This is a genomic window from Kineococcus auxinigenes (genome assembly GCF_050871525.1).
Classification (GTDB): Bacteria; Actinomycetota; Actinomycetes; order Actinomycetales; family Kineococcaceae; genus Kineococcus.
Map to the genome: position 1 here is coordinate 1 of NZ_JBKBCT010000015.1, position 57,671 is coordinate 57,671.

47 protein-coding genes and 1 tRNA gene (1 of these 48 running past the window's edge) are annotated in these 57,671 nt (G+C 75.6%); 23 read left to right on the plus strand and 25 right to left on the minus strand.

Going from position 1 to position 57,671, the window contains the following annotated elements; all coding sequences use genetic code 11:
- Positions 1–151 precede the first annotated feature (151 nt).
- The 3 genes from ACRYR9_RS06775 to ACRYR9_RS06785 all read right to left on the minus strand — a co-directional run bounded on the left by ACRYR9_RS06775 (position 152) and on the right by ACRYR9_RS06785 (position 2,794).
- Positions 152–811, minus strand: a complete 660-nt coding sequence (locus ACRYR9_RS06775) for an HAD family hydrolase (RefSeq protein ID WP_432493688.1) — start codon at positions 809–811, stop codon at positions 152–154.
- Between the two features lie 28 nt (positions 812–839).
- Positions 840–1,745 (minus strand): MSMEG_6728 family protein, encoded by a 906-nt coding sequence (locus ACRYR9_RS06780; protein WP_432493690.1) that lies wholly within the window; start codon positions 1,743–1,745, stop codon positions 840–842.
- Between the two features lie 131 nt (positions 1,746–1,876).
- Positions 1,877–2,794 carry a D-isomer specific 2-hydroxyacid dehydrogenase family protein gene (locus ACRYR9_RS06785; RefSeq protein ID WP_432493692.1) on the minus strand — a complete coding sequence of 306 codons (918 nt, stop codon included), beginning with the start codon at positions 2,792–2,794 and terminating at the stop codon, positions 1,877–1,879.
- A gap of 190 nt (positions 2,795–2,984) precedes the next feature.
- Between ACRYR9_RS06785 and ACRYR9_RS06790 the strand changes: the two genes are divergently transcribed.
- The 3 genes from ACRYR9_RS06790 (at position 2,985) to ACRYR9_RS06800 (ending at position 4,893) form a co-directional block, all read left to right on the plus strand.
- Positions 2,985–3,251, plus strand: a complete 267-nt coding sequence (locus tag ACRYR9_RS06790) for a GlsB/YeaQ/YmgE family stress response membrane protein (protein WP_242128303.1) — start codon at positions 2,985–2,987, stop codon at positions 3,249–3,251.
- A 16-nt stretch (positions 3,252–3,267) separates the two neighbouring features.
- A complete protein-coding gene (locus tag ACRYR9_RS06795; protein WP_432493694.1) occupies positions 3,268–3,975 on the plus strand; it encodes a haloacid dehalogenase type II in 708 nt (235 codons plus the stop codon).
- A gap of 120 nt (positions 3,976–4,095) precedes the next feature.
- Positions 4,096–4,893, plus strand: coding sequence for a phytanoyl-CoA dioxygenase family protein (locus tag ACRYR9_RS06800; RefSeq protein ID WP_432493696.1), 798 nt, complete (start codon positions 4,096–4,098; stop codon positions 4,891–4,893).
- Positions 4,894–4,897: 4 nt separating this feature from the next.
- Here the strand turns inward: ACRYR9_RS06800 and ACRYR9_RS06805 are convergent, their stop codons facing one another.
- Entirely contained in the window at positions 4,898–5,266 is a 369-nt protein-coding gene (locus ACRYR9_RS06805) for a hypothetical protein (protein ID WP_432493698.1), read from the minus strand.
- 145 nt (positions 5,267–5,411) lie between these two features.
- Between ACRYR9_RS06805 and ACRYR9_RS06810 the strand changes: the two genes are divergently transcribed.
- A complete protein-coding gene (locus tag ACRYR9_RS06810; protein WP_432493700.1) occupies positions 5,412–6,362 on the plus strand; it encodes a PfkB family carbohydrate kinase in 951 nt (316 codons plus the stop codon).
- Between the two features lie 12 nt (positions 6,363–6,374).
- Here the strand turns inward: ACRYR9_RS06810 and ACRYR9_RS06815 are convergent, their stop codons facing one another.
- The 5 genes from ACRYR9_RS06815 to ACRYR9_RS06835 form a co-directional block, all read right to left on the minus strand.
- A complete protein-coding gene (locus ACRYR9_RS06815) occupies positions 6,375–8,654 on the minus strand; it encodes a putative bifunctional diguanylate cyclase/phosphodiesterase (protein ID WP_432493702.1) in 2,280 nt (759 codons plus the stop codon).
- A 23-nt stretch (positions 8,655–8,677) separates the two neighbouring features.
- Positions 8,678–9,880 carry a GGDEF domain-containing protein gene (locus ACRYR9_RS06820; protein ID WP_432493704.1) on the minus strand — a complete coding sequence of 401 codons (1,203 nt, stop codon included), beginning with the start codon at positions 9,878–9,880 and terminating at the stop codon, positions 8,678–8,680.
- Positions 9,881–10,043: 163 nt separating this feature from the next.
- Positions 10,044–10,247 (minus strand): cold-shock protein, encoded by a 204-nt coding sequence (locus ACRYR9_RS06825; RefSeq protein ID WP_432483267.1) that lies wholly within the window; start codon positions 10,245–10,247, stop codon positions 10,044–10,046.
- 161 nt (positions 10,248–10,408) lie between these two features.
- Complete coding sequence (locus ACRYR9_RS06830) at positions 10,409–11,518, minus strand: fatty acid desaturase family protein (RefSeq protein WP_432493706.1); 1,110 nt, start codon at positions 11,516–11,518, stop codon at positions 10,409–10,411.
- Positions 11,519–11,705: 187 nt separating this feature from the next.
- Positions 11,706–13,880: a PP2C family protein-serine/threonine phosphatase gene (locus ACRYR9_RS06835; RefSeq protein ID WP_432493708.1), complete on the minus strand. Its 2,175-nt coding sequence runs from the start codon at positions 13,878–13,880 to the stop codon at positions 11,706–11,708.
- A gap of 225 nt (positions 13,881–14,105) precedes the next feature.
- On the opposite strand from ACRYR9_RS06835, the gene ACRYR9_RS06840 reads away from it, so the two are divergent.
- The 5 genes from ACRYR9_RS06840 (at position 14,106) to ACRYR9_RS06860 (ending at position 20,239) form a co-directional block, all read left to right on the plus strand.
- Entirely contained in the window at positions 14,106–15,116 is a 1,011-nt protein-coding gene (locus ACRYR9_RS06840) for a glycosyltransferase (RefSeq protein ID WP_432493710.1), read from the plus strand.
- A gap of 5 nt (positions 15,117–15,121) precedes the next feature.
- Complete coding sequence (locus tag ACRYR9_RS06845) at positions 15,122–16,420, plus strand: hypothetical protein (protein WP_432493712.1); 1,299 nt, start codon at positions 15,122–15,124, stop codon at positions 16,418–16,420.
- A 192-nt stretch (positions 16,421–16,612) separates the two neighbouring features.
- A complete protein-coding gene (locus ACRYR9_RS06850) occupies positions 16,613–18,439 on the plus strand; it encodes a glycosyltransferase family 2 protein (protein WP_432493714.1) in 1,827 nt (608 codons plus the stop codon).
- Positions 18,440–18,530: 91 nt separating this feature from the next.
- A complete protein-coding gene (locus tag ACRYR9_RS06855) occupies positions 18,531–19,556 on the plus strand; it encodes a glycoside hydrolase family 6 protein (protein ID WP_432493716.1) in 1,026 nt (341 codons plus the stop codon).
- A gap of 59 nt (positions 19,557–19,615) precedes the next feature.
- Complete coding sequence (locus tag ACRYR9_RS06860) at positions 19,616–20,239, plus strand: PIG-L deacetylase family protein (RefSeq protein WP_432493718.1); 624 nt, start codon at positions 19,616–19,618, stop codon at positions 20,237–20,239.
- 31 nt (positions 20,240–20,270) lie between these two features.
- On the opposite strand, the gene ACRYR9_RS06865 is transcribed toward ACRYR9_RS06860, so the two are convergent.
- Together ACRYR9_RS06865 and ACRYR9_RS06870 are read right to left on the minus strand one after the other, a co-directional pair.
- Positions 20,271–21,731 (minus strand): peptide MFS transporter, encoded by a 1,461-nt coding sequence (locus ACRYR9_RS06865; protein ID WP_432493720.1) that lies wholly within the window; start codon positions 21,729–21,731, stop codon positions 20,271–20,273.
- A gap of 49 nt (positions 21,732–21,780) precedes the next feature.
- Positions 21,781–23,172 carry a diguanylate cyclase domain-containing protein gene (locus ACRYR9_RS06870; protein ID WP_432493722.1) on the minus strand — a complete coding sequence of 464 codons (1,392 nt, stop codon included), beginning with the start codon at positions 23,170–23,172 and terminating at the stop codon, positions 21,781–21,783.
- 270 nt (positions 23,173–23,442) lie between these two features.
- On the opposite strand from ACRYR9_RS06870, the gene ACRYR9_RS06875 reads away from it, so the two are divergent.
- On the plus strand, positions 23,443–23,631 hold the full coding sequence (locus tag ACRYR9_RS06875; RefSeq protein WP_432493724.1) for a hypothetical protein: 189 nt from the start codon (positions 23,443–23,445) through the stop codon (positions 23,629–23,631).
- 19 nt (positions 23,632–23,650) lie between these two features.
- Here the strand turns inward: ACRYR9_RS06875 and ACRYR9_RS06880 are convergent, their stop codons facing one another.
- Positions 23,651–23,929, minus strand: a complete 279-nt coding sequence (locus ACRYR9_RS06880) for a YrhK family protein (RefSeq protein ID WP_432493726.1) — start codon at positions 23,927–23,929, stop codon at positions 23,651–23,653.
- Between the two features lie 156 nt (positions 23,930–24,085).
- Between ACRYR9_RS06880 and ACRYR9_RS06885 the strand changes: the two genes are divergently transcribed.
- From ACRYR9_RS06885 to ACRYR9_RS06895, 3 genes are all read left to right on the plus strand, one after another.
- Complete coding sequence (locus ACRYR9_RS06885; RefSeq protein ID WP_432493728.1) at positions 24,086–24,328, plus strand: XRE family transcriptional regulator; 243 nt, start codon at positions 24,086–24,088, stop codon at positions 24,326–24,328.
- A 57-nt stretch (positions 24,329–24,385) separates the two neighbouring features.
- Positions 24,386–24,706, plus strand: a complete 321-nt coding sequence (locus tag ACRYR9_RS06890) for a hypothetical protein (RefSeq protein WP_432493730.1) — start codon at positions 24,386–24,388, stop codon at positions 24,704–24,706.
- 292 nt (positions 24,707–24,998) lie between these two features.
- The gene (locus tag ACRYR9_RS06895) at positions 24,999–27,338 is read left to right on the plus strand and encodes a putative bifunctional diguanylate cyclase/phosphodiesterase (protein ID WP_432493732.1); all 2,340 of its coding nucleotides are present in this window, start codon (positions 24,999–25,001) and stop codon (positions 27,336–27,338) included.
- A 45-nt stretch (positions 27,339–27,383) separates the two neighbouring features.
- Here the strand turns inward: ACRYR9_RS06895 and ACRYR9_RS06900 are convergent, their stop codons facing one another.
- From ACRYR9_RS06900 to ACRYR9_RS06915, 4 genes are all read right to left on the minus strand, one after another.
- On the minus strand, positions 27,384–30,212 hold the full coding sequence (locus ACRYR9_RS06900) for a fibronectin type III domain-containing protein (RefSeq protein ID WP_432493734.1): 2,829 nt from the start codon (positions 30,210–30,212) through the stop codon (positions 27,384–27,386).
- 156 nt (positions 30,213–30,368) lie between these two features.
- The gene (locus ACRYR9_RS06905) at positions 30,369–31,877 is read right to left on the minus strand and encodes an NlpC/P60 family protein (RefSeq protein ID WP_432540183.1); all 1,509 of its coding nucleotides are present in this window, start codon (positions 31,875–31,877) and stop codon (positions 30,369–30,371) included.
- 97 nt (positions 31,878–31,974) lie between these two features.
- The gene (locus ACRYR9_RS06910) at positions 31,975–32,928 is read right to left on the minus strand and encodes a cell wall-binding repeat-containing protein (RefSeq protein WP_432493738.1); all 954 of its coding nucleotides are present in this window, start codon (positions 32,926–32,928) and stop codon (positions 31,975–31,977) included.
- Between the two features lie 82 nt (positions 32,929–33,010).
- Positions 33,011–34,174, minus strand: coding sequence for a heparan-alpha-glucosaminide N-acetyltransferase domain-containing protein (locus ACRYR9_RS06915; RefSeq protein WP_432493740.1), 1,164 nt, complete (start codon positions 34,172–34,174; stop codon positions 33,011–33,013).
- 123 nt (positions 34,175–34,297) lie between these two features.
- Here ACRYR9_RS06915 and ACRYR9_RS06920 point away from each other — a divergent pair, with 123 nt between their 5' ends.
- Positions 34,298–34,573 carry a type II toxin-antitoxin system Phd/YefM family antitoxin gene (locus ACRYR9_RS06920; protein WP_432493742.1) on the plus strand — a complete coding sequence of 92 codons (276 nt, stop codon included), beginning with the start codon at positions 34,298–34,300 and terminating at the stop codon, positions 34,571–34,573.
- A 7-nt stretch (positions 34,574–34,580) separates the two neighbouring features.
- The gene (locus ACRYR9_RS06925) at positions 34,581–35,603 is read left to right on the plus strand and encodes a hypothetical protein (RefSeq protein WP_432493744.1); all 1,023 of its coding nucleotides are present in this window, start codon (positions 34,581–34,583) and stop codon (positions 35,601–35,603) included.
- A 47-nt stretch (positions 35,604–35,650) separates the two neighbouring features.
- Here the strand turns inward: ACRYR9_RS06925 and ACRYR9_RS06930 are convergent, their stop codons facing one another.
- Together ACRYR9_RS06930 and ACRYR9_RS06935 are read right to left on the minus strand one after the other, a co-directional pair.
- On the minus strand, positions 35,651–37,300 hold the full coding sequence (locus ACRYR9_RS06930; RefSeq protein ID WP_432493746.1) for a cell wall-binding repeat-containing protein: 1,650 nt from the start codon (positions 37,298–37,300) through the stop codon (positions 35,651–35,653).
- Between the two features lie 870 nt (positions 37,301–38,170).
- Positions 38,171–41,140 (minus strand): cell wall-binding repeat-containing protein, encoded by a 2,970-nt coding sequence (locus ACRYR9_RS06935; RefSeq protein WP_432493748.1) that lies wholly within the window; start codon positions 41,138–41,140, stop codon positions 38,171–38,173.
- A 430-nt stretch (positions 41,141–41,570) separates the two neighbouring features.
- On the opposite strand from ACRYR9_RS06935, the gene ACRYR9_RS06940 reads away from it, so the two are divergent.
- Positions 41,571–43,826, plus strand: a complete 2,256-nt coding sequence (locus ACRYR9_RS06940) for a putative bifunctional diguanylate cyclase/phosphodiesterase (RefSeq protein ID WP_432493750.1) — start codon at positions 41,571–41,573, stop codon at positions 43,824–43,826.
- Positions 43,827–44,165: 339 nt separating this feature from the next.
- Here ACRYR9_RS06940 and ACRYR9_RS06945 read toward each other — a convergent pair whose 3' ends face one another.
- Together ACRYR9_RS06945 and ACRYR9_RS06950 are read right to left on the minus strand one after the other, a co-directional pair.
- Positions 44,166–44,780, minus strand: a complete 615-nt coding sequence (locus ACRYR9_RS06945; protein ID WP_432493752.1) for a GAF domain-containing protein — start codon at positions 44,778–44,780, stop codon at positions 44,166–44,168.
- Positions 44,777–45,076 (minus strand): hypothetical protein, encoded by a 300-nt coding sequence (locus tag ACRYR9_RS06950; RefSeq protein ID WP_432493754.1) that lies wholly within the window; start codon positions 45,074–45,076, stop codon positions 44,777–44,779. The genes ACRYR9_RS06945 and ACRYR9_RS06950 overlap by 4 nt, the downstream gene beginning before the upstream one ends.
- A 272-nt stretch (positions 45,077–45,348) precedes the next feature.
- Between ACRYR9_RS06950 and ACRYR9_RS06955 the strand changes: the two genes are divergently transcribed.
- A complete protein-coding gene (locus tag ACRYR9_RS06955; protein WP_432493756.1) occupies positions 45,349–46,908 on the plus strand; it encodes a GGDEF domain-containing protein in 1,560 nt (519 codons plus the stop codon).
- Here the strand turns inward: ACRYR9_RS06955 and ACRYR9_RS06960 are convergent.
- A complete protein-coding gene (locus ACRYR9_RS06960) occupies positions 46,869–48,539 on the minus strand; it encodes an EAL domain-containing protein (protein WP_432493758.1) in 1,671 nt (556 codons plus the stop codon). The two genes, ACRYR9_RS06955 and ACRYR9_RS06960, sit on opposite strands and share 40 nt — an antisense overlap.
- A gap of 180 nt (positions 48,540–48,719) precedes the next feature.
- Between ACRYR9_RS06960 and ACRYR9_RS06965 the strand changes: the two genes are divergently transcribed.
- On the plus strand, positions 48,720–50,855 hold the full coding sequence (locus tag ACRYR9_RS06965) for a PP2C family protein-serine/threonine phosphatase (RefSeq protein WP_432493760.1): 2,136 nt from the start codon (positions 48,720–48,722) through the stop codon (positions 50,853–50,855).
- A 109-nt stretch (positions 50,856–50,964) separates the two neighbouring features.
- On the opposite strand, the gene ACRYR9_RS06970 is transcribed toward ACRYR9_RS06965, so the two are convergent.
- Positions 50,965–51,345 (minus strand): ATP-binding protein, encoded by a 381-nt coding sequence (locus ACRYR9_RS06970; protein ID WP_432493762.1) that lies wholly within the window; start codon positions 51,343–51,345, stop codon positions 50,965–50,967.
- 189 nt (positions 51,346–51,534) lie between these two features.
- Between ACRYR9_RS06970 and ACRYR9_RS06975 the strand changes: the two genes are divergently transcribed.
- Positions 51,535–52,443, plus strand: coding sequence for a diacylglycerol/lipid kinase family protein (locus ACRYR9_RS06975; RefSeq protein WP_432493764.1), 909 nt, complete (start codon positions 51,535–51,537; stop codon positions 52,441–52,443).
- Between the two features lie 25 nt (positions 52,444–52,468).
- Here the strand turns inward: ACRYR9_RS06975 and ACRYR9_RS06980 are convergent, their stop codons facing one another.
- Both ACRYR9_RS06980 and ACRYR9_RS06985 read right to left on the minus strand, forming a co-directional pair.
- The gene (locus ACRYR9_RS06980; RefSeq protein WP_432493766.1) at positions 52,469–52,876 is read right to left on the minus strand and encodes a hypothetical protein; all 408 of its coding nucleotides are present in this window, start codon (positions 52,874–52,876) and stop codon (positions 52,469–52,471) included.
- 26 nt (positions 52,877–52,902) lie between these two features.
- A tRNA-Ser gene (locus tag ACRYR9_RS06985) sits at positions 52,903–52,995 on the minus strand.
- Positions 52,996–53,260: 265 nt separating this feature from the next.
- Between ACRYR9_RS06985 and ACRYR9_RS06990 the strand changes: the two genes are divergently transcribed.
- Complete coding sequence (locus ACRYR9_RS06990; RefSeq protein WP_432493768.1) at positions 53,261–54,373, plus strand: acyltransferase family protein; 1,113 nt, start codon at positions 53,261–53,263, stop codon at positions 54,371–54,373.
- A gap of 240 nt (positions 54,374–54,613) precedes the next feature.
- Here the strand turns inward: ACRYR9_RS06990 and ACRYR9_RS06995 are convergent, their stop codons facing one another.
- Entirely contained in the window at positions 54,614–55,009 is a 396-nt protein-coding gene (locus tag ACRYR9_RS06995) for a hypothetical protein (protein ID WP_432493770.1), read from the minus strand.
- 256 nt (positions 55,010–55,265) lie between these two features.
- Here ACRYR9_RS06995 and ACRYR9_RS07000 point away from each other — a divergent pair, with 256 nt between their 5' ends.
- The 3 genes from ACRYR9_RS07000 to ACRYR9_RS07010 all read left to right on the plus strand — a co-directional run.
- The gene (locus tag ACRYR9_RS07000) at positions 55,266–55,487 is read left to right on the plus strand and encodes a DUF1737 domain-containing protein (protein WP_432493772.1); all 222 of its coding nucleotides are present in this window, start codon (positions 55,266–55,268) and stop codon (positions 55,485–55,487) included.
- 174 nt (positions 55,488–55,661) lie between these two features.
- On the plus strand, positions 55,662–56,411 hold the full coding sequence (locus ACRYR9_RS07005) for a polyprenol monophosphomannose synthase (protein ID WP_432493774.1): 750 nt from the start codon (positions 55,662–55,664) through the stop codon (positions 56,409–56,411).
- 140 nt (positions 56,412–56,551) lie between these two features.
- Positions 56,552–57,671 carry the 5' portion of an EAL domain-containing protein gene (locus ACRYR9_RS07010; RefSeq protein WP_432493776.1) on the plus strand. 2 nt of this gene lie beyond the right edge of the window, so 1,120 of the gene's 1,122 nt are visible here — the first part of the coding sequence; the start codon lies at positions 56,552–56,554; its stop codon straddles the right edge of the window (only 1 of its three bases is visible, at position 57,671).

Genomic DNA, 57,671 nt, shown 5'->3' on the forward strand with positions numbered 1-57,671 from the left:
GCACCCCCCCCCCCCCCCCCCGCCCCCCCCCCCCCCCCCCCCCCCCCCCCCCCCCCCCCCGCCCGCCCCCCCCCCGCCCCCCCCCCCCCCCCCCCCCCCCCCCCCCGCGGAGGGACCGGGGGGACCGAGGTGGGGAGTCAGGCGGGTGGGGTCAGGAGGGGGCGGCGAAGGGGGTGGAGTCCAGGGCGTCGATGAGCTCGCGCATCGAGTCCTGCACCGCGACGGCACCGGCCTCGCGCAGCTCGCCCACCGAGTACCCGCCCGTGCGCACCGCCACCGCCGGCATGCCCGCCCCCGCGGCGGCCTGCACGTCGTACGTGGAGTCCCCCAGCACCACGCCGGCGCCACCCCCCACGCGCTGCAGCGCCACCTGGAACAGGTCCGGGGCGGGTTTGGTCGCCTGCGCGTCGTCGGACGACGTCCACGCCTCGCACAGCTCGCGGGCGTCGAGCAGGTCCAGGAACGCGTCGACGTGCTTCCCCTTGCCGGAGGAGGCGAGCACGACCTTCCACCCGCGCCGGCCGAGCTCGGCGATCAGGTCGCGCGCGCCGTCGAACGGCTGGACCTCCGGCAGCAGGCGGTCGAACTCCTCCGTCCACGCCGCGCGCGCGTCGTCGCCGTGGGCCTGTTCGAACTCGTCGCCGGCGACCGCGGGCACGAGCTGGTCGCCGCCCATCCCGATGGCGCGGTGGATGCGCCAGACCGGCACGGTCAGGTCGTACCTGCGGAACGCCCGGAACCACGACAGGGCGTGCTGGTAGTTCGTGTCGACGAGGGTGCCGTCGACGTCGAGCAGAGCAGTGTCGGCCATGCCCGTCCCGTACCCGCGCAGGGGCGGTTCACGCGGCGACGTCCACGCAGAACAGCTTGCGGGGGTCCTGCAGCATCGCCGGCGGCTGCACGTCGGAGCGGGCTGCGCGCCCGCCCCAGCGCACCCGCCGGCGGTGCCGTGCCTCGACGCCCTTGCGGCCGTCGAACTCGTACTCGCCCAGCACCTCGCCCAGCAGCAGGGCCTGCTCGTGCTCGACGGGCAGGGCGACCTCGTCACCGGGTGCCAGCTCGTGCACGAACGTGTCCAGCACCCGCAGGTCCTTGCCGGGGCGCTTGCCGGGGGTGACCTGCTTGAGCAGCTGCCGCAGCGTGGTGCCCTCCTGCGCGAGGCGCACGTCGACGTCGATGCCGGACTCGGTGCCGAGCCCGACGACGCCGTCGGTGAGGAACTCCGCCAGCGCCTGCGGGGAGCCGGGGCGCACGATCCACACCAGCCTGCCCCCGGCGCGCGGACGCGGTTCGAGGGAGGGCGGGTCGGGCCAGCAGTAGGGCAGGTCGTCGGGTTCGTCGTCGCCGAAGATCGGCCGGTAGGTCGCCGGGTCCTTGCGCAGCAGGGCCGAGCGGTGGCTGAGGTGCACCGCCTCGTCCCCCAACCACGGCGGCATGAGCCCTTCGGCGGCGAGCTCGGCCTGCGGCCGCCCGACGACCTCGGGGGCGAACTCGCCGATGAGGCGGCGGGTGGAGTCGGCGCGGCCGGTGCGGGTCCACTCGTCGACGCAGGCGAGGCCGTAGGCGACGAGGGCGGGGGTGCAGCCGCGCCACATGCGCACCGCGGGGTGGTTCACCCAGCCGTAGTCGGGCAGTTCCAGGGCCCGCAGCACCTGCAGGGTCTCCACCCGCTGCTTGCCCAGCCGGGGCGCGTCGAGCACGGCCGCGGAGCGCGCGAAGTCGGCGTAGGGGAGGAACGTCTGCACGCCGTCCACCGTGGCGCGGTCACCGCTCCGGCGCCACCCCACCCCACCCCGCCCCGCCCCGCGGTGATCCCACGAGGTTGAGCCCTCACTCGTGCAAGATCACCGCCGGGGAGGAGGGTGGGGGCGGGACGTCAGTAGCCGGCATCGACGTCCACGACGCCCACGAGGTCCTCCCCGGCGGCGAAGCGGCGCACGTTCTCCTCCACGCGGGCGGCCAGGCCTCCGGACTGCAGCTGCGGGGGGTTGGCGACGTGGGGGGTGATCAGGGCCCGCGGCTCGTTCCACAGCGGGTGGTCGTCGGGCAGCGGCTCGGGGTCGGTGACGTCGAGGGCGGCGCCGGCGATGACGCCGCGGGCGAGGGCGTCGGTGAGCGCGCGGGTGTCGACGAGGGTGCCGCGGGCGATGTTCACCAGCCACCCGGAGGCGCCGAGGGCGGCGAGCTCCGCGGCGCCGACGAGGGCCTCCGTCTCGCTGGTGGCGGGGGCGGCCAGGACGACGTGGTCGGCGCGCTCCCACACCTCCCCGACGCGGTCGGCGGGCAGCGTCTGCGCGGCGCCGGGCACGTCGTGGCCGCGGCGCGTCACGGCGAGCACCGTGGCGCCGAGGGCGTTCAGCGCGGGGATCATCGCCCGGCCGATGCCACCGGCCCCGACGATCGCGACGGTGGAGCCGCGCAGGGTGCTCTGGGGCTCGGCGGCGGCGCGGGCGTCCCAGGTGCTCGCCCGGGCGGAGACGGCCAGGCCGCGCACCCCGGCCAGCAGGAGGGCGACGGCGTGCTCGGCGACGGCGTCGGAGTAGGCGCCGGCCGCGGACGTCCAGGTGCGGTCGCGGTCCACCCTGCCCGCGGCGAACCAGCTCTCGATGCCGGCGGAGGGCAGCTGCACCCAGCGCACCGCGTCGGGCAGGTCCGGCAGGTCGCCGGGCCCCGCGGCCCACACCACCGCGTCGGCGTCGGCGAGGGCGCTGACGCGCCCGCCGGCGCGGCGCACGGCGTCCTCCAGGTCGTTCCGCTCGCCGGGTCCGACGTGGACGGCCGGGGTGTCGGGCATGGCGCGCTCCTGCTCTGGTGGGGTCGGGCGGACGCCGACCACCCTAGGGAGCGGAGCCGCGCGGGGCCCGGCCGGAGCTCCCTGGGACACCTCCGCGGCGCCTCGACGATCTCGGGGCGCGGGAAGTTCCCGGCGGGTCTAACGTCTCGGCGAAGCAGTTCCGGGATCTACTCCAGAAAGGCAACGGACCGTGGGTATTTCGTTCCTCTCCGCCATCATCGTCGGCCTGATCATCGGGGCCCTGGCGCGTCTGGTGCTGCCCGGCAAGCAGAAGATCGGCATCATCGCGACGATCCTCGTCGGCATCGTCGCAGCCCTGATCGGCCTGGCGATCTCCGCCGCCATCGGCCTGACGGACGACGGGTTCAGCATCATCACCCTGATCATCCAGGTGGTCCTCGCCGCGATCGGCGTCTCGATCCTCGCCGGCAGCAGCCGCCGCTCGGTGCGCCGCTGACGGACCGGGCGCAACGGTGCCCCTGAGCACCCGGCCGCGCGCGGTCGTGTTCGACGTCAACGAGACGTTGTCGGACACGGAGGCGTTGCGGCGCAGGCTGGAGGGCCTCGGCGCACCCGCCGGGGCCCTCCACTCGCGCTTCCTGCCCTCCGTGCTGCGGGACGGTTTCGCCCACTCGTTCGCCGGGGAGCCGGCGCCGTTCCGGCAGGTGGCCGAGGACGTCCTGCGCACCGACCTGGGTGCGGCGGGCGTCCGCGAGCACCTGGACCGCGACGTGGACGCGGCGGTGGAGTTCGCGCTGGGGGCGTTCGGTGAGTTCACGGTCCACCCCGACGTCCCGGCGGGGGTGCGGCGGTTGCGCGCCGCGGGACTGGACCTGGTCGCGTTCACCAACGGTTCCGCGCACGAGTGCGAGTCGTTGCTGGAACGCGCCGGGTTGCGGGGGGACTTCTCGCACGTGCTGTCCGTGGAGGAGGTCGGCCCTTGGAAGCCGCACCCCGCCGCGTACGCGCACGTGCTGCGGGTGTGCGGCCTGGCGGCCGGGGAGGCGCTGTTCACGGCGGTGCACCCGTGGGACCTGGACGGTGCGGCGCGGGCCGGGATCGCCACGGCGTGGCTGGACCGCGACGGCGGCCCGTACCCGTCCGCGTTCCCGGCGCCGTCGCTCGTCGCGACGGGCGTGGACACCCTCGCCGAGATCGTGCTCGCTGCGCCTGCGCGCTGATCAGGGGCGCACCCGTCCCGGACGGCGAGGTGCGGCACTTCCTCGATTGACTGCATTGCGTTACCGACTCCTCACGCAAAGACACGATAGAGTCTGGTGATCACTGTGAGGAGGTCGGGCGTGAAGGCTTCAGCGCACCACGGCCAGGAGTCGGGTCACGGGTCCAGCCGCCGGGCGGGCCGGTGGTCGGCGGAGAGGACCGTGGTGCTGCCCGAAGCGGGGCGCGTCGTGAGCGGCCTGCGCCGCGACGGGATCGCCGTCACCAGCCTGGCCGCCCTCACCGGCGACGCGGGCGTGCTGGACGACGTCCTCGACTGCGCCCGCGCACTGGTGGCCCACCGGGAGCAGGACACCCGCGCGCACCGCCTCCTGCTGACGTCGGGCCAGGACCCCTGGGACCACCCGGCGGACGCGGACCGCGTGGCCCTGCTGGGTGACGACGTGCCCGCCACCTCGTGCCGCCGGCTCCTGCTGCACCCCGTCCTGGACGGCATCGCCGAGGCCTACTGCCGGCGCGCGGTGCGCTCGGTGGAACCCGCGGGCTGGCTGGAGGTCGCCGCCACCGGGCCGCTCCCGCCACGCCGCTGGCAACGGGCGCCGCGACGGCGGCGACCGGTGCTCGAGGTGTGGATCCACCTCACCGCCGCGCAGGACGGCGACGGGCCCCTGCACTACGTGCGCGGCACCCACCTCGACCGGCGCGGGGAGGGAGCTGCGCCCGGCACCTTCGAGGCGCCGGGCGGCCCCGCGGGCACGGTCGTGTTCGCCGACCCGCGAGGCATGCACCGGCGCTCCCCCGCCGTGGGGCGGGACAGGCTGCTCCTGCACGCGACGTTCAGCACGAGGCGCCGCGCGGCGCGCCCGGCGCACTCGGCACCGCGCGCGACGCACCACGCCTTCGCGCTGGCCGGGGCCTGAGGGTTCAGCCGCGCCCGAACAGCTTGGCGATCAGCCGTCCGAACCAGCCCCTGGGCTGCTCGGCCACCGGCTGCGCGGCCGGCTCGGCCACGGGCTGCGCGACCACGGGCACGACCGGCTCGGCCACGGGCTGCTGGGCCACGGGCTGCGCGACCACGGGCGCGGCCGGCTCGGCCACGGGCTGCTCGGCCACGGGCTGCTCGCTCACGCGCGCGGGCGCCGACAGCGCCGCGTTGAGCTGGGCCTCGGGCGTGTAGCTCGCCTCGCCCAGGATCGAGGCGGCGAACTGCAGCGCCGACGCCTGCACGGGGGCGACGGTCTGGGCGCCGCGCGGGGGGACGCCCGTCGGCGCCTCGGTGTCGTCGTGGGCCATCGGCTCTCCCCGGGTTCCGGGCGGCACCCCGGGCGGGGTCCGCTGCGTTGAGGACATCGGCAGCCGGGCGCCGCACCTTGAGCGTTCCGCCGCAGCCGGGGTGGCCCGTCGTGCGCCCCCCGCCGTGCGACCGTACGTTCTGCCCGTGAACCCGAGCGTGACCGTCTTCGCGCCCTCACCCGTCCTGCGCGTCCTGGTCGAGCCGAGCGCGAGCGGCGACGTGGAGATCCACCTGCACCCGGGCGGCCAGGGCGTGTGGGTGGCCCGGATGGCCGCCCGCCTGGGGGCGCGGGTGCGGCTGTGCCTGCCGCTGGGCGGTGAGCCCGGCACGGCGGTGGAGGCCCTGCTGCGGGCGGAGGGCCTGGAACCGCGCGTCGTGCGCACGGTGGGGCCCAGCGCCACGGCGGTGCTGGACCACCGCGGCCACGAGGGGGAGCAGGACGCGGAGCGGGCGGAGCGGGTCGCGGCGTCCACCGCGACCCTGACCCGCCACGAGGTCGACGACCTGTTCAGCACCACCGTCACCTCCGCGCTCGACAGCGGGGTCCTGGTGCTGACGGGTGCCGAGCACGAGCGGGTGCTGCCGGCGGACGTGTTCGGGCGGCTGGCCGCGGACGCGCGCGGGCAGGGCGTCCGGGTCGTCGCGGACCTGTCCGGCCCGGCGCTGGAGCACGCGCTGGAGGGCGGGGTGGACGTGCTGAAGATCGCGCACGACGAGCTGCCCGGCGAGGACGGCGACGGCGAGGCGGAGGCCGGGGACGTGGCGGAGCTGCTGCGCCGGGCCGGGCGGTTGCGCGAGCGCGGCGCGGGCACGGTCCTGGTGACGCGGGCCGCGCAGGAGCCGCTGGTGCTGACGGGGGCCGGCGCGCACCGGCTGGAGGTGCCGAGCTTCACGGCGGTGCAGTTCCGCGGCGCCGGCGACTCGATGAGCGGGGCCGTGGCGGCTCGGCTGGCGCAGGGCGCCGACGAGCTGTCGGCGATCAGCACGGCCGCGGCGGCCGGTGCGGTCAACGTGACCCGGCAGGGCTACGGCACGGGCACCGCGGAGGCGGTCGAGGCGGTCGCCCAGCGGGTGCGGGTCCACCGCCTCGACTGACCACCGCGGGGGTCAGCGCACCGGTGCCGGGGGGCGTCGACCGCCGCGCGCGGCGCTCCCCCGCTGCTCCAGCCAGCCCAGGACCTGCCCGGCCGGCATGGGCCGGGCGTGGTGGTACCCCTGCGTCTCGTCGACCCCCAGCTCCCCCAGGCGGTGCAGCGTCGCGGCGTCCTCGACGCCCTCGGCCAGCAGCCGCATGCCCAGGCTGTGCGCCAGGTCGGCGGTGCCGGCGACGATGGCGGCCGAGCGCTCGTCCCGCGCGGCGCGCGCGGTGAAGGTGCGGTCCAGCTTCAGCTCGACCGCGGGCAGGTCCCGCAGGTACGCCAGGCTGGAGTACCCCGTGCCGTAGTCGTCGATGCTGACGCCGGCGCCGGTGCCCAGCAGCCCGGCGACGGTGCGCCGGCTGCGCTCGGGGTCGCTCATGAGGGTGGTCTCGGTGATCTCCAGGACCAGGGCGCGGGGGTCCAGACCCGCGGCGGCGACGACGTCGCGCACGCGGCCCGGCAGGGCGGCGTCGAGCAGGCAGCTGGTCGCCAGGTTCACCGCGACGCGCAGCGGCCGCCCGGCCTCGCGCCAGCGCACGGCCTCGGCGACGGCCTGGCGCAGCACCTCCTCGGTGATCGAGGTCATCAGGCCGCGCTCCTCCGCGAGGTCCAGGAACGCCGCGGGGGGCAGCAGGCCGTGCTGCGGGTGCTGCCAGCGCACCAGCGCCTCCATGCCGACGACCCCGCCGGTGCGCAGGTCCACCTGCGGCTGGTAGTGCAGCACGAGCTGCCCGGCGGCGATGCCGGCGCGCAGGTCGTCCAGCAGCGCGAGCCGGTCGCGCGCGGCGCGGTCCACGGCCTCGTCGTAGACGGCGACACCGCCCCCGGCCCGCTTGGCCACGTACATCGCCGTGTCCGCCTGCCGCAGCAGCTCGGCGTCGCCGCCGGGCACGGGGCCGGCGGCCTGCTGCGCGGCGCCGGTCGCGGCGACGCCGATGCTGGCGCCCACGTGCACGGCGAGGCCGCCCACCGTGAAGGGCTCGGCGAGGGCGGTCAGGACGTCCTCGGCGACGCGGTGCCCGTCGGCGATGCCGGCACCGGGCAGGACCACCGCGAACTCGTCACCGCCCAGCCGCGTGAGCAGCGCCTCCTGCGGCAGGCACCCGGTCAGGCGCGCGGCGACGGCCCGCAGCAGGTCGTCACCGCGGTGGTGGCCGAGGGTGTCGTTGACCTCCTTGAAGCGGTTGAGGTCCACGAGCAGCAGGCCGGTGTCCCGGCCACCGGCGGCGGCGCCGGCGAGCCGCTGGAACAGGGCGCGCCGGTTCGCCAGCCCGGTGAGGTCGTCGGTGACGGCCTGCCGGGCGCTGCCCAGCAGCCGGATCAGCTCGTCGAACGCCAGGGCCACCTTGACGGTGACGCCCCCGACGGCCGCGAAGGTCAGCACGACCGCGGCGTCGGGCAGCCGGGACCACCGGTCCACGAGCAGCAGCGCGACGCTGCCGAGCAGGACCCCGACGGGTGCCAGCAGCACCGGCCACCCCTCGGCGTGCCGACGCGGCAGCCGGGGCGCCGGCTGCCGGGCGGCGAGCACCAGCAGGGCACCCGCGCACAGGCGCGCCACGTCCACCGCCACCGCCACGGGCCCGGCGGCGGCACCCGCTGCGGCGGGCCCCGCGGCGCCGGCCAGGCGCAGCAGGTCGGTGACGTCGGCGGCGGCCAGGACGGTGAAGGCGGCGGCGACCAGCGGCAGGCGGCGGTCGGGGCGCCAGCCGAGCAGGGAGCACGTGGTCAGCGCGTACACCGCCATGAGCACGTCCATGGACGGGCGCGCCACCGCGGCGGCGATGGTGACCGCACCCATCCCCGTGGCGCGCTGCAGGGGGTCCAGGAACAGCGCCGAGCACGCGGCGGCCAGCAGCAGCACCGCGAGCGCGCCGTCGAGCCAGGGGCTGCGCACCCGGTGCAGCCGCCGGCGCAGCAGAGCGACCTGGGCGGCGTAGAAGAGCGGGTAGCCGAGCAGGGTGGCGAGGACGAGCGACCCGTGGCGCTCCAGCACCACGGGGTCGACGAGGGGGCTGCCTGCGGCGGCGTACAGCGCGAGCCGGGCCAGCACGAGCACGGCCGTGCCGGAGGCGAACAGGGCCCACGCGGCGCGGTCGGCGGTGGCGCGCGCGGCGGCCACGGCGAGAGCGGCCACCACGGCGACCCACAGCAGGCCCTGCAGGGTGGCGGCCACCGCGGCGGTGGCCGGCCGCACGGCCAGGGCGGCGGAGGCGGCGAGGACCAGGGCGAACACGGTGGCGGGCACGGCCGGCAGGTGCCGCGCGCGGCTCACCGGGCCGCCGCCCGCCGGTGGCCGCGGGGTCCGCGACGCTCCCCGGGCCCGTCGGGGTCCGCGGGGTCCTCGAGGGGCCCGTCCGCGGGCGCGGTGGCGACGCGGTCCCCGCCGCGCGCCTTGGCGGCGTACATGGCCTCGTCGGCGCGCCGCACGGCACCGGCGGGGTCGTCCCCGGCGCGCAGCCGCGTGGAACCGACGCTGGCGGTGACGCCGTGGGCCGCGCCGACGCGCGCGACCTGCGCGCGCACCGCCTCGGCCGGTCCGGTGCGGGCGCCGGCGCCCGGAGCACCGGCCAGGACGGCGAACTCGTCACCGCCCAGGCGCGCGACGGTCCCGGCGGGGCCGACGGCTCGTCGCAGGGCACCGGCCACGGCCACCAGGAGGTCGTCGCCGGCGGCGTGGCCGGCGGTGTCGTTGACGGCCTTGAAGCCGTCGAGGTCCACCAGGTGCAGCGACGCCGCGGGGGCGGGGCGCTCGAGGTGCTCGCGCAGGTGGTGCAGGAACGCGCGGCGGTTCAGGCAGCCGGTGAGGGGGTCGGTGTCGGCGAGGGCGGCGAGCTCGCGGCGCACGGCCCGGTGCTGCTCGCGCAGCTCCTGGCGGTCCCGCGCCGCCCAGGTCGCCACGAGCGCGGCGGTGGCGAGCATGCCCACGGGCACGACGACGCGATCGGCGGGCACGTGCGTGGCCAGGGCGGTGGCGAGGTCGGCGAGGACCGCCGTCCCGCCCAGGACGGCGACCGCGCCCGGCGGGTAGGCGACCGCCATGAACCCCACGGAGAGGAAGTACATCAGCCGCACGGGGGTGTCCGTCGTGGATCCCGCGGGACCGTCCAGGACGGTGGCGACAACGGTGATCGTCAAGCTCGCCAGCGTCCAGGTGTACGGGAAGAGCCTGCCGCCGCGGGCGCGGGCCAGGCGCTCCACGGGCAGCAGCAGGACCAGCAGGACGCAGGAGGTCGCCACGGTGTCGAAGACGGTCAGGGCCACGCGGTGGGGGTGGGCGAGCTGCACCCACGCGGAAGCGGTGACGAGGACCCCGCAGATGACGGAGAGCACCACCCCGGTGCGGGTGTGCCGGCGCCAGAAGGCGACCTCGGCGGGGTCGGCGGCCAGCGGGCGCAGCAGCTCCTCGCGGGCGCGCTGCGAGACCGCGCGGAGGCCCCGCGGGCCCGCGCTGGTGCGACCGTCTTCCTCCACCGGGGGGTTGTCGACACCGGCAGCGGGGTGCTTCAGCGCTTGGGGCGCACCAGCGCTCACGGCTCACCCCGTCGGAGCAGCGCACCGGCGTGCGGACGCGGGACGGCCCCGGACGCACTGCGGCCCCCGTTCCCAGGGGGAGCGGGGGCCGCGGCGGGGTTGATCAGAGGCGGGTGACGCCGCTCGCCTGGGGGCCCTTGGCGCCCTGCGTCACGGTGTACTCCACGCGGTCGTTCTCCTCGAGGCTGCGGAAGCCGCTGCCGTTGATCTCGCTGAAGTGCACGAACACGTCGGCGGACCCGTCCTCGGGGGCGATGAAGCCGTAGCCCTTCTCGCCGTTGAACCACTTCACAGTTCCCTGAGCCATGAGGCCTCCTCAGGTTGGGCGCTCCTCGCGGAGCTAATCGCCGGGGGGCTGACCAGGTGGAAAGCGGACGACCCTCGAGTTTCGATCCCCGGGGTGTTGTCAGCACATCGAGAACAGCGACTACGTGGACCGTAGCACGCTCCGGAGAGGCGTGCCACCGTTCAGCTGCGCAGCTGCTGGACCGCCGGGCAGGTGAAGTTGTTGCGGGCCGCCAGGCCCATCTCGTTCAGGTACGAGATGATCGCCCGGTAGGACCCGATGAAGGTCGTCTCGGTGTACGGGATGCCGTGCTCGGCGCAGAACTGCTTCACGAACGGCTGGGCGCGGCGCAGGTTGGGGCGCGGCATGCTCGGGAAGAGGTGGTGCTCCACCTGGAAGTTCAGCCCGCCCATGATCAGGTCGACGGACCAGCCGCCGGAGATGTTGCGGGAGGTCAGGACCTGCCGGCGGATGTAGTCGACCTTCTTCTCGCGCGGGATGATCGGCATGCCCACGTGGTTGGGGGCGAAGGCGCCACCCATGCAGAAGCCGAAGACGGCCATGTGCACGCCGAAGAACGCCAGCGCCTTCCACGGGCCCATGAGCAGCACCGCCGAGGACGCGTAGATCGCCCAGTGCGTGACGATCAGGGAGGCGTCCACCCAGCGGCGCTTGGTGCGCTTGCCGGTCAGCAGCGAGCGGGTGCTCTCGATGTGCAGGACGAAGCCCTCGAAGGCCAGCAGCGGCACGAAGAAGACGCCCTGGTGGCGGGTGAACCAGCGCAGCAGCCCGCGACGGCTGGCGGCGGCCTCCTCGTGGAAGGAGATGACGCCGGACTCGATGTCGCCGTCGACGCCGCGCTGGTTGGGCGCCTGGTGGTGACGGGTGTGCTTGCCCATCCACCAGCCGTAGCTCAGTCCCGCGACGAAGGCGGCGAAGACGTGCGAGGCCGTCTCGTTGTGCCGGTGCGTGGCGAAGATCTGCCGGTGCGCCGCGTCGTGGCCGAGGAAGGCGAACTGGGTGATGACGAACGCCAGGGCCGCGGCCGGCAGCAGGACCAGCCAGGAGTCGCGCAGCAGGACCGTGCCGGCGGCCACGGCGCCGAAGGCGGCGGTGGTGGCGGCGATGCGGGTCCAGTAGATCCCCTGCCGGCGGCGCATCAGGCCGGCTTCCTGCACGCGCGCGGTGAGCTTGGCGTACGGGGAGGGTTCGCGCCGGGCGCCGGTCTTGGCAGGTGGTGGCGTGATCGCGGTCGCGTCGTGCGCGGCTGCGTCGTGGGTGGGAGCGGTCATCGGCTTCCTCTCGAGCGGGCGGGACTGCGTCCGGCGCCGCGCCTGGCGGGTTCGCGGACCCGGGCGGGTCCGCGCGTGGTGCACCCGCGGGACGGGCACGGTGCGGAGCGCTGCGGTCCACCGCTCTCCCCCACTACAACACGGGAGAGCGGCGGTACGTTCCCGGCGCGGCGCGCGCCCCGGGCGATCAAGGCCGCCCCAGCCGCAGGGCGACGAACGCGACGTCGTCGTCGGTGTCGCCGAGCCGGGCCAGCAGGTGGTCGCACAGCGCCTCGACGTCCTCGGGCGCCTCGGCGAGCGTGCGGGCCAGTCGCGCCAGGCCCCGGCTCAGCTCCTCACCGCGCCGCTCGACCAGTCCGTCGGTGTAGGCCAGGACCGTGGAACCCGGCTCCAGGCGGCGGCGAGCGCCGGCGCGGGTGGTGGGCTGCACGCCCAGCATCAGCCCGTGCACGGCGTCGAGCGTGTCGACCCGGCCGTCGGGGGCGCGCACCAGCAGGGGCGGGTGCCCCGCGGTGGCGTGCTCCAGCAGCCACGTCCCGTCCGGGGCGGGGGTGGCGCGGGCGTAGGCCAGGGTCGCCATCGTCGCCATGCCCAGGCCGTCGAGCAGGCGGTCGACGCGGTCCAGGACCGCCTCGGGCGCGGGGCCGGTGGTGTCCCAGGCGCTGGCGCGCAGCAGGCCCCGCAGGTGCCCCATCGCGGCGGCGGCCATGACGTCGTGGCCGACGACGTCGCCGACGGCCAGGCCCACGGCGTCCCCGGGCAGGTCGATGAGCTCGTAGAAGTCGCCGCCGACGCGGGCGCCGGACTCGCTGGCCCGGTAGCGCGCGGCGGCCCGCACCCCCGGGATGGCCGGCAGCTGCGGCAGCAGGCTGTTCTGCAGGGTGGCGGCGATGCGGTGCTGCTCCCCGTACAGGCGGGCGTTGTCGATGATCAGCCCGGCGCGGCGGCCGAGGTCGACGGCGACGTGCAGGTCGTCCTCGGTGTGGCGGGGCCGGCCCGGGCCGCGCACGAGCGCCAGCACGTCGTCGCTGCCCTGCCGGCCGGGCAGCGTCACCAGCAGCACCGACGCGGCGCCCAGGGCGTCGCTGAGCTGCAGGATCGAGGGGTCGCCCACCCACGACTCGCGCTCCTGGCGGCGCTCGGCGGCGTCGTAGTCGCTGATGCGCCGCGCGTGCGCCCCGCCCAGCAGGGTGCGCTGCACCGGCCCGGGCGCGAGGGCGGCGAGCCACCGCACGACGTAGTGCTGCAGGTCCTGCGCGCGGGCGGGGTCGCGGTGCCGGGCCGCGACCTGCTCGACCCCGCCCTGCTCGTCCGTGCCCAGCAGCAGCGCCCAGTCCGCCAGGGCCGGCACCACGAGGTCCAGCAGGCGCTGGCGGCACTCGGCCACGTCCAGGGTCACGGCCAGCCGGCTGGTGGCCTCGGCCAGCAGCTCCAGGCGCCCGCGGGACTCCTCGGCGTCGCGGCGGGCGGCCTCCGCCTGGGCTCGAGCCGTCTCCGCCTCGGCGCGGGCGCGCCGCTCGGCGGTCAGCGCCTCGTCGCGCTCGGCGTCGGCGGCGACCCGGGCGGTGACGTCGGTCTGGATGCCGACGTAGTGGGTGAGCTCGCCGTCGGGCCCGTGCACGGGGCTGAGCGTCAGCTGGTTCCAGAACGCGCTGCCGTCCTCGCGGTGGTTCAGCAGGGTGGCGGTGACCTCCTCACCGGCCGCGAGCGCCCGCCCCACGGCGGCCACCGCGGCCGGGTCGGTGCCCGCGCCCTGCAGGAAGCGGCAGTTGCGGCCGACGACCTCCTCGAGCGGGTACCCCGTCATCGCGGTGAACGCCGGGTTCACCCACACCAGCGGCAGGTCCTCGGCGCGGGCGTCGGCCACGGTGAACGACATCCCGGTGGCCAGCACGGCGCGGTCGCGCACCTGCGCCTGGGCCTGGGCGGCGTCGGCGGCGGCGCGGGCGGCCTCCCGGCGGCTCAGCGGCAGGAAGGCCACCAGGGCGTGGTCGGCGAGGACGGGCGCACCGACCATGGGCAGCGCCACCACCCAGAGCGGCTCGCGGCGCCGGCCGAGCTCGCTGACGCGGGCGGCGGAGACGGCCTGCCCGGCCACCGGCAGCGAGCGGGCCACCCGGGACAGCGGGTGCTCGGTGCGCGAGAGCGCGGCGCCGTCCAGGTCGCGCAGGTCCGCGGCGTCGGACCACCGGTCCAGGCCCACCGGCAGGGCCACGCCGGGCGCGAGCTGCTCGGCGACGGGGTTGGCGTGCACGACGGTGCGCGAGGTGAGGTCCACGAGCAGCACGGCCGCGGGAGCGCCACCGGTGACCAGCGACAGGTCCGTGCCTGGGCCGGCGTGCACCGCGGACTCGACCGCCACCGCGCTCCTCCTCACCCGCCGTCCGTGACCCGGCGCCGCTCGCCGGGTCCTCACCCTAGGCGGGAGGGGCCCGGTGCGCTCGGGACAGCGCCACCCCCTCGCTCCTCCCCCCCTCCCGCGGTGATCGAGGAAGTTGCGACTTCCGTGATCACCGCGGGAGGCGGGGTGACGCGGCGTGGTGCGACGTGCACGGTCCGGCGGGGGGCACGCCCTACGCTCGGCGGCATGGAGGTCGAGCCGGACGTGGTGGGCACCGGGCGGGACGGTCGGGTGGGCGGCCGGGTCGCCGTGGTGGTGCCGTGCCTGGACGAGGAGGCGGCCGTCGGCGCGGTCGTGGACGGCCTGCGCGCGTCCCTGCCGCACGCCGTCGTGTACGTCTACGACAACGGCAGCAGCGACCGCACCGCCGAGGTCGCCGCCCGGCACGGCGCCGTGGTGCGCTTCGAGCCGCGCCCCGGCAAGGGCAACGTGATCCGCCGCGCGTTCGCGGACGTGGAGGCCGACACGTACGTCCTCATCGACGGCGACGACACCTACGACGCCTCGGCCGCGGGGGACCTGGTGCGCCTGCTCGTCGCCGAGGGTCTGGACCACGTGGTCGGCACCCGCCGCCCGGACAGCCTCAGCGCGTACCGCCGCGGGCACGCCGCCGGCAACCGCGCCCTGAACTCCGTGGTCTCGCGGGTGTTCGGCACACCCGTGACGGACATGCTCAGCGGGTACCGCGTGATGTCGCGGCGGTTCGTGAAGTCGTTCCCGGCGATCTCGCGGGGGTTCGAGGTGGAGACCGAGCTGACCGTGCACGCGGTGAACCTGCGCGTGCCGCAGCGGGAGGTGCCGGTGGGCTTCCGCGAGCGCCCGGCGGGCTCGGCCAGCAAGCTGCGCACGTACCGCGACGGGTTCGCGATCCTGCGCTGGATCGCGCGCCTGGCGCACCTGGAGCGCCCGCTGCTGGTGCACGCGGTGCTGGGCGGGCTCGTCGCCGCGGTGTCCCTGGCCCTGGGCCTGCCGGTGGTGTGGGAGTTCCTGCGGACCGGGCTCGTGCCGAAGTTCCCCACCGCGATCCTCGCCGCCGCCCTGATGATGATCGCGGTCCTGGTCGCCGCGGTGGGCGTCATCCTCGACGCGGTGCACCGCGCCTCCGACGAGGCCTCCCGCCTGGCGTACCTGCAGCACCCGTCCCCGCAGGAGCTGGGCGTGCGCACCGGCCACCGGCCGGCCGGGCCGCGCCGGTGAGGGCGGTGGCCCGGTTCGCCGCGAGGGCGCTGGTGGGCCTGCTGGCCGTCCAGGCGGTGTTCCTGGGGTTGCTGGTGGCGGCGCAGGCGGTGCCGAACGAGCCGATCGTGCGGCACCTGGCGCAGGCCGTGGCCTCCGGCGACTACGGCGCCCCCTACGGCCCCGACGGCGTGGGCGGGCTGGCCGACCGGTTCACCGAGTGCGTGGTGCTGGGCTACGGGGTCAGTTCCGCCGACGACGCGCGCAGCACGTGGTTCCGCGCCACCGGCGGGCCGCGGTTGTCGTCCTGCGAGGACGGCGTGGCCGAGATCGAGGCGCTGGCCGCCGGGGAGTCGGTGGTGCCGCCGGCGACGTACTTCCGCTACTGGAGCGGGTACTCGGTGCTGACGCGGCCGGTGCTGGCGCTGACGGACGTGCCGGGGTTGCGGCTGGTCGTGGCGGGGGTGTTCTCCCTCGCCGTCCTGGCCGCGTTATGCGCGGTGGCGCGCAGCGCGGGGCGGGCGGCGGCGTTCGCGCTGCTGCTGCCGGTGGCGGTGGCGACGAACGCCGTGGCGATGCCGTCCGCGGCGTTCAGCCACGGGATCGCGCTGGCGGCCGTGGCGGCCGGGGTGGCGCTGACCGCGGTGGCCGCGCGCGGCGGCTGGCGCGGGGCCGCGCTGGGCGCGGCGGGTTCGGCCGCGCTGTTCTGCTACGTGGACCTGCTGACGGTGCCGCCGATGAGCTGGGCGGCGTGCGCGGGCGTGGCCGGGGCGGTCGCGCTGCGCCGGCGCGGAACGCTGCCCGCGGTGGTGCGCACCACCCTGGCCGCGGGCCTGGCGTGGCCGGTGGCGTTCGCGTTCACGTGGGTCTCGCGCTGGGCGATCGCGGCAGCGGTGCACGGCCCCGGCATCCTCACCAGCATCGGCGAGGTCAGCCGGTTCCGGCTGGACGGCGGGGACGTGTCGCAGGGTTTCGGCGCCGGCGTGGTGGCGAACTGGACGTGGTGGCTGGAGCACACCCCCACGGCGGTGCCGCTGCTCGTGCTGGCGGCGCTCGTGGCGGTGGTGTGCGCGGTGCTGACCGCCCGCCGCCGGGGCGGGGCGGGCCTGCTGGCCGCGCTGGTGGTGGCGGCACCGGCGCTGGTGGTGCCGGCCTGGTACTGCCTGCTGAGCAACCACTCGCAGATCCACGCGTTCTTCACGTACCGCAGCCTGGCGGCGGCGGTGGGGGTGGTGCTGCTGGCGGCGGTCGTGGCCGCGCACCGCACGCCCGTCGCGGCGGCGCGCCGGGACGGGCCGGCCCCGGTCACCCGACCCACCTCCTGACCCCCGGCCCCCGACCCCCGCGGTGATCCCCCGGGAAGACCAAGATCGTCACCGCGCTCGCCCTGCCGATCACGCTCAGTGGCAACCGTGGGAAACCACCGCCTGGGCACAGGCTCCGCACGCCGTCGAGGTGTTCCGTGGTTCCGGAGACGGCCCCGCACCGGGGGCCGCACGACCCTCTGGACGGAACCCTTGCCGAAGAACCAGGGCGCCGCCGCCGAGTACGACTACGCCTCACACGCGCGACTCGCCGGCCCGCTGCGCGAACCACCTCCCGGCCCCTACACGGTCCAGTACCAGCGCATCCTGCGGCGCGACGGGCGACGGCTCCCCGCCGCCGTCCTGCTCGCACTGGCCCTGCTGTTCCAGATCACCTTCTTCGTGTGGATGCTCCTGCCGTCGCACTGGCCGACGGCCACCGGCTCCTGGCTGTACTGGCTCGGGGTCGTCCTGGTCGGCTGCGTGGGCGTCGTGGAACTGCTGCGGCTCGTCAACGTGGTCATGCTGGTCCGCACCACCGCGGCCCTCACCGACCCCGTCCCGGTCCGGCCGGAACCCGGCCGCCGCGTCGCGTTCATCACCACCATCGTGCCGGGCAAGGAACCCGTCGAGATGGCCGAGGAGACGCTGCTCGCCGCCCAGCGGATCCGCTACGACGGCCCGATGGACGTCTGGCTGCTCGACGAGGGGAACGACCCCGAGGTCCGGGCGATGTGCGAGCGCATCGGCGTGAAGCACTTCTCCCGCCACGGCGTTCCCGAGTGGAACCAGGAGGCCGGCCGGCACCGCCGCAAGACGAAGCACGGCAACTACAACGCCTGGTTCGACGCGCACGGGCACGACTACGAGTTCTGGCTCTCGGTCGACACCGACCACGTCCCGCGCCCGGACTTCGCCGAGCGCCTCCTGGGCTACTTCCGCGACCCGGACGTGGCGTTCGTCGTCGGCCCGCAGGTGTACGGGCAGAACTACGACAACTTCGTCACCAAGGCCAGCGAGTCCCAGCAGTACCTGTTCCACGGGGTGCTGCAGCGCTCGGCGAACAAGTGGGGCGTGCCGATGTTCGTCGGCACCAACAACGCGGTGCGCCTGTCCGCGCTGCGCGAGATCGGCGGTCTGGCCGACTCCATCACCGAGGACGCCGCGACCTCGCTGGTGTGGCACACCAGCCGCAACCTGTGCACCGGCCGGCGCTGGAAGTCCGTGTACACCCCCGACGTGCTGTCGGCCGGCGAGGGGCCGGGGAACTGGTCGGACTACTTCACCCAGCAGAACCGGTGGGCGCGCGGCACCGACGAGGTCATGGTCCGCACCTACTGGAAGTTCGCCCTCCAGCTCGGCTGGAAGCGCGCGCTGCACTACTTCCTGCTGATGTCGTACTACCCCAGCGCGGCGATCACCTGGGTCCTGGGCGTCCTCAGCCTCTGCGCCTACCTGGTCACCGGCGCCAGCGGTGTGCAGGTCGCGGCGAGCACCTGGCTGGTGCTGTACGCCAACGCCGCCGTCATGCAGGCCGGCCTGTACTTCTGGAACCGCCGCTACAACGTCAGCCCGCACGAGGAGCAGGCCAGCACCGGGGCCCTGGGGATGCTGGTGTCGATCTTCTGCGCCCCGATGTACGTCGTCGCGCTCGTCGACGCGATCCGCAACCGCACCGTCCCGTTCGAGGTGACCCCGAAGGGCTCGGAGTCCCTGGGCGACCGGTGGGTGGTGTTCCGCCAGCACGTCCTCTGGGGCCTGCTGCTGCTGGGGTGCCTCGTGGCCTCCTTCCCCCTGCACCACGACTACCCGGCCATGCGGCTGTGGACGCTGCTGGACGTGGCGGTGTGCTTCGCGCCGATCGTCATCTGGAAGGTCAGCACCCGCCGGAACCGCCGTGCTGCGGCCCGTCCCGGCGCCCGCGCGGCCCTGCCCGCCCAGCAGCGCGCGCTGCCGGCGCAGCCGTCCGGGGTGGCACCGCACCGGGTGGTCGTCCTGCCCGACCCCCGCGCCGCCGAGCGCGTGGAGGTGACCCGGTGAACCGCACGACGCTCCTGAAGCTGCGCAACGCCCTGCTGGTCGGTGCCGTCGGAGCGGTGCTCCTGGCCGTGGACGCGTACGGGGTGACCACGTGGCTGCACGCCTCTTGAGGCGGCAGGTGCTCGTGGCGATGGCCGTGGGCGCCCTGGCGGCCTGCTCGGGGACCTCGGGCAGCACCTCGCACGCGAGCACCGCCACCGCCACCGCCACCGCCACTGTGAACCCGCTGGCCGGGACGGAGTTCTACGTCCTGCCGGACTCCCCGGCGGCGCTGCAGGTGGCGCAGTGGACGGCGGAGGGGGACACCGCCGCCGCCGAGCAGCTGGCCGTGGTGGCCGAGGCCCCGGTGGCGACGTGGTTCTCCGGCCAGCACGCCGACCCGGCGGCCAGCGCGCAGGAGCTGACGACGGCGGCGCAGGCCGCCGGGCAGGTCCCGGTGATCGTCGTCTACAACGTCCCCGGCCGCGACGCCGACCACTACTCCTCCGGTGGCGCCGCGGACGCCGACGCCTACGCGACGTGGGTCGCCCAGGTCGCCGCCGGCATCGGCGACCGCCCCGCGGTGGTGGTCGTGGAGCCGGACGCCGTCGCCCAGGTGGTCTCCGGGTCCGCGACGGACGTCGACGCGGACGAGCGGTACGCCGCGCTCGCCTCGGCGGTCGGCACGTTCGCGGCCCTGCCGTCCACGACCGTGTACCTGGACGCGGGGAACTCCGACTGGGTGAGCGACCTGGACGCCCTGGCCGACGCGCTGTGGTCGTCCGGCATCGACGACGCGGACGGGTTCGCCCTGAACGTGTCGAACTTCCAGACGACGGAGGACTCCCTGGCCTACGGCGAGGAGCTGTCCGCGTACCTGGACGGGGCGCACTTCGTCGTCGACACCAGCCGCAACGGTGCCGGGGCGACGTCCCGCACCGACGACCCCGAGGCCTGGTGCAACCCGCCCACGGCGCGCATCGGGGTCACCCCCACCACGGCGACCGGCAGCGACCTGGCCGACGCATACCTGTGGGTGAAGGAACCCGGCACGTCCGACGGCGACTGCCGCGACGGCGCCCCGACCGCCGGCACCTGGTGGCCCGAGTACGCCCTCGTGCTCACCTCCGGGACCTGACCGCACCACACCGAACCACACCGCACCGCACCGCACCCCAACCCCGAGGAGCAGCAACCGTGTCCACCACCCCGCGCAGCGTCCTGGCCGTCGGCTCCCACCCCGACGACATCGAACTCGGCTGCGGCGGCACCCTCGCCCGCCACACCGCCTCCGGCGACCGCGTCACCATGCTCGTCATCACCCACGGCCAGTCGGGGCCGGGGGACGTGGGCCGCCGGATCTCCGAGCAGGAGGAGGCCGCCGCCACCCTGGGCGCGGACCTGGTGTGGGGCGACCTGCGCGACGGCGAGGTGTCCAACCACGAGCTGGAGCTGGTCCACCTCATCGAGTCCGTCATCCGCAGCGTCGGCGCCGACGTCGTCTACACGCACGGCGTGGACGACACCCACCAGGACCACCGGGCCGTCGCCCTGGCCACGCTGGGCGCGGCCCGGCACTGCCGGCAGGTCCTCACCTACGAGTCCCCCAGCAGCTTCGGCTTCCGCCCGCACCTGTTCGTGGACATCACCTCCGCGCTGGACAAGAAGACCACCGCCCTGGGGTGCCACCGCAGCCAGGTCGCCGACTCGCGGATGGTGGACCTGGACGTCGTGCGCGACCAGGCCGGCTACCGGGGGTTCCAGTCCCGCATCGGCTGCGCGGAGGGGTTCGTGCCGCACCGCATGGTGCTGGAGGTGTGAGGTCCGCGACGGGGCGGGGTGCGCGGCGGGTTCAGCGCACCCCGCTCATCAGCCGCCGCACCAGGGGGCTCAGGAGCAGCAGCACGGCGCCGACCACGATGGCGGTGCCGCCGATGAGGCCGAAGTAGGTGCGCTCGGTGTCGGGCGAGTAGTACCCGGCGAGGGTGCCGGCCAGCGCCGTGCCGAGCGCGACGGACAGGTAGAACAGCGCGACGAGCTGGGTGCGGAACAGTTCGGGCGCCAGCTTCGTGGTGACGGAGAGCCCCACGGGCGACAGCAGCAGTTCGGCGACGGTGAAGACCAGCAGGATGCCGATCAGGCCCAGCAGCGGGGCGCTGGCCGGGCCGCCGCCGGCCATCGGGATGAACAGCAGGAACGCGACGCCCATGAACGCGGCGCCGAGGGCGAACTTCACGGGGGTGGACGGCTGCCGGCTGCCCAGCTTCGTCCACAGGGCCGCGAAGACGGGCGCCAGCAGGATGATGAACACCGGGTTGATGGACTGCACCCAGGCCACCGGCATCTCCCAGCCGAACAGGTTCCGGTCCAGGCGCTGGTCGGAGTAGACGGTGACCACCGTGAACTGCTGCTGGAACAGCGCCCAGAACGCGACGCTGGTGAGGAACAGGGGGATGAACGCCAGGACGCGGCTCCGCTCGGTGGCGCTGATGCGCGAGCTGCCCAGCACGATCGCGAAGTAGGCCAGGGAGGCCACCACCACCAGCGCGACGACGACCTCGTCGAGGCGGTCCGGGGTCAGCACGTCGAGCAGGGCGAGCACGACGACGACGGCGACGACCCCGGCGGCGGCGAGCGCGACGGGGGTGCGGCGGGCGGCCGGCAGCGGGTCGGGCACGTGGCGGGAGTGCTCGGGCAGGCGCTTGCGGCCCAGCCAGTACTGCACCAGGCCGGCGGCCATGCCGATCGCGGCGAGCCCGAACCCGTAGTGGAACCCGGCGGCGTCGCGCAGCAGGCCGGTGAGCAGCGGGCCGGCGAGCGCCCCGAGGTTGATGCCCAGGTAGAACAGGGAGAACCCGGCGTCGCGCCGCTCGTCGCCCTCGGCGTAGAGGGCGCCGACCATCGTGGTGGCGGTGGCCTTCACGCCGCCGCTGCCGAACGCGACGAGCACGAGGCCGACGCCCACGCCGAGCAGGCCGGGCAGCACGGCGAGCGCGACGTGCCCGGCGAGGACGACCGCGCCGCTGGCGAACAGGACGCGCTCGGGCCCGAGGACGCGGTCGGCGAGCCAGGCGCCGACGATGGTGGACAGGTACACCAGGCCGCCGTAGGCGCCGACGATGCTCGTGGCGGTGTCCTGGTCCAGGCCGAGGCCGCCCCGGGCCGCCGAGTAGTACAGGTAGATCAGCAGGATGCCCTGCATGCCGTAGAAGGAGAACCGCTCCCACATCTCCACGCCGAAGAGGTTGGCGAGGGTCCTCGGCTGGCCGAGGAAACCGTGGTCGGAGCGTCGTCGCTGAAGGGCCTCGCTCATGGGCGATCAGGATGCTCCTGCGCCCGGGCCCGCGCACACCCGGGGGTGCTCAGCCGTCGCCGACGGTGCGCGGGCCGCCGCCGGCGCGCTTGGCCCGGTACATCGCCTCGTCCGCGGCCCGCAGCAGGCCGGTGACGTCGGTGGCGTGCCGGGGCGCGTGGGCGACGCCGATGCTGGCGCCGGTGCGCACGGCGCTGCCCTCGATCTCGTAGGGCTGCCCGAGCCGCTCGTGGACGGTGCGGGCGAGGTCGGCGGCGCCCGCGGTGGCGGGGCCGGTCAGGGCCACGGCGAGCTCGTCGCCGCCCAGGCGCGCGGCCGTGGCCCCCGGCACCAGCAGCTCGTGCAGCCTGCCGGCGACCTGTTGGAGCAGGACGTCGCCGGTGTGGTGGCCGAGGGTGTCGTTGACGCGCTTGAAGCCGTCGAGGTCGATGAGCAGCAGCGCCACCCGGCCGTCCCCGGTGACGGGGTCGAGGGCGTCGCCGAGGGTGCCCAGCAGCGCCGCGCGGTTGGGCAGGCCGGTGAGCTGGTCGTGGAACGCGCGGTGCTCCAGCTGGCGCAGGTGGGCCCGCTCCAGCTCGCGCAGGCGCGCGTTGTCGACGACCACGGCACCCTGCAGGGCCAGGCGCCGGGCCAGGACGCGGTCGGCCGCGGTCCAGGTGCGGCGGCGGGTGACGTCCCCGCAGATCGCGTTGCCGACCAGGCCCTCGGCGCTCATCAGCGGCAGCGACACGTAGGAGCGCACCCCCAGGGTCCGCACGAACCCGCCGGGGCGCACGGGGGCGGTGGCGGCGTCGTCGACGACCTCGGGGCCGCCGGACTCGGTGGCGCGCCGCCAGGCCGGGGAGTCGCGGGCCAGGCGGCCCACCAGGCTCGCCGCGAGCTGCTCCTCCAGCCCGTCGGGCAGCCCGATGCCGAGGACGTGGGTGACGCGGGTGTCGGGGTCCACGAGCATCACGGCGGTCCGCTCGGTGCCCAGGACGTCGGCGGTGACGGCGGCCAGGAGCCGGCCGGCGGCCTCCACGCTGACCGCCCGCGCGCCCTCCTCGAACAGGCGCCGCACCGCGTCGGTGACGCGGTGCAGCTCGGCCTGCTCGCGGGCGGCGACCACGTCGCGCAGCGCCACGGCCAGGTGGTGGTCGACCACCGCGCCCAGGAGCGGGTCCAGGCCGGACGGGTCACCGCCGTGCAGGTGCAGCAGCCCCAGCTCGGTGCCGCCGTGCCGCAGCGGGAGCACCACGCACTCGCCGGGGACGGGCCCGGGCTCGCCGGCCCGGGCGACGACCACCAGGTCACCCCCCTCGTGGGTGAGCACCTCGGCGCGCCGCACGCCCACCCGGTGCGCGAGCACGGTGTGCGCGAGGTCCAGGGCGCGCTGCAGGGGGGCGCGCTCCTCCTGCGCCAGCCGGGCCAGCCGGGCCGGCAGGTCGTCCCGCGGTTCCACGACGGGGGCGCGCGTCAGCGCGGCCGGCGCGGGTGCGGGACCCGCGCCCGGCTCGTCGTCCTGGACCCCGGCACCCCCTCCACATCGGCCCGCGCCCCGGTGCGCTTGAGGACGTGGGGCGTCAGGACGGGTGGGGTGCACCGGGGGTGGGCACGGGGGTCGGCGGTGCGGGGCGGTGGCGCACGGGCGCTCCCTGACGTCGGGGTCGTCGGGCGCGGCCAGTGTGGCACCGGCCGGTCCCGGCCGCGCGGCCCGAGCCGTGCCCCGGGAGTGCGTCAGGGGGCGCTGGAGGTGCTGCGCGCCGCGCGCGGCACCGTGGAGGCGGTGGCGCCCGCCCGGGGCGTCAGCCGGGCGGTGGTGGCCTGCGGGCCGTACCCGGCGGAGTTCCGGGCCCCGACTCCCGCCTGGCTGCGCCGCTGGAACGTCCACGTCCCCGAGCACGACCTGACCACCGCGTGACCGCGACGTCCCGAGCGGCTCACTCCGCGCGCTGCGCCAGGTCCTCGGTGTCCCCGATCCTCGCCATCCGCAGCTCGCGCACCAGGCGCAGGGTGGGTTTGAGGGCGAAGCACACCGACCCGACGATGAACAGCACGGTGCCCGTGGTGGTGGTCCGCTCCCACAGGAACAGGACGCTGCCGACGACGAACAGCGCGGCGGCCGCGAAGTCGACGAGGGTGTACCAGACCTCGAAGGCGGCGTAGAGGCGTTGCGCCTCCTCGCTGCGGTTCGGGTTGCCGGGGTGGAAGAGCTTCACGGTCGCAGCACCGTAGCCGGGCGGTCCCGTCCGGGCCAGGCGGCGCCACCGGCGGCACCAGGACGGGATCGGGGGGACCGCTGCCCGCTGCCACCGAGGAGGTCCGGTGACGTTCCGACCGCTCGTGCCCGCGCTCGCCGCGGGTACCGTCGCGGCGTGCGCCGTGCTGGCCCGCACCCTCGGGGCGGGTTCCGCGCCGGCCTGGTGGGCCGCATCGAGAGGGGCGCGCCCGGCACGGCCGTCGGCACCGTCCTGGAGGCGGCCGTCGCGTGCGGGGTTCCGCTGTTCTCGGTGGACGCCGAGGAACTGCCCGGGGTCGCCGAGCTCGCCCGGGCCAGGCTGGCGCTGCTGCCCCGCCGCGTGCACCGGGGCAGGGTCGAGATCGACGATGACTCCTGACGCCTCCCCACCCGCGCGTTCGTCCGGGTCCGGCTGCCGGGGACCACGGAACCCGTCGTGGCCGGGGCGCTGCAGGACACCGGCGAGCAGCTGCACGGGCAGGCGGTGCCCGCGTTCCGCTACGCCGCCGGCTACCGCATCGGCGCCCTCGACTTCCAGGACGCCCCGGACCGGTACGTCGCGCGCGACGGGGCGGCCACGCTCGACGAACTGCTGCACCTCGCCGCGCTCGTCCAGGACGGGCGCGCGGTCCCGCCGTCGAGGTGGTGCGGGCGGCGGGCGGGGACGTCCTGCTCATCGAGCGCTTCGACCGCGACGCCGTCCGCGCACCGGGCGGGACGGTCCTGCACACCCGGCGCTCGATGGTCTCGATGCTGACGGTGCTCGGGGTCTCCGAGACGGGCTCGCGCCACACCAGCTGCGCACGGCTCGCGGACGGGATCCGCTCGGACCCGTGGACAGGCGCTCAGCCGGGCGGGCGCACCACCGCGAGGTCGCGCGCTGTTCCCCGAAAGCCCATCACTCTGCGTGAGGGTTCGGTAGGGTCGTCGTGTCGCATAGTGGCCCCGGTCGAGTTCCGTCGGTGATGCCGCGGTGCCGGTCGCGGGTGTCCGCGCGGAGACCGTCGAGGGGTGCGGACGTGTACCGCGCGCCGCCGCTGAGGAGGACCGTGACTCTGCAATCGTTCACGCGCGCCCGCTGGCCGGCCCTGCTCGTGCTGGGTGCGGTCGGGGTGTGCGCGGTGGGAGCCCTGGCCTCGAGCGCGGTCGGGGTGGTGACGCTGGCGCAGACCGTGCTGGTCGCGCTCGCGTGCGGCGCGCTGGTGCTGCGGGCGGTGCGGGTGCGCGCCGAGCGGGCGGTGTGGGTGCTGTTCGCCACGGGCGCGAGCCTGCCGGCGGTGGCGAACGTGGCGCTGCTGTGGTCCAGCCGGGGGGTGCCGGCGGTGCGGTTCCGGGCGGCGGACGCGCACCCGGTGCTGGCGCTGGGTGCGCTGGCCAGCTACCTGCTGCTGTACGCCGCGCAGGTGAAGTGGTTGCGCGGGCGGCAGCAGCACCCGGTGCCGGGAGCGTGGGCGCGGGCGGTGTTCATCGTCTTGACGTGCGCGACGGTCAGCGCGGCGACCCTGGCGCCGTGGCTGGGCCAGCGGGCGGGGTTCGGGACGGCCGCGGCGAACGCGGTGGCGGGACGGCCGCTGCTGGACCTGCTGCTGGTGGTGATCGCCGTGGTCCACGGCGTGCAGGTGGGCTGGCGCGCGGACCGCCGCCTGGCGTGGACGGTCGTCGCGTTCGCCTCGCTGCTGGTGGCGGACGTCCTGCGGGTCGCGCGGGACGGCGGTGTGCTGCACTCGCCCGCCGTCCAGGTGGGGATCGACACGTTCACGCTCGGTTCGCTGCTGGTCTCGGCGGGGGCGGCGTGGCTGCCGCCGGTGCTGTGGAACGAGAGGGTCGTCACCCGCCGGCCGGTGCTCGTCAGCCCGGCCATCGCCCTGGCCGCGGCCACCGGGGTGCTGCTCTGGGACCGTCGCGAGGCCCTGCCGCCGCTGGCGGTGCACCTGGCCGCGGTCGTCCTGGTGGGGGTGACGGTGAGCATCGTCGTGGTGGCGCGGCAGGTGATGGACCTGGCGAACCGCCACCGCCTGGCCCTGACCGACCCCCTCACCGGCCTGGGCACCACCCGCGCCCTGCTGCAGCACCTGGAAGCGGTCGGCGGCACCCGGGGCGAGCGCGGGCGGCGGGTGGCGCTGCTGGTGATCGACCTGCACCGCTTCCAGGACGTCAACGAGCACTTCGGCCACGGTCACGGCAACGACCTGCTGCGCCAGGTCGCCACCCGCCTGCAGCGCCACGTGCCCGCGGGGGCGGTGGCGGTGCGCCTGGGCGGGGACGACTTCTGCGTGCTCCTGCCCGACTCCGGGGAACAGCAGGCCCGGGAGCAGGCGGAGGAGCTGCGGGCCGTGCTCGCCGCGCCCTTCACCCTCGCGGGGCACGAGGTGCACGTGGGCTCGTACCTCGGCATCGCGACGTGGCCGTTCACGCAGGTGGTGCGGACGGCCGTCGACGACGGCGCCGCGGGTGCGCGGGAGTCGAGGGAGTGGATGGAACTGCTGCGCCGGGCGGGGGTCGCCGTGCACGGCGCGCGGGGTCGCGAGGACCGCGTCGCGGTCTACGACGGTGCCGCGGACCGCGCCGACCGGGACCGGTTGCGGCTGGCGCAGGAGCTGCGTTCCGGGATCGGCGCAGGTGAACTCACCGTGCACTACCAACCGCAAGTCGACCTGCGCACCGGCACCGTCGTGGGCATGGAAGCCCTCGTGCGCTGGCAGCACCCCCACCGCGGCCTGCTGGCCCCGGCAGCGTTCCTCGACGTCGCCGAGGACCACGGCCTGATGGAAGCACTGACCACCGCGGTGCTGCACCAAGCCGTGCACGAAGCCGCCGGCTGGCACGAAGCCGGACACCGCTTGCGCATCGCGGTGAACCTGGCCGCCAGCTCCCTGATCGGCCCGCTCCTGCGACCCCTCGTGCACGACGTGCTGGCCGGCACCGGCCTGGACCCGGCCGCACTGGTCCTGGAGATCACCGAAACCACCCTCATGCTGGACCCCCAGCGCAGCCGCGCCACCATCGACGAGCTCATCGCCCTGGGCGTGGCCGTCAGCATCGACGACTACGGCACCGGCTACTCCAGCCTGGCGTACCTGCAGGACCTGCCGGCCGTGGAGCTGAAGCTGGACCGCTCCTTCACCTCCCGCCTGGGCAGCGACCCGCGCACCGCAGCGATCATCGCCAGCACCGCCGACCTCGCCCACAGCCTGGGCCTGCGCCTGCTCGTCGAAGGCGTCGAGGACGCCGCCACCCTGCACCGCCTGGCCGCGTTCGGGGTCGACGAGACCCAGGGCTACCACCACGCCCGCCCCATGCCCGCCCACGACGTGCTCGACTGGCTGCAACGGCACGAAGCGGTGGCGGTCGCCCAACCGAAGAAGACCCTGCGGACCCTCCACTCGTAGGAGTCCCTTCGTCCCCGCCGGACACCGGTGGGGCCGCGGGGCGGGTCAGGAGACGGTGACCCGCCCGGTGGCCGACTCCCAGGTCATCGAACCGCGCTGGTAGTCCTGGCGGACCCCGCCGGGCACGGGGTGTTCAGCGCTGACGGGGTACCCGAGGGGGGAGTTCTCCCACCCGAGGGCGGCGTACCGGTCCCCGATCGCGCCCTTCACCTCGTGCGCACCGGTGCCGGCCGTCCAGTACACGAGACCGCCCTGGTACCGCTGGACGACACCGCCGTCCTTGATGCGGATCTCACCGCTCGTGGGGTACCCCAGCCCGGAGTTCTCCCAGCCCTCGCCGGCGTACAGCTCCCCGATCGCGCCCTTCACCTCGTGCGCGCCCGTACCGGCCGTCCAGTACACGAGACCGCCCTGGAAGCGCTGCACCACACCGCCGTCCTTGATGCGGATCTCACCGCTCGTGGGGTACCCCAGCCCGGAGTTCTCCCAGCCCTTGCCGGCGTACAGCTCCCGCACGGCACCGGTGACGACGTGCGCCCCGGTGGCGGGCGTCCAGTAGATGAGCCCGTCCTCGAAGCGCTGCACGCGCCCGCCGTCGCGGACGGGGAACTCCTCCCCGTCGGGCAGGCCGATGCGGCCGGCGGCAGCACCCGTCGCGTCGTAAGCGCCCTGGATGGCGCCCGTGACGACGGCGGGGCGGCCACCGACCCCGGCGTACGTGGTGGAACCGTCCGCGTTCCGCACCGGGCTCCCGGGCTTGGGGGTGGCGGTCGTGGTGGGCTCGGGGGTTGAGGTCCGCGTCGGCTTCGGGGTGGCGGTCGGCTTCGGGGTGGCGGTCGGCTCGGGAGCCGGGGGGCTGACCGGGGTCGGAACCGCTGTCGGGGCCGCGACCGGTGCCGGGGCCGGCGTGATCACCGGTGTGCTGACCGGGGTGGTCGGGGACGGCGTCGCGACGGGAACGGTGTAGTTCACAGACGCGCTGGGGGCGCTGGCGAGGCCGGTGCCCTTGGTGTTCGTGGCGCTGACCGTGAACGTGTACGAGCCGCTCCGGGTGAGGGTGAACTCGGTGGACGTGCCGGTCACGGTCCTCGCCGGCTGGGCGGCACCGTCCTCGGCGGGGGTGACGGTGTACCCGGTGACGGCCGACCCGTTGCCCGCGGCCGCCTGCCAGGTGACGGTGGCGACGGCGCCGGTGAGCGATGCGGTCACCCCGGTCGGCGCGGCGGGGACGCCGGCGACGAGGAGGGGCGCGGACGCGGCGGACTCGGCGCCGTACCCGGCCTCGTTCTTCGCCTTGACCCTGAAGGTGTGGGTGGTGCCGTCGGCCAGGCCGGTGAAGCTCGCCGTCGTGGCCGGCGCGGTGACGACCTGGGCCTTCCCGGTGAGGGGTGTGCCGTCGACGTACGGGGTGACGGTGTGCTCGGTGGTGGTTCCGCCGTTCGCGGCGCCGGGTGTCCAGCTGACCGTGGCGGCACCGCTGCCGGAGGAGGTAGCGGTGACGCCGGTGGGGGCAGCGGGGGCGGTTGCAGCGAGGGTGATCTGCACGCTCGCGGCGGCGCCGTCGTAGGAGATGGTCTTCACGCGCAACCGGCCGCTGGCGGAGGTCAGCGTCGAGTCCTTCGGCACGACCCAGTCCGCATCGCTGGGGCTGCCGGTGGGGCTGCCGTCGAGCACGACGGAACCACCGTCGGTCAGGTCCCGCTTGGTGACGCGGACGCCCTTGACGGGCCGGCGCCAGTCCGATGCGGCGAGGGCGTCACCCGCGCTGTCGCCGCGCAGTTCGACGTAGTAGCTGATGCCGCCGTCGACGACCTCGAGGCCGTAGGTGCCACCGTCGGAGGCGACGGGCAGGGCCTTCAGGCTGTAGGTGCCGGACTGGGTGACGGTCTGGATGCCGCCGGACTGGAGCCCGAGCTTGTCCTGGCCGGCGACCCCGACGTTGCCACGCCCGATCGTGGGGCCGGAGTAGGACATCACGTCGAAGAGGTCGCCGTACGGGACCCACTGACCGCCGCTGTACCCGCCGCTGTAGGCGATGTCGCTCAGGGTGGGGTGGTAAACCGCGTTGGCGTGGCTGAGGCTCAAGTTGTGGCCCAGCTCGTGGGCCCACAGCGAGGGCTCCAGGTCGGTGACGTACAGCATCCCGCCGACGCTCGGGCTGAATCCGATCTCACCCTTGCCGTAGGCGTCGCACTGCTTGTCGTGGTAGGCACTGGCGGGCACCACGACGACGAGGTGGTCGTTCGCCCCACGGTTGTAGCCGGTCTTGCCGGCGGCCTCCCTCCACATGCCGCTGTAGTTGGCGCAGGTGTTCTGCGACTGGTACCACGGCACGGTCGTGGTGGCCGTGAAGGTGATCGCACCGCCGGTCTGGGAGCTCCAGTAGGCGGACGCCTCGGCCAGTGCGCCCTTCACCTGCTCCTCGGTGAAGGGCTGGGCGTCCTGGGTGGCGCCGGCGGGGACTGCCATGGCGATGCGCACGGTGTGCGGGGTGGCGGTGTTCGCCACGGTCCCGGGCACCGTGCCCTCGCTCGCGGCGGCGACGTGGCTGACGCTGAGGACGTCGAGTTCCTCGGCGTCGGCGTCGGCGACGCGGACCACCACGTCGGTGCCGCTGGGCAGGGCCTCGACGCGCGGGTGGTCGACGCTCTTGAGCTCCCCGTCGCCGGTGTCGAGGAAGGTGGCGATGTCGTCCGCGTGCTCGTGGCCGGCTCCTTCGGCGTGCTCCCCGAGGCCCGTGTCGGTGGCGACCTGGACGACCTCGGCGGAGAGGTACTCCCCCGTGCTCGCGGCTGCGGAGGAGGACGGGGCCGTCAGTGCGAGGGCGGGGGCGATGGCGAGCAGCCACGCCCACGTGCGGGCAGTGCGGGACATGCGGTTCTCCTCGGACGGCAGGGCGGACCTGTCCGTCCGTCGACCGCTAGCGGCCAGTTCTTCAGGAGGAGGAGCCAACTCACACGCAGGAACACTCGATCGGGCCAGTCACCACGCCACCGGGCACCCTGAGGGTGGAACCGTGTCGGAGGGGCCTCAGTTGAACGGGCGCACCACCGTGGGGGCCACCGTCTCCGCACCGCGCTCGGTGGTGATGTCCACGACGCGCACGACGCCGCGCTGGTTGGGCGACTCGATCATCTTCCCGCCGCCGAGGGCGATGGCGACGTGCACGATCCGGCCGGTGGAGTCGGAGGTGTAGAAGACGAGGTCGCCGCGCTGCACCTGCGCCAGCGGCAGGTGCCGCAGCCCGCGGTGCGCGTACAGTTCGGCGGAGGTGCGGTAGTCGGCCAGGGGGTGCTTGTCCACGGTGACCGGCCGCGGGGACAGGCCGGCGGCGAGCATGGACTGCAGCACCAGGCCGGAGCAGTCGGTGCCGTACCCGACGGGCCCGGCACCGCCCCACACGTACTCGGTGCCGAGGTAGCGGTGGGCGACCTCGATCATCTTCTCGGCGCGCTGGGCGGCGAGGGCGTTCGGCGCGACCTCGATGGGGTGCTGCCAGCCGTCCATGCAGAAGTCCTCGGCGATGCCGAGGCGTTCCCAGGTGGTGCGGTCCACCACGCCGGTGACGGGCAGGCGCGCGGAGCGCTGGAACGCGCGGACCGCGTCGGTGGTGGCGCCCTTGTTCCACTCGACCTCGCTGCCGGGCAGGCCGAGGCGGCGCTGCACCAGTTTCACGCGGGAGCCGTTGTAGCCGATCTCGATGGGGCGGCACGCCGCCACGGGCTGGTGCCAGGACGTCGGCCGCAGCCACGGGCCGGTGTCGTCGGTGATGGTCACCTCGGTGGCGCCGGTGGTGGCGTTCCAGGTGATGTACCCGCGCTGGAAGTCGCTGCGCCGGCCGCCGGGCACGTCGTGCTCGTCGGTGACGGGGTACCCGAGCGCGCCGGCCTCCCAGCCGTGCTGCCCCCACGCCGCCTGGATCGCGCCGCGCACGACCTTCGCGCCGATGCCCTCGACCCAGTAGGCGGTGCCGCCCTGGAACGTCTGCATCCGGCCGCCGTCGGTGGCGAGCGCCACCTCACCGGTGACGGGGAACCCGAGGTACCCGTTCTCCCAGCCCTGCGCGGCGAAGAGGCCACCGAACGCGCCGCGCACCTCGTGCGCTCCCGACGCGGGCGTCCACAGCACCAGCCCGCCCTCGAACCGCTGAACGCGCCCGCCGTCGCGGACGGCGAACTCCTCGCTCGTGGGGAACCCGAGGGGGCCGTTCTCCCAGCCGGTGCGTGCCCACTCCTCGCGGATCGCCCCGAACACGGGGTGCGCGCCGGTGGCGGACGACCAGTAGAACGTGGCGCCCTGGAAGACCTGCGCTCGGCCACCGCGGGATACGCCGAACTCGGCGCCCGTGCACGAGCCCGCGGTGGACCGCTCGGCGCCCATCGCCCGCCAGCGGGCGCCGATGTCACCGGAGGGGGTGCAGGGCGCGGCGTGCGCGGGGGCCGGCAGGCCGGTGCTCGCGGGGGCGAGCGCGCCGAGCAGGCTGAAGGAGAGCGCACCGGCCACGGCCAGTGCCGCGCGGGTGGTCCAGCGTCCGGTCACGATCCGCACTTCCCGTCCTCCTCCTGCCGAGCTCACCGCCCCACCGCGACGCGGGGGCTCCGCTCCCCATCGGCGAGCGGAGCTCCCGTCCGAGCGTTCAGGAGGGGCGGGCGGCGCCCACGTAGAACCGGTCGGTGGTGCCGCGGCGGTCGAGCTCGGCCTGCGTCGCCTGGGGGGTGGTGGCGGCGCCGGTGAGGAGCAGCGGGGCGGCGGTGTTCGCGGCGAACGGTCCGGCGGCGAGCGCGTCGGGGTAGTTCTCGCCGACGGCGAGGACGGCGGCGGTGCTGTCCGGGAAGAAGCGCTGCCCGACGGCGACCGCGGTGCCGTAGCGGTCGGCGCCCTCCAGGCGCTCGAAGGTCGCGTCCTGGTACCCGAGGGCGCGGATCTGGTCGAGGACCGTGTCGGAGATGGCGCTCTGCCCGCCGAGGACGATGAACCGGCTCGGCTTCAAGGGGAGGAAGGTCTCGCCCGAGAGGGCGTAGCGCACCGGCTCGGGCAGGGAGGTGCGGCCGACGAGGACGATGGGCGCCCCTTGGCTGCCGGCGGCCGCTGCCCCGGCCAGCGCGTCGGGGTAGTTCTCACCGGTCGCGAGAAAGATCGTGTCCGGCTCGTCGAAGAGGATCCGGGCGGTGGTGACGGACGTGTCGTACCGGTCGTCACCGTCCAGGCGAAGGACCGAGTAGCCGAGCCGCTTCAGCTCCGTCTCGACGGCGGTGCTGACAGAGGCCGTGCCACCGATCAGGTTGATCGCACTCGTACCGAGTCGTTCGAGCTCGTCCAGGGTGGCCTGCGGGACGGTGTAGCGGCCGGTGAGCAGCACCCGGGTCTGGTCGCCCGCCGCAGCAGCACCGGCGGCGAGCGCGTCGGGGAAGTTCTCCCCCGTCGCCAGGTACACGGCGTACGAGCTGCCCTCGAACTGCGCGGAGACGGCGGCGGCGGTGCCGTAGCGGTCCTGTCCGAAGATCCGTTCGTCGGCGGCCTGGGCCGGGACGGCGGTGGCCACCCCGAGGGCGGCGGCGAGGGTGAGGGTGAGCAGGGCCGGGCGGCGCATGGTGTCTCCTGGGTGGTCGCGGTGCCCGGTCAGTGTGGCAGCGAGCGGTGCAGCGCACCGGGGAACGGCTGATGACGGGTTGTCAGGGGCGCAGGTAGATCCGCCGGTGGTGCAGCACCGCGGCCAGCGCGGTCCACGCCGCGAGCATCAGCACGGTGAAGCTGACCTGTTCGTGCCCGCCCACGGCGACCGCCGCGGCGATCCGCTGGGCGAGGGTGCGGCCGGCGCCGTCGACGTCGTGGACGAGCAGCGCCATGAGCACGTGGGAGCCGAAGTACACGAGCAGGCTGTTGCGCCCGAGCGCCTCCAGCGGCCAGATGGCGCGGCGCAGCGCGGTGGGGGTGCGCGCGGAGTCCAGCAGCACGTGCCCGCCCAGCAGGGCCAGACCGGTGCCGGCGGCGACGGCGAGTGCGAACGGCGCGGTCCACAACCGCTTCATCGCGGGCACGTCCACCCCGGCGGCGAGGTCGGGCACGGTGCCGCTCAGCCACGCCACGGCGGCCAGGGCCGCGACGAGGACGAGGGCGGGCCCGGCGGCCTGGCGGGGGGAGTCGCCGCGTGCGCGGGCGGTCAGCAGCAGGTGCCCGAGGCAGGCGCCGGCGGCGGCGGACACGCACGCGCCGAGGATCGCCAGCAGACCCTCGGGGTCGTGACCGGCGGCGCCCTGCCAGTAGACGTGCGGGGCGGTGAAGAGCGCGACGTCCACGGCACCGGAGGGGTTGCACTCGCGGGTGAGTTCTTCACCGGGGCAGGTGGTGGCGTAGGCGGCGAGCACGGCGGTGTGGGCGGCCGCCAGGAGGACGGTGATGAGGAACCAGCCGCGGGCGGTGCGGGTGAGCAGGTGCGCCAGGGCGATGACGACGACGACCCCGGCGTACAGCTGCAGCACCCCGGTGAACCGCCAGGTGGCCCACTCCCAGGACCCGGAGACGAGCGCGTTGTAGAGCAGGCCGACGGCGACGAGCACGAGGACGCGGCGGGCCAGGCTGCGCACGTCGGTGCGCCGGTGCATCGCGAACCCCAGCCCGCAACCGGTCAGCGCCACGAACACGGGGAAGACGAGGTCGAGGCCGTTCACCCCGGCCCACTCGGCGTGGTCGAACCACGCGGGGGTGAGCAGCAGGGAGTTCACCGCCACGCTCACGCAGAGCATGAGCCCGCGCACCACGTCCAGGCTGGTGACCCGCCGCTGCGGGCCCGCGGGGCGTTGCGCCGTGGGCGCGCTCTGCTGGGCCGGTCCGCTCACCCGGCCACTGTGCCAGCCCGCGGGGACGGCCGGGTCGCGATCTCCTGCCCGCACCGGCGTTGCCGAGACGCGGAGCGGGTCGCAGCGGGTCGCGCCACGTTTCCCGGCGCGAAGAGCGTGCCCGTGCGCGACGTCCGCAACCACTGCGCGCAGATCGTGCGGGAGGTGCAGGAGGGCGAGACCTTCACCGTGACCAGCGAGGGGCGTCCCGTCGCCACCATCAGCCCCTACAGCCCGCCGCAGCCGACCGGCCCGCAGACCTGGGTGCCCGTCGGACAGGTCGTCGGCGCTCTGTCCCACCTGCGCCCCGGCCTCGCCGACCGTCTCCGCGGCGACCTCGACGAGCTCGTCGACGGAGCCGCGGTGGCGCGGACGACCGGTTCACGCACGGTGACATGATGTCGCGGTGTTGCGCGGGGTGATCGCCACGGGAGCCGCGGTGGTCGTGTCGGCGCTGCTGACGGCCTGCACCTCCCCCGCGGCCGAGCCGTCCCCGGCGCCGCCGGCCGACGCGCTGGATCTCGTGGTGGCGCCACACCCGGACGACGAGCTGGAGGCGTGGTCCCTGCTCGCGGAGGAGCCGGGCGCCTACACGGTCTTCGTGACCCTGACGCTGGGTGAGGCGACCGCGAACTGCGCCCCCGGCGAGGTGGAGCGCGGCACCCGGACCGCGTGGGGTGAGATCGCCCCCGCTCCCCTGCCGCGGGGCCCGGGCACCGACTCGTGCAAGCAGGCCCGCACCGGCAGCTGGAACACCTTCCTGGACGCCGCCGCCGAGACGGACCCGCACCTGCCGGTGCTGGCGGAGATGTCGGCGTCCACCGTGGAGGTGGCCGGTCGCCCGGCGCAGGTGTGGGTGTCCGAGGACGGGGCCCGCGTCGCCGTCGACGGCGGCGACGGGCAGTTGACCGCGGACGGCGTCGTGGAGGCGGTCGAGGCGGTGCTGGACCTGCGCGGCGGGCGACTGCCCGACCTGCCGCTGCGGCGGGTGATCGGTGCGTCGTACGCGAACGACGCGCCGGACGCGGGGAAGAACCGGGCCGCCGACGGCACCTGCACCGCCCGCCCGTGCGAGGGGGACTCCCGCTACGCCGAGTACGAGCACCCTGACCACTGGGCGGTGCGGGAGGCGCTGCTGGAGCACGAGTTCGGCGGGCAGAGCGGTGCGTGCGTGGCGACCTGGCCGAGCGACCCCGCCGCCACGCGCACCACAGCGATCCCGGAGGGGACTTACGAGGCGTTCACCGGCCTCGGTGGTCGCGTCGACCCGGACGAGCCGCAGTCCCTCGCCCGGGAGGGCGCCTTCCAGCGCGCCTACGGGTGGCTGGCGTTCCCGGAGACGTACTGGCCGCAGACGGAACTGCCGGTGCCGGACGCGGACGGGCAGCCGCTGATCATGGCGCGTACGCAGACGTTCGCCTGCCGCTGAGGCTCACCGGCGGGTCCGCCGCGCCCACGGCACGGCGGACCGGTCGGTCAGCTGCCGAAGCGCGGGAGGCCGGGGCAGTGCCACCCGGCGTAGGCGTCGGGCACGTCCCCGGGCGCCAGGAGTTCGGCGGAGGTGGCGCCGCTGGGCGTCCAGACGCCGTCCTGGGCGATGTAGTTCTCCGCGGTGCCGATGAGCCGGTCACCGCTGGTGTCGGCCCAGTCGGTGGTGCGGATCGTGATGTTGCCGGGTTCCTCGCAGGTGATGCCCTGGTTCAGGGCGTAGGAGGCGTCGACGAACCACTCCTCGCTGCCGTCGGGGCCGGCCGTCGCGCGCAGGGCGCCGTCGCGCCAGGTCAGCACCGCGTTCTGCTCGGCGTGGGCGCCGACGCCGGTGAGGACGACGAGCTCGGCGCCGGGGCGGTCGTCCAGGGCGGTGGCGCCGACCCAGTCCGCGGTGGGCGGGTAGTCGCCGTCGGGGACGTCGAGGGTGGTGACGTCGCCGCGGACCCGCACCCGCACCTGGCGGGTGGCGGCGTCCTGCGCGCCGGCGAGGGCGACGTCGTCGGTGGTGCCGTCGCCGTCGACGTCGGTGGAGGCGACGCGGGTGCAGGCGGCGGTGGCGTCCCAGCAGACCAGGTCGGCGGCGGCCGCCCCGACGAACGTGGTGCGATCGCTGCCTTCGGCGAGCCAGGCGCGCACGAGGTCAGTGCCGGCGCCGCCGGAACCGGTGAGCAGGGTGGCGCGACCGAGGGGTGCGGCGGCGAGCGCGTCGACGAGGTGGTTCGCCTCGCCGCTGGTGACGAGCAGGTCGGTGCGGCTGACGCCGCGGCCCACGGCGTCGGCGGCGACGGCCGCGGCGGTGGTCCACCGGCTGTCCCCGCGCACGCGGGTGGCGGCGGGGAACTGGGCGGCGACCGCGTCGCCGACGGCGGCGGTGCCGCCGACGACGGTGGTGGAGGTGACCCCAGCGGCGCGCAGCTGCTCGGCGGTGGCCTGCGCGTCACCGGTGGTGGGGGCGAGGACGAGGGGTTCGGCGAGCCGGGCGGCGGGGCCACCGGCGGCGAGGGCGTCGACGAGGTGGCCGTCCTCCCCGGAGGCCACCCAGGCGTGGGTGGCGCCGGGCTGGAGGGCTGCGACGGCGCGGGAGGTGGCGTAGCGGTCCGCCCCCTGCACGATCCCGACGTCGGTGACGCCGGCGGCGGCGAGCTGTGCCTGGACGACGGGCGCGACGGCGGCGGAACCGCCGACGATGAGCACGGTGCTGATGCCCTGGGTGCGCAGGTGCTCGGCGACGACGTGGGGCAGCTCGTCGCGGGCGGTCAGCAGCACGGGCGCGGCGAGGCGCCGCGCGAGCGGCGCGGCGGTGAGGGCGTCCACGAGGTGGGCGCCCTCACCGTTGACGAGGACGGCGACGTCCGCGTCGGGGAAACCGGTGCGGGCGGCTTCGACGGCGGTGGCCCACCGGTCGGGGCCGCGCAGTTCCAGGGTGCCGTTGGCGGCGTCCGCGCCGGGGTAGGTGCGCCCGCACCCGGGGTGGTTGATGGGTAGGCCCGTGGCGCAGCTGGCGGTGAGGGTTTCGGCCGGTGCGGCGGCGGCCGGAGCGGGGGCGGCGCTCAGGGCGGTGGTGGCCAGGGCGGTGGTGGCGGCGAGGCCGCCGAGCAAGAGGGCGGTGGCGCGGGGAGCGGTGCGGTGGGGCACGGTGGTCCGTCCGACGCGGGGACAAGGGCAGCCGCACCCCGTCGGGACGCGGTGCCCCACCCTGGCACGTCGCGTCCCGGGTTTTCGGCCGTTCGGTGAGGTTCGACCCTCGGGCGGTCGGCGTTCGGGTCGGGGTTACCGGGATGCGTCACCAGGGCTCGGCGCGGGCGTCCCGGGGAACCCGGAGCGCACCGACCTGGCGGGTGCTGTGATGGGGGCCCGCAGATCCGAGGGGGCCGTGGTGGGACGACGCACGACGTTGGGGCCGCGGCGACGGCGGGTGCGCTGCTGCTGGGTCTGGGGGGTGCACAGGCCGCCACCCCGGACGGGCCGCTGCTGGCCTTCACGGGGTACCCGCCCGGGCGCACCAGATGAGCCTACTGACGGTGGACGCCGTCACCGGCGCCCAGCACGAGGTCGCGGCGGAACCCGCGCAAGACGTGTCCTGGTTCCCCGGCGACACCCGCCTCGCGTGATCGGCTACGGCGTGGGCTCGGACGGTGCGGAGGCCTCGCGCGCCCTCGTCGCCGGTGCGGACGGTGCGGGGCGTCCTGAACTGGGTTCCGCGGGCGGCTGGCGGTCCCTGGCCTGAGGCGCGGACGGGACGCTCGCGTGGTTGCGTGCCCCCGCGGACGCAGCGATGTGTGAGGACCTCGCCCGCCTGGCGCGGCTGGACGTCGTCTTCCGCAACCTCACGAACCACATCGCCCGGTCCCTACTGGAGGCCGGCAGGTTCAGTCCCCGACTACACCCTCGATCGTGAAGAGCCGGCAATCAAGGCCCACATATACGAACTGGGGCCCTGGCTCATATGCCAGGGCCCCAGCTTGAGGAGCGTCAATCACCAATAAGTGATGATATCGCTCCGAATCAGACGTAGATGAACCCGCCCGTTTCGGTGTCGTTGCCATCAGGGTCCACCACGGTCACATTGACCGTACCGGTACCCTCCGGGGTGGTCACCGTGATCTCGGTGTCGCTCACCACGTCGAAGGCCGTGCCCGGGGTAGTGCCGAAGTTGACAGCAGTCGCGTTGGCGAACCCAGTCCCCGTGATGGTCACAACGTCGCCACCCGCAGCCGCCCCCGTCGCGGGGTTCACGGTGGTGATGGACGCAGCCGCAGGCGCGGGGGCAGCAGCTTCGTAAACGAAGCCGCCCGTTTCGGTGTCGTTGCCATCAGGGTCCACCACGGTCACATTGACCGTACCGGTACCCTCCGGGGTGGTCACCGTGATCTCGGTGTCGCTCACCACGTCGAAGGCCGTGCCCGGGGTAGTGCCGAAGTTGACAGCAGTCGCGTTGGCGAACCCAGTCCCCGTGATGGTCACAACGTCGCCACCCGCAGCCGCCCCCGTCGCGGGGTTCACGGTGGTGATGGACGCAGCCGCAGGCGCGGGCGGCGTCGGCGTCACCGGGGCGGCCGAGACCGTCAGCGCGAAGGTCGTGGCAGCGTCCTCAACCAGGTAGTCGTCGACCGACAGGCTGGCCACTCGGGTCGGGTCATCCAGGGCCACGGTGAGGGCGTCCTCGAAGCCAGCGAGAGTCACCGGGTCGCCACCGAGGGAGTAGAGCGGGCCATCACCGTAGTTGAACTGAAGGGTCGCACCATTCACCGTGACGTACGCGACGTTCGCATCGGTGTCAGCCTCGACAACGGGGCCCGCCTGCGGTTCCGCCGACTCCTCCGCCTCGGCGTACCAGGTGACCTGAGCCGGAGCGACCTGGTTGACGTCGAGGTCCGCGTCGCTGTCGGTGTTCACACCGGCAGTCACCGTGTCCACGGCCGGGGTGGCCGGGCCGGTGTAGTTCAGCGTCGCGATGCCCTCGGCGTTGCTGGTGCGCGTGAACGTCCCGTTGGGGTTACCGGGGCGGGCGATCGTGAAGACGACCTCCTCACCGGCCAGCGGGTTGCCGAACTGGTCGGTGACCTCGGCAGTCACGCTGGTGGCAGAACCCACCTCGGCGTACTCGGAGGCAGTGTCGAGCGTCAGCACGGAGGTGGCGGCAGCGGCGTCGGTCCAGTTGACCGTCGAAGTCACCTGGGGCTCTGCGGCCACGTCGTCGTTGATGCGGTCACCGTCGGCGTCGAGCCAGGCGACGATGGTGTCCTGGGTCGTGTCACCGGTGTTGGTGCTGGGGTCGGCGAGCGTGTAGCTGAAGGAGGCCACACCATTGGCATCCGTCGTCGCGGTCTGCGTGCTGACGACGGTGTTGCCACGGCTCACCTGGAAGACCACGGTCTCGCCGGCGTAGGGAGCAGTCTCGAGGTCACCGTCGTCGTTGCGGGTGTCGGTGACGAGCTGGACGCTCTGCTGGTACGTGGTCCCGTACTGGCGCAGCGCCTCCTCAGGGTCAGCGACCAGACCGGCGACCGTGGCGAAGGTGGTCACGGGGCCGACACCGAACGCGTCGACCGGCGCCCCATCGTCACCGACGTCCAGACCGTCCTCTTCAGCGTCCACGAAGACGACGGGGACGATGGCCTCCTCGGTCGCCGAACGGCCACCGATGGTGAAGGTGATGGAGCCGGCCTCGACCTCGGTGGTGACCACCGCGGAGGGCGAGCTGACGACGGTGTCGTTGACGGAGAGCACGCGGGCACCAACGGTACCCAGGTCCGCAATGCCATCGGTGTCCTCGAAGCTGACGACACCGTTCGCGTTGGCGACGGCGTCCGCCGACGCGAGGGCGATGGTCACGTCCCCAGCGGGCAGACCGGCAACCGTGTAGCTGACCTCGCTGCCCTCGCCCACCACAGCATCATCGTTCGCCGTGATGGTGAAGTCCTGGTTGGTCGGTGCAGGCTCGACCGCGCCAGCGGCCTGCTCGGCCGCCTCGACGACCGACGCCGGGATGGCACCGGTACCACCGATGGCGAGGCCGGTGACCAGCGTCTCCTGGTTGGCGGTCAGGTAGCCCTGCGCCTCGGTGCCGAGCACATCACCGGCGGTGAGGATGATCGGGAAGTTCTGCTGCGCAGCCCACACCGACGCCGGGAGGGCGTCGACCGGGCGCCAGCCGTTGACCAGGGCCACACCGGTGTTCGAGAAGCCGAACGCCTCGGTGTTGGCGATGTCGACGGCGGTCGCCTGGCGGTTCGCGCCGCGGATGCGCTCGACGGTGACGTCGTTCGCCTCGAGCTCCTCGACCACGGCCTCCGACACGGCGGCGGTGCCACCGAGGACGGTGACCTCGGTGATCTCGTTCTCCGCCAGGAAGGCGGCAGCGGCCTCGCTCAGCGCGCCGGTCTCGGTCAGCAGGACCGGGGTGCCGGACTTGGCCGCGTAGGGGGCGATCGCCAGGGCGTCGGCGAAGTCGTCACCGCGGGCGAGGAAGACCGAGGTGGGGGCCGTGTCGGCGTTGTCCACGACGGTCTGCGCCAGGGCGGCAGCGGTCTCGTAGCGGGTGGCGCCGTCGATGCGCTCGATGGTGCCGGGCAGCTCACCCTCGACGGCCGCGGACACGGCGGCGGAGCCACCGACGATCCAGGAGGTCGACGGGTCGAGCTGCTCCAGGGCGGCCACGGTCGCCGCCGGAACCTCGTTGCTCGTCACGTACAGGATCGGGATGTCGGTCCCGGCCAGCACGGAGGCAGCCAGGGCGTCCACCGCGTTGTCGCCGTTGGCGACGATGACGTTCTCGGCGCCGTTCGGGAACGCGGCCAGCGCGACGCTGGCGGCGGTCTCGAAGCGGTCGGCGACCTGAGCGGGACGGGTGATCTCGAAGTTGGGAGCGGCCGAGGCCGAGGTAGCGCTGAAACCGACGGTGGTCAGACCCACGAGAGCCGCGACGCCGGCCCCGATACCACGCCGGCGCAACCGGGAGGTTGCTGCGGTCACGATTGCCTCCAAGGCAGTTGTGAAGTGATGTTCCCCCCCACGGGGGCCGGCTCAGTGCGAGCCTGCTGCCGCCAGCTCCTCCACTACTCAGCGGAGTGCCCTGGTGACGCTGACGAACGTACACGAGAGTCACGATGGCAACACGGTGAGTGATGTGACTCGTGGGACTCGACCTGGCTGTAACGCAACCGACACACGGCGTGACCTGCACTTTTGCCCTGAGCGGCCCTACATAACAGTTTGGTAACGGGACGCCCCACCAGTCCCGCTGTCCCCTCCAGGCCCTCCCGCACTAGTGCGAACGGGTGGTGCCGCCCCCACGCAGGCACCCCCACCCCCTGACCCTCGCGGGGTCCCGCCCGGGCCACCGCAGGGCGCCGACCCGCGGGACACGGTCAAGACCCGCCCCCACCACGCCGATGCACACCCCGTGACAGCAGCAGCCCTCGCGACCCCGCGCGCCCGCGCCGCGGTCGCGGCCGTCCTCGCGCTGCCGCTGCTCGCCCTCGCACCCCTCGTCCAGCACCGCTGGCACACCGCCGACCACCTCACCACCGTCGTCGGCCTCACCTGCCTCCTCAGCGCCGCCCTCCCCCTGCTCGCGCGCTGGGTCCTCGGGCGGCTGCAGGCCCTCTCCTACGGCGTCGCCGCCGTCGTCTGGGGCGTCGGCGTCACCACCGCCGGCCTCTGGCCGCACACCACCCTCGGCCCGCTGCGCCTGACCCACCTGGCCCTCGCCGTCGCGATGCTCGGGATGCTCGCCCTCGGCGTCCAGCACGTCCTCGCCGTCCGCACCGGCACCGACGACCCCCCGCTCGTCCTCGACGCCCTCGTGCTCGGCAGCGCCCTCGCCGTCGCCGGCTGGGAGGTCCTGCACCGCACCAACCCCGACGGCGACACCGCCTGGCAGGTCACCGCCCTCGTGCTCGTCCTCGTCGCCTCCGCCCACGCCGGCATGACCACCGCCCTCGGCATCGAGCACACCCGCCTGCGGCCCGCCGCCATCGCCGCCGGCGCCATGACCGCCGCCACCACCATCGCCGCGCTCACCCCCCACCAGGACGTCGCGCACCTCGCGATCGTCACCGCCCTGCTCGCCGGGCTCATCGCCGCCGCCTGCGCCCCCGCCGCAGCACCCCGGCACGCCGGCGTCGCCGCCGCCCGCGCCGCCCGCCGCATGGAGATCGCCACCCTCGTGCCCGGGCCCGTGCTGTTCGCCGACATCACGCTCATGGTCGTCGCACCCCGCCCCGACCCCGCGCTCTTCGCCCTCTACCTGTGGGTGCTCACCGCCTTCACCGCCCGGCACGTCGCCACCGCCCGCGCCGTCGACCGCAGCACCGCGCGCCTGACCACCCAGGCCCTGCACGACGACCTCACCGGACTGCCCAACCGCGCCGCCCTCCAGCACGCCCTCACCGGCCCCGACCGCGACCACTGCCTCGTGCTGCTCCAGCTCACCGGCCTCGACGACGTCAACGACGTCCTCGGCGTCAGCACCGGCGACGCCCTCATCCGCGCCGCCGCCCACGAGGTCCGCCGCACCGCCGCCCCCTGGGGCGGCACCGCCCACCGCACCTCCGGCGACGAGATCGCCGTCCTGCTCCCCGGCGACGCCGAGCACGCCCTGCGCCTGGCGCACGTCCTCCTCGGCGTCGTCGCCGAGGTGCCCGCCCTCGTCCCCCACGCCGAGCGGTTCCCCCTGCGCGCCGTCGCCGGCATCGCCCCCTGCCCCGCCCAGCCCGCCGGCGGCAGCACCACCGGCACGGACGGCACCACCGCCCCCCTGACCGCGCTCCTGCACGCCGACATCGCCCTGCGCGACGCCCGCCTCACCGGCCCCGGCCACGTCTCCGTCTACTCCGGCGACGTCGCCGCCGCCCACGCCCGCCGCAGCCTCCTGCGCGAGCAGCTCACCACCGCGATCCGGCAGGGCACCGTCGACGTCCACTACCAGCCGATCGTGGACTTCCGCACCGGCCGCGTGGCGAAGTTCGAGGCCCTCGCCCGCTGGGACGACCCCGTCCTCGGGCGCATCCACCCCGGCGAGTTCATCGCCGTCGCCGAGGAGTCCAACCTCGTCGTCGCCCTCGGCGAGCACGTCCTGCGCAGCGCCGTCCACCTCGCCCACGACGCCGGCGTCTTCCGCGCCGGCGTCGGCCTCGCCGTCAACGTCTCCGTCGTGCAGCTGCAGTCCCCCGGCTTCGCCGACACCGTCCGCGACGTCCTCACCCGGCACCACGTGCCCCCGCACCTGCTGACCCTCGAGCTCACCGAGTCCGTCTTCCTCGACGCCGACTCCCCCGCCGAGCGCGTCGTCACCGAGCTCGCCGGCCTCGGCTGCCGCATCGCCATCGACGACTTCGGCACCGGCTACTCCGCCTTCGGCTACCTCGACCGGCTCCCCGTGCACGTCCTCAAGATCGACCGCTCCCTCACGAACTCCCTCACCGAAGCCGGCAACGGGCGCTCCGTCGTCACCTGCGTCGTCGACCTCGCCACCCGCCTCGGCCTCACCGTCGTCGTCGAGGGCGTCGAGACCGAGGAGCAGGCCGACGCCTGCCGCGCCATGAACGCCCCCCTCGGGCAAGGCTGGCTCTACTGCGCCGCCGTGCCGCGCACCGCCCTCGCCGAGCAGCTCACCCGCACCTACCCGGTGCCGGGGGTCCTGGCTCCCCACGCCTGACGGGTCTCGTGCCCGGGGGTGAGTTCGCGCCCGGGGGCCGGGGCGCCCTGCCCTCCGGGCTCTCCGCCAGCGACCGGGTGCGGAGCGCACCCGAGTGGGCCGGGCGGGCTCCGGACGCCCGGCGACCAGGACACCCCACCCCCTCCGACCTCACCGTGCCGACGGCTCACCGCGGCGGGGAAGGAGGGAAGGGTGGCGGCGGGTGCGGAGGTCGGCGTCCGGAGCCCGCCCCGCGCACCCGGGCAAGACGGTGCACCCGGCAGCGGGCGGAGAGCCGGCCGCAGCACCCGCTGCCGCCCACCCCGGAGGCGACCACGCGCCAGCGACCCCGCGCGACGCTCAGGCGCCGCTCGCGTCCTCCAGGCGCCCGGCGGCCTCCGCCGCCACCGCCCGCAGCACGTCCAGGTCCGCCTCGGTGAACTCGCGCGGCTCGCCCCCCATGACGCACACGGACCCCACGACCTGCCCGGACGCGGTGCGCAGCGGCACCCCGGCGTAGGTGCGCAGCCCGTCGACCGTCGCCAGCGGGTTCTCGCTGGTGGCGGGGTCGGCCAGCAGGTCGGGCACGACGAGCTCCTCGCCGGAGCGCACGACCCGCGCGCACAGCGCCCACTCGGCGGGCGTGGCGCGCGTCTCGGCCATCCAGCCGTCCAGGCCGTGGGCGCCGGCGATGACCTGGGCGCCGGTGAGGACGACGTTGAGCAGCGCCACGGGGGCGCCGGTGCCGTGGGCGCCGCGGGCGAGGAGGTCGGCGACGAGGGGCTGCACGTGGTCGACGTCGTCGGCGCGCAGGGCGGCGACGGCGTCGAGGCGGTCGTGGTCGTACAGGGGGTCGTCGGTGACGACCTGCGCGGAGGCCAGGTGCCGGGCCATCCACGCGTACCACTGCGGTGAGCCCTCGTCCGCGGGCGGGCGCTCGGGGTCGTGCTGCTGGTGCTGCTCGGTGGTCGTCACCTGGGTGCCCCCTTCGTCGTCTCCAGCACGCCGTGCACGCGCAGGCGCAGCAGGCAGCTGCGCGCGGCCAGGCGCAGCCGCGGGTCGGTGGCGTCGGCGGCGAGGCGCTCGCCGACGACGCGCATCTGCTCGGGCGCCAGCGCCGTGCCGTGCAGGCCGGTGGCGCGCACGGCGGCCGACCAGGCCAGCAGCGCCTGCTGCGGGCCCACGACCCCTGCGATCTCCTTGAGCCAGTCGACCACGGTGGGCCGGGCCAGGCCGCGGTTCGCGGCCGGCACCTGGGCGTTTCGCTGCACGTCCTCCCATCGGCGGGCGCGGGCCGTTCCCGCAGGAGCCGGACGGGTGCCCGCCGTCCCGGTGGTGCGGCGACGCACCCTTCCAGGCACGGAAGGTGACGAGATCGGCACGGTCCGTTCAGGCAAAAGCGCCCCACGAGAATCGTGCCGCCGCGATGATCGGACCAGGCGCGACCCCAGGAGGACGGGTGCACGGCGACGCAGCAGCACACCGGGCGGTTCGACCGGCGCGGTCGACGGACCGGCGCCGCCGGGCGTGCGCGGCGCTCGCAGTGGTCCTGATCACCACCTGGGCGCTCCTGCTGCCCGGCTACGACGGCTCCATCGACCGCGCGGTCGTCGCCGGCGAGTGCCTCGCCACCGTCGTCCTGCTCGCCATCACCGCGCTCGCGCCGTGCCGGCGCGCCCGCCACGCCCTGGCCCTGCTCACCACCTACGTCGGGCTCACCGCGCTGGGCGACGCGTACTGGCTGCTCACCGTCGACCCCACCGGCCTGACCTTCACCGACCGCGAGTTCGAGCCCGGCCCCACCGTCGCCGCCGAGGTCGTCCGCTACGCCGCCCTGCTGGGCCTGCTCGCCCACGCCACCCCCGTGACCGGCGGGCGCCGCTGGACGTGGCGGCGCGGCGTCGCGCAGGCGCAGACCACCGCCGGCGCGGCCGCGCTGCTGCTGCTGGCCACCCCCGCCGGGGCGATCGTCGACGACGGCCGCTCCTCGTCCCTGTTCTGCTTCTTCGACGTGGTCGTCGCGGCCACCGCCCTGGGCGCCGTCGTCGGCGCCGCCTGGACCACGCCGCGCCCCGACCGGCGCACCTCCCGCCTGCTGGCCGCCACCGCCACCGGCGTGGGCCTGCTCGTCCTCGGCGACGCCGTGGTCGTCCTCAGCCTGAGCGCCGCGTCCACCGCGGCCGGCGCCACCGGCATGGCCCTCGTCGTCACCGGCGGGGCCGTGCTGCTCGCCGCGAACCTGCACCCCGGGCGCCCGGCGCCCGCACCGGCCGGGTCGCTGCCGCGCGTGCCGGACCCCGCCCGCCCCGGCCCCCTCCTGGCCGTCACCGTCCTCACGCAGGTCCTGACCCCGCTGGCCGTCAGCGCCCTGCTCGCCGCCCGGCTCACCGCCGCCGCGCAGCCCGGCAGCACCACCGCTCCCGGCGCCGCCACCGTCGGCACCGCCGTCGCCGCCCTGGCCCTGTCCGTGCTGCACGCCGCGGCGCAGGCCCACCGCGCCCGCCTCGCCCAGGTCGCCGCCGCCGCCGCCCAGCGCGACGAGCTCACCGGCGCCCACAGCCGCCGCGGCCTGAACGCCCACGCCGAGCGGCACCTGGACGACACCACCGGCCCCGGCTGGACGCTCGCCCTGTTCGACCTGGACGGGTTCAAGGCCGTGAACGACACCTTCGGCCACGACGCGGGCGACGAGGTCCTGCGCGGCGTCGTCGCCCGCGCCGCCGCGGTCGTCGACGGCCACGGCGTCCTCGCCCGCCTCGGCGGCGACGAGTTCGTCGTCCTGCTGCGCACCGGACCCGCCGACGCGCCCGCCACCACGGCCGTGCTGGAGCGCCTGCGCGAGGCGGTCGCGGCGCCCGCCGAGCTGCCCGGCGGTGTCACCGCCCGCGTCGGCGCCTCCCTGGGCGCCGTCACCGCCACCCCCGGGCCCGACGGCCTGGCGGGCCTGCTCAGCGCCGCCGACCGGCGCATGTACGCCGACAAGCGCACCCGCCGGCCCGCCGCGCAGGTCCCCGCCCACGTGCCCGCGCAGCTCCCGGCCCAGCTGCCCGTGCAGGTCCCCGCTCAGGCACCCGGCGGCGGGGCGGGACGCCCCAGCAGGTAGCCCTGGCCGTGCGTCACGCCCAGCTGCGCCAGCTGAGCCAGCTCCTGCGGCGTCTCCACGCCCTCGGCCACCAGCGTCGCGCCCACCTCACCGGCCAGCCCCAGCACCGCGCGCGCCACCGCCCGCCGCGCCGGGTCCAGGTGCACGTCCCGCACGAAGCGCAGGTCCAGCTTCACCACGTCCGGAGCCAGCTCCGCCAGGTGCTGCAGACCCGCGAAACCCGCCCCCGTGTCGTCGATGGCCAGCCGCATCCCCCGCGAGCGCAACGGCTCCACGGCCCGCAGCAGACCCGCGTAGTCGTGCACCTCCTCGTGCTCGGTCAGCTCCGCCACCACGCGCCCCAGCGGGGCGTCCGCCAGCAGGGCGTGCGCCGCCGGGTGCAGCAGGGTGCGCGGGGAGAAGTTCAGCGACAGGTACGCGTCCGCCGGCAGCCGCGGCAGCAGCGCCAGCGCGTCGCGCACCACCGCCAGTTCCAGCCGCACGCCGAGGCCCGCGCCGGCGCCCAGCCGCTGCGCCGCCGCGAACACCTCGTCCGGGCGGCGGGGTGAGCCGTCCGCGTCGCGGAAGCGCGAGAGCGCCTCGAAACCCACCACCCGGTGCCCCGCCGCGCCACCCGCCGGGCCGAACCGCACGATCGGCTGCACCACGACGCTGCGGCCACCGCCGTCCAGGAACGCCTCCACCTCCGCGCGCTCCTGCGCGCGCCGGTGCTCCTCGTGCTCCTCGGCCGCCAGGCGCTCGCCCAGCAGCTGCGCCACCGTGCGCAGCGCCTCCACCTGCCCGCCGCTCAGCGGTGCCGAGGCGTCCGGGCCCAGGGCGGCCAGCACGCCGAACAGCGAACCGTCCGGCAGGTGCACCGGCAGCCCGCAGCAGGCCCCCACCCCCAGCCGCCGCGTGGTCGGCAGCGCCCTCAGCAGCGGGTGGGCGCGCGCGTCCGGCACCGACGTCGGCACCCGCCCGGACAGCAGCAGCGCCCCGTGCCCGTCCGCGAGGTCCACGCCGGTGCCCTCCACCAGGCCCAGGGGGGCGCGGGCGCCCGGGTCCTCGTCGACGGCCACCAGCACCTGGCGCCCGTGCGCCACCCGCGACAGGAACGCCGCCTGCAGGCCCGTGGTGCGGCGGGCCCCGGCCAGCAGCCGGCGCACCACCGGGGAGACCGCGCCCAGCGCGGCGTCGCCGTCACCGGCGCGCTCCTCGGTCAGGCCCAGGCCCGCGTGCAGCCGCGCGGCCGCCTCGGTGCGGCGCAGCACGTGCAGCACCGCCCCCGCCTGCCGGGCCAGCGCGGCCGCGACCTCCTCCTCGGCGGCGCCGAGCACCGCGCCGCCCAGGGGGTGCGCCAGGTGCAGCTCGCCCAGCACGCGGCCGTCCGGTGCCGTCAGCGGCACCGTCAGCGGCACCACCCCCGTCGGCACCGGTGCGGGCCCCGGGTCCGTCCCCCCGCGGGACGAGACCGCGGGCGCGCCGTCGCTGCCGGTCAGCAGCGCCGTGCCGTGCGAGGCGCCCGTCAGCGCGCGCGAGGCCGCGACCAGCCGGTCCAGCAGGTCCTGCTCACCACCGGCGTCCAGCAGCGAGACCAGCGCCGTCGCCACCTCCGCTGCCGCCGCCGGCACCGCGCGGGTCGGCTCGAGCACGTCCACGTCCACCACCCCGGCCCACCCCGCTCTCGCCCCGTGCCGGTCCTCCCGGCACCGGCCCACCATCGGCGCCGTCGGGCCCGCGGTGCAGGGGTGGGCACCCGTTCGCAGCAGCCGCCGGAGGCCGCGCGGCCGTCGGCGGGGCGCGCCCGGCACCACCGGGTTAGGCTCCCGGCGATGGACGGGACCCATGCCGTGTTCGCGGGTGAGGCGGTCGCGGGCGCAGCGGTCGCCGACGCGCTGCCCAGCGTCGTGCACGGGCAGCCGGGCGCGGTGCTGCTGGTGCGCGTCACCGACGGCACGGTGCTCTTCGCGAACCCCCTCGCCGAGCAGCTCGCCCCCGGCCTGGACCTGCCGTGCCCGGTGGACGAGTGGTCCCGCGCCGCCGGCCTGCAGGCCTCCGACGGCTCGGACCTGGCCGACCCCGCCACCGGGGAACCCGCCACCCCCCTCTCGCGCATCGCCCGCGGCGAACCCGTCCAGGGCGAGCGCGTCAGCGCCGCCCGCGGCTCCGACATGGCCGGCGCCCGCGAGGCGCTGTGGGTCGTGGGGCTGCCGCTGACCGACACCCCCGTCGAGCAGCTCAGCACCCTGGCCCTGGTGGTGCTGCTGCCGCTGCGGGAGAAGGCCCTGGTCGCCGACGCCCGGGAGTCCGCCGAGCAGCTGCACAGCCGCGCCGTCCTGGCCAGCGACCTCGCCTTCACGATCTCCGACCCCACCCGGCCCGACGACCCCCTGGTGTGGGTGAACCCGGCCTTCGAGAGGGTCACCGGCTACGGCAGGGAGAAGCTCGGGCAGAACTGCCGGTTCCTGCAGGGTCCGCAGACCGACCGCGAGGCCGTGCGGCGCATCCGCGAGGCGCTGCGGAAGGGCGAGGCCGTCACCGAGCTCCTGCTGAACTACCGCAAGGACGGCACGGCCTTCTGGAACGAGGTCGTCATCTCGCCCGTGCACGACGCCTCCGGGCGCGTCACCCACCACGTCGGCGTGCAGTCCGACGTGACGCTGCGCGTGCAGGCCGAGCGCGAGCGCGACGCCGCCCTGGCCGTCGCCCGCGACGCCCGCCGCCGTCTGGAGTTCCTCTCCGAGGTCGCCGACGCCCTCTCCGCCGTGCTGGACCCCGAGGCCGCGCAGGACATGCTGCCCTCCCTGGTGGTGCCCGCGTTCGCCGAGTGGGCGTTCGCCACCGTCCTGGACCCCACCGGCCGCACCCGGCACGTCCGCGCCGCCCACGCGAACCCCGCGCACGCGGCCGACGCCGAGCGGTTCGCCCGCAGCCAGGCCGCGCTGCTGGAGACGTCGGTGTCGATGCGGGTGCTGCGCGGCGAGCTCGGCCCCACCCTCGTGCAGGTCACCGACGAGGACGTGGCGCGCGGCGTCGGCGACCCGGAGACCACCGCCCTCATGCGCCGCCTGGGCCTGGGCAGCGCCCTGGTGGTGCCGCTGCGCGCCCGCGGGCAGGTCACCGGTGCGCTGACGCTGCTCAGCGGCCCCGACCGGCCCCCGTTCACCGAGGACGACCTGCTCACCGCCTCCGACCTGGGCGCCCGCGCCGGCGTGGCGCTGGAGAACGCGCGGCTGTACGCGCAGCAGCGGCGCTCCTCCGAGACGCTGCAGCGCAGCCTGCTGAGCCCGCCCACCGACGCGCCCGGCCTGGAGGTCGCCACCCGCTACCTCCCCGCCGCGGAGGCCGCGCAGGTCGGCGGCGACTGGTACGACGCCTTCACCCAGCCCGACGGCTGCACGACCGTCGTCATCGGCGACGTCATGGGCCACGATGTGTCCGCCGCCGCCTCCATGGGCCAGCTGCGCACCTTCGTGCGGGCGCTGGCGTACGACCGCTCCGCGGCGCCGCGGGAGGTGCTGCACCGCCTGGACCACCTGCTGGAAGGGCTGGGCGTGACGACCCTGGCGACCGCGGTGGTGCTGCAGCTGGACGCGCGCTCCACCCCCGGGCACCGCGGGGTCCGCTGGTCCACGGCGGGGCACCTGCCGCCGGTGGTGGCCGCCCCCGACGGCTCGGTGGGCGAGCTGCAGGGCGAGGGCCTCATCATCGGCCTGGGCACGCACCGCGACCGGGTGCAGCACGAGACGCAGCTGGCGCTGGGGTCCACGGTGCTGCTGTACACCGACGGCCTCGTGGAGCGCCGCGACCGCTCCATGGAGGAGCGGCTGGCGGAGCTGCGCGCCGTGGTCGCGGAGCTGGCCGGCGCACCGCTGGAGGAGCTGTGCGACGAGCTGATCCGCCGGATGCTCCCCGACGGCAGCGACGACGACGTCGCCATCGCCGCCGTGCGCGTCCTGGCCCGCTGACCCGCCGACCCCCGTCCCCGCGGTGGTCACGCACCCCCTCCCCGCAGTGATCATGCGAGGTTGAGCGCTCAACATCGCATGATCACCGCGGGGAGGGGGTGAGCGGGGGTCAGCCCGCCACGTCGCACCACACGCTCTTGCCCGAGGGCACCAGCCGCACCCCCCACGCCTCGCTCAGCGCGTCCACCAGGTCCACCCCGCGCCCGGACTCCTCCCGCACCGAGGCGCGGCGGTGCCGCGGGCGCTCGCGGCTGCCGTCGCTGACCGACAGGTGCAGCACCCGCACCCGGCAGTCCACCACCGCCCGCACCGGCGGGGCGCCGTGGCGCACCGCGTTCACCGCCAGCTCCGACAGCAGCAGCAGCGCCTGCTCCAGCGCACCCTCCTGGTGCACCCGGCACAGCTGCTCCCGCAGGAACCCGCGGGCCCGCCGGGCCGCGGACAGGTCGGCCGGCAGGGCCACCTCCGCTCTCGGCGTGACGTCGCACATGCGCTGCATCCTGGCCGCGACCGGCCCACCGCGCTCCCCGAGATCCCGGCGACGGGGTTCCCAGCGGCGGGCGCCGGTGGCAGGATGGCCCCGCGCCGGCCGGGGCACGTGGAGGGGAAGACCACGAGTCCCGGCCGGCGTCCGCGCGCGAGAGGGCCGGACGGTGCCCTTTCCCCTACGGTCGGGGACGTGCCCAGCCCCACCAGCAGCCCGCTGCAGCGCGTCGTCGTCGTCCTGAACCCCAACAGCACCGGCGACGGCCCCGCCAACGCCCGCGCCCTGCGCGACGCGCTCGCCGAGCGCACCCCCGGCCTGCCCGTGGAGCTCGTCGAGACCGAGCACGCCGGGCACGCCGAGCAGCTCGCCCGCGAGCACGTCGCCCGCCACCCCGGCGTGCTCGTCGTCTCCGCCAGCGGTGACGGCGGCTACCACGAGGTCGTCAACGGCGTCGTCGCCGCCGGCCGCGCCGGCCACGAGGGCATGGCCACCGTGCTGCCCTCCGGCAACGCCAACGACCACGCCACCGCCACCCACGGCCGCCCCCTCGTCGACGCCATCGCCGAGGTCGCCGCCGGCGACGGGCGCCCCGACCGCATGGACCTGCTGGAGGTCGACACCGGCGACGGCGAACCGCGCGTGGCGCACTCCTACGTCGGCGTCGGCATCACGCCCGTGGCGGCCGCAGCCCTCAACGAGAACGACCTGGACGCGGTCAAGGAGAAGCTCCTGGTGGCCAGGGCCTTCTGGAAGTACCGGCCGATGACCCTCACCCACGACGGCCGGGACGTCCGCATCGACAGCCTGCTGTTCGCCAACATCGACCGGATGGCGAAGTACGCGCACCTCTCCGACGACTCGGCACCCGACGACGGCCGCTTCGAGGTGCTGCTCATCAAGCACCGCAGCAAGCTGCGGCTGCTGGCGGAGTTCGCGCGCGTCCTGCGCGGCCGGCACCGCGTGGAGTCCCGCAGCGAGCCGTACGAGTTCCGCACCCGCAACCCCATGCCGCTGCAGATGGACGGCGAGGTGCTGCCCGTGACCGGCGAGGCGACGGTGCGGGTGCGGTGCCTGCCGCTGGCGCTGCGCACCGTGCGCTGAGGCCCCGGGTGCGTGTAGCCCCGGCTCAGCCGGCGGAGCCGCCGGCGGGCTCGGTGGCGCCGGTGACCTCGGCGGGCCGGGCCAGGCGCAGCAGCGGCTCGGTGCTCAGCCGCTGCCACACCAGGTTCAGCCCCGCGGCGATCATCAGCAGCGACACCACGGCCAGCGGCCAGGCGTCCACGGCGAACGCCACGCACAGCACCACCAGGCCGGGCACGGGCAGCAGCCCCGCCGGGACGCGGTTCCACCAGCGCGGCTGCAGCACGGAGGCCGCGTACCACCAGGCGACGGCCACGACGCGCTCGTCGGGGTGGCGCCGGCCCTGGCGGGCCAGGGCGAGCACGTCGCGGCGGTCGGCGGCCGGCAGGGTGCGGTAGGCGCGGATCGCCGCCGCGCGCCGCTGCGCGGGCAGTTCGGGAGCGGTGGTGCTCACGGGGACCTCCAGGGGACGTGCGGGTGCGGAGGGCATGGGATTCGAACCCATGAGGAAGGAGTGGGTACCTCCCTAGCGGTTTTCAAGACCGCCGCCTTCAACCACTCGGCCAGCCCTCCTCGCCGCGGCAGCCGCGGCGCACCCAGTCTGCCACCCCTCGGATGACGTCCCGAGCGCATTAGCACGACGCTGCGCAGAGGTCCATGAACTTTCCGTGACATCACCTTGTGATGAACACCACAACGCCCCGGGAATTCGTGACAACCGCCCCACGGGCCTCACTACAGTCCGGGACCCGGAGCACCACCCCACCTCCCGCACGGGCACCAGGCCGCACTCCGGGCCACCGCTCCGGGCCGGCACCGATGAACCTCGAGGAGCCCCTTGGCCGCGACCACACCCGCCCAGCCGGCGACGACCGCCCCCGCGGCGGCGCGCCCCCGCGGCTTCGACGTCCTGCGCATCGTCGCCGCCTGCGCGGTCGTCGTCAGCCACGCGCACCAGCTCCCCTTCGGCGACCGCGACACCCAGCCGGACCTGCTCGTGTTCGGCGACTTCGCCTTCAACCTGGGCCGCGTCGGGGTCATCGTCTTCTTCGTCGTCAGCGGGTACCTGGTGTGCGGCAGCTGGCTCAGCGAGCCGCGCGTGCGCCCCTTCGCCGCCAAGCGCGCGCGGCGGCTCATGCCGGGGCTGCTGGTGATGCTGGCGCTCGTCGTGTTCGTGCTCGGACCGCTGACCACCACGGCACCGGACTACTTCGGCACGGCGGGGACGTGGGAGTACCTCGTGCGCAACGCGCTGGTGTTCCCCTACGCGAACCACCTGCCGGGCGTCTTCTCCGGCAACCCCTCCACCATGGTCAACGGCGTCCTGTGGACCCTGGGCGTGGAGGTGCTGGCCTACGCGCTGATCGGCTTCGCGGGCTGGCGCGGCTGGGTGTCGCCCCGCCACCTGACCGCGGTCGCCGCCGTCCTGGCCCTGCTGGGCTGGCGGCTGGTCTCGGAGAACGTCGCCGGCGGCCAGCTCGTGCCGGTGGCGCTGCGCCTGGAGCTCATCGCCTACTTCTTCGCCGCCGCCGCGGTGCGGGCGTGGGGGTGGCGCCCGACGGGGCGGGCGGCGATCGCCGCGGCCGCCGTCGTGGCGCTCCTCGTGGCCGTCCAGGCGCCGCTGTCCATCGCGCTGGTGCCCTGCGGCACCGTCGTCGTCCTGCACCTGGGGACCCGCACGTGGGGCTGGGCCAGGCCGATCACGGCCCTGGGGGACCCCACCTACGGCGCCTACATCTACGGCTTCGTCGCCCAGCAGCTGCTCATCGCGCACCTCGGCATGCGCGACGCCCCGGTGTGGTGGTTCGCCACCGTGTCGGTCGTGGCTGCGCTGGCCTGCGGCTACGCCTCGTGGCACCTCGTGGAGAAGCGCGCCCTGCGCCGCCGCACCGGCGGGCAGCGACGGCCGCGCCGAGACGCGGTGGGCGCGACGGCGAGCGCCGGCCGCTGAGCGACGGCGAGCGCCGGCCGCTGAGCGGCGGCGAGCCCCCGCCGCCCGGCGGGAGCACCACCACGTGGTGAGCATCGAGGCGCACGTGCGGTCCCTGCCCGGCACGGGCGCCGCCGTCGGCACCAGCGGGCGGCACTCGGTCGTGGTGGACCGCCCCGAGGGCGTCGCCGGCGGGGCGGGGCTGGGCCTCAACGGCGGGCAGCTGCTGGCGCTGGCCCTGGGCGGCTGCCCGGCCCCCTCTCAGCGCCGGGCGGCCAGCGGGGCGAGCGCGCGGGCCAGGTCGCGCGCCCGCGGCAGGTCGCGCGCCGCGGCGGGGCGGCGCACGGCCAGGACGCCCTCGCGGGGGGCGGGGTCGGTCAGGTCGAGGACGACGGCACGCCCGTCCGCGATCATGGCGTCCAGCAGGCGCTCGGCGTCGCCCAGGGTGGCGACCGCGCGCGAGCGCAGCAGGTGCCCGACGGCCGTGGTGCGCGCCAGGCGCAGCAGCAGCGTGTCGTCGTCGAGGCGGACCAGCTCGGGGCGCCGCATCAGCAGGGAGGCCAGCGCGGTGACCTCGGCGGCGCTGGCGGGCTCGGGCACGGCGGCGCGCGGGTGGGCGGGTGGACGGACGGTGGCGCGACGCGCGGGGGCGTTCACGGTGGCCTCCTCTCGACGGACGGGCGGGCGGGCGGCCGCGCCGGGGGGGGTGGGGCCGCTCTGCTGGGGTTCTCGGCAGTGACGGCCCGCCGCTCGATGGGCCGTTCGGGGGCCCTCGCCGACGGCCACCGCCGGTGACGGCGGACCGTGCCGGGTGCTCGTGCTGGAGGATGAGGGGACGGGGCGGGGACGCCGGCCGGTGTGCTCGGCCCCGGAGAGGCCCCGCCCACCCCGTGAGAGGAACGAGGAACCCGCGATGACCACGAACCCCGGCGAGGACGGCGCCCGCCTGCGCTACCGGCTGCTGACCGGCACCGACGACCGCGCGTTCTGCGAGAAGGTCAGCGCCGCGCTGGCGGAGGGGTACGAGCTGCACGGCTCGCCGGCGCTGACGTTCGACGGCGAGCGCGTCGTCACCGCCCAGGCCGTCGTCCTGCCCGGCCCGAACACCCCGCGCTTCGTCCCCGTCAACGCCTGACGACCCCCACGGCCCCCGCCCCGCCCCGCCCCGCCCCGACGAGCCCGCGGTGGTCCAGGCAGTCGCGACTCCTCCGATCGCGGCGCGGCGGGGGCCGTGAGGGGCCGGGCACCGGGTGGGGGCCCTGGGGTAGCGTCGGCCGTCCCCCGCCCCGACGAGCCCGAGCGAGTCCCGTTGCCCCACGCCCTCCGCGCCGTCGTCGTCCTGCCCACGTACGACGAGGCCGGCAACATCGCCGCGGTGCTGCAGCGGCTGCTCGACTCCCCCGCCGAGCCCGACGTCCTCGTCGTGGACGACTCCTCCCCCGACGGGACGGGCGAGATCGTGCGTCGCATCGCCGCCGGGCTGCCCGAGGGCCGGGTGCGGTTGCTGACCCGCACGGTGAAGGACGGCCTGGGTGCGGCCTACCGGGCGGGTTTCGCCGAGGCGCTGCGCACCGGCGACCACGACGCGGTGGTGCAGATGGACGCCGACGGTTCCCACCCGGTCGAGGTGCTCCCGCGGATGCTGGACGAGCTCGCCGCGGGCGCCGACCTGGTGCTGGGCGCGCGGTACGTGCCCGGCGGCGCCCTGGACGACGCCTGGCCCTGGTACCGCAAGGCCCTCTCGCGCGGGGCGAACACCTACGCGCGGGTGCTGCTGCGCGCGCCGGTGGCGGACCTGACCGGCGGGTACAAGGCGTGGCGCGCGGACCTGCTGCGCTCGCTGGACCTGCACGAGCTGACCGCGGCGGGGTACGCGTTCCAGATCCAGACGACGCTGGCGGCGCTGCAGCGCGGGGCCACCGTGCGGGAGGTGCCGATCCTGTTCACCGAGCGCACCGCGGGCACCTCGAAGATGTCCGGGGCGATCATCACCGAGGCGATGGGGGCGGTGTGGCGGATGCGCCGGCACGGCCCGTCGGGACGACCACCCCGCTCCTGACGGCCTGTCGCCGTTGCTACCCGGAGCGTGATCTGCCAGGGTCGCTCTGGCGGTGGGGGACGTCGCGCCCGGTCTCGGGGGACCGAGCGCTCGCAGGACCCCGCCCAGGACACCGGGGCACCGACGAGGCGGGGGGGCGCGTGGCGGACGACGACGCCGTCGCCCAGCTGCTCGACCTGGCCCGGGACATCTTCGGGACACCGGTGGCGGCACTGGCGCGCACCGGCCCGTCCGGGCGACGGCCGGTCGTGGAGCAGGCCTCCAGCACGCTGGACCCGCAGGTCACGGCCCGGCTGCTGGAGCAGGAGGACCTGCTGCGGGCGGCGCCCGCCGTGGACGTGCTGCGCCCCGACGGCACGTCGGGCGGCCTGCTGCTGGGCGTGCCGGCCGACGACGCCGAACCGCTGGGTTCGCGGCAGCTGGAGGCCCTGAACGTCGTGGCGGCCCTGGTCGCCGGCGTCCTGCACCACCGCGACCGGCGACGCGACGAGCACCGGGGCCGGCTGGCGTCCCTGGACGCCCTGGTGGAGGGGCGGGGCCGCAGCACGGTGCTGCAGCCCATCGTGGACCTGCGCACCGGTTCCGTGGTGGGCGCGGAGGCGCTCAGCCGGTTCACCGGCGAGGACGGCTACCCGCGCGGGCCCGAGCAGGTGTTCGCCGACGCCCGCTCCGCCGGTGCGGGCGTGCGGCTGGAGCGCGCGGCCCTGGTCTCCGCGCTGGCGCTGCTGCCGGTGCTGCCCGCCGGGGCGTACCTGAGCGTCAACGCCTCGGCCGAGGCGCTGATGGACGCCGCCACCCGTGAGGTGCTGCTGGCCTCGCGGCCGGAGCGCATCGTCGTGGAGGTGACCGAGCACGACCCCGTGGCCGACTACGCGGCGCTGGCGGAGGGCACCGCCGCCCTGCGCGCCGGAGGGTTGCGGCTGGCCGTCGACGACGCCGGGTCCGGGTTCGCGAGCCTGCAGCACGTGCTGCACCTGTCGCCCGACGTGGTGAAGCTGGACATCGCGTTCGTGCGCGGCATCGACACCGACCCCGCGCGCCGCGCCGTGGCCCGCGCCCTGGTGGGGTTCGCCTCGGAGGTGGGCTCGACAATGGTCGCCGAGGGCGTGGAGCGGGCCGGGGAGCTGGCGGCGCTGCGCGAGCTGGGGGTGCACTGCGCGCAGGGGTACCTGCTGGGCCGCCCGGCGGCACCGCCGCTGCGCCTCGCGCGGCCCGAGGACACGACCACGCTCCTGCTGCCCGCCCAGCCCCGCGACCCCT

What these genes read in the sequence shown, in the direction of transcription:
- ACRYR9_RS06910 (WP_432493738.1), bottom strand. Translation starts at nt 32,928, where the DNA reads ATGCGCCGCCCGGCCCTGCTCACCCTCACCCTCGCCGCCGCCCTCGGG.
- ACRYR9_RS06965 (WP_432493760.1), top strand. Translation starts at nt 48,720, where the DNA reads ATGGACGGGACCCATGCCGTGTTCGCGGGTGAGGCGGTCGCGGGCGCA.
- ACRYR9_RS06805 (WP_432493698.1), bottom strand. Translation starts at nt 5,266, where the DNA reads ATGGCCCACGACGACACCGAGGCGCCGACGGGCGTCCCCCCGCGCGGC.
- ACRYR9_RS06865 (WP_432493720.1), bottom strand. Translation starts at nt 21,731, where the DNA reads ATGAGCGAGGCCCTTCAGCGACGACGCTCCGACCACGGTTTCCTCGGC.
- ACRYR9_RS06775 (WP_432493688.1), bottom strand. Translation starts at nt 811, where the DNA reads ATGGCCGACACTGCTCTGCTCGACGTCGACGGCACCCTCGTCGACACG.
- ACRYR9_RS06785 (WP_432493692.1), bottom strand. Translation starts at nt 2,794, where the DNA reads ATGCCCGACACCCCGGCCGTCCACGTCGGACCCGGCGAGCGGAACGAC.
- ACRYR9_RS07000 (WP_432493772.1), top strand. Translation starts at nt 55,266, where the DNA reads ATGACCACGAACCCCGGCGAGGACGGCGCCCGCCTGCGCTACCGGCTG.
- ACRYR9_RS06900 (WP_432493734.1), bottom strand. Translation starts at nt 30,212, where the DNA reads ATGTCCCGCACTGCCCGCACGTGGGCGTGGCTGCTCGCCATCGCCCCC.
- ACRYR9_RS06970 (WP_432493762.1), bottom strand. Translation starts at nt 51,345, where the DNA reads ATGTGCGACGTCACGCCGAGAGCGGAGGTGGCCCTGCCGGCCGACCTG.
- ACRYR9_RS06840 (WP_432493710.1), top strand. Translation starts at nt 14,106, where the DNA reads ATGGAGGTCGAGCCGGACGTGGTGGGCACCGGGCGGGACGGTCGGGTG.
- ACRYR9_RS06825 (WP_432483267.1), bottom strand. Translation starts at nt 10,247, where the DNA reads ATGGCTCAGGGAACTGTGAAGTGGTTCAACGGCGAGAAGGGCTACGGC.
- ACRYR9_RS06830 (WP_432493706.1), bottom strand. Translation starts at nt 11,518, where the DNA reads ATGACCGCTCCCACCCACGACGCAGCCGCGCACGACGCGACCGCGATC.